This is a genomic window from Spirosoma pomorum, assembly GCF_054776615.1.
The window spans coordinates 488,654-541,550 of the sequence record NZ_BAAHBP010000037.1; the positions used below are offsets into that span (position 1 = coordinate 488,654).

Genomic DNA, 52,897 nt, shown 5'->3' on the forward strand with positions numbered 1-52,897 from the left:
CATCAAAGAGCGGATTATCGCCAGTTCGCAGCAGGTCGTTCGGGTTGACACCGAAACAGACAAATACATCACGACTGACGAGCGGAACCAATTGGTTGTCAAGGCGAAAGAATTGATTCCTACTTGCCATGTCGTCATTTTTGAGGATTACGACAAGGGCGTACTAAGCCAGGAGGCCATTACCGAAATCACCAATTTCGCCAACGAACAGGGGGTGCCCACCGTGGTCGATCCCAAAAAGCGAAACTTTCTGGCTTACCACAACACGACGCTGTTCAAGCCCAATCTGAAGGAACTCCGTGAGGGACTAAAAGTCGAGTTTGATGTTGATGAGGCCGAGGAGCTAGCGGCTGTGGTCAACCAACTGAAAACGACTTTGAATCTGAAAGGAGCTTTGATCACCCTCTCCGAGCGGGGCGCTTACATTGACTACAAAGGCGAAACCGTAAAATTACCCGCTCACGTTCGGCAGATCGCTGACGTATCAGGCGCGGGTGATACCGTCATCAGTATTGCCGCCTGCTGCGTCGCCCTGAATCAGCCCGCCGATGTGGTTGCCGGTTTGTCAAACCTCGGTGGTGGACTGGTGTGCGAGTCAGTTGGCGTGGTTCCTATCGATAAGGCCCAGTTGAAAGAAGAAGCTAAAGAGAAGTTGTAAAAAGTGCCAGGGTGAGCAGGCTCTATAAGTAAAGAGGCCTGCCCATCCTGCCTACGTGAGAAGCAGCCTTATCACATTTCCTTTATCGTGTCAACAAAGCACCGGGCCTTATCGGGATTAGTATCAGGGTAGATACCGTGGCCGAGATTGGCAATATAATGCTGATGACCGAATGCGCTGACCATCTGTTTCACTTCCATCCGAATCTGGGCAAAATCGGCGTAGAGGACGCAAGGATCAAGGTTGCCCTGTAATACCTTATTGGGGATCAGCTCTCGCGACTCCGCCGGGTCCATATTCCAGTCCAAGCCGACTACAGAGCAGTTCAGCTCGCCAATCTCTTTCCGGGCAAAGAAAGCGCCCTTGGCAAAAACAGTTACAGGTACGTTGATTTCTGGATCTTCATTGATCGCGTCGCAGATTTGCTGAATGTACGGCAGCGAGAACGTCCGGTATTGCTCTGGCGACAGAATTCCCGCCCACGAATCGAACAACTGTAACAAATCAGCCCCCGCCCGGACCTGCGCTTTTAGGTAAGTAATGGTGCTATCCGTAATCTGTCGGAGTAACGTATGCGCCAGATGCGGGTCGGTATACAGGAGTTTTTTCGCTACCGAGAAGGTTTTTGAGCCTTTGCCCTCGGTCATATAACAGAAAATTGTGAAAGGTGCCCCAGCGAAACCGATCAGCGGTACGCGGTTGTTCAGTTCCTTCTTCGTCAGTTTGATGGCATCTAGCACGTATCCCAGATCAGTTTCCGGGTCGGCTATTCGAAGTTGACTCAAGTCGGCCGATGAGCGAATAGTCTGCGGAAACACTGGCCCCCGGCTTTCGATCATCTCGTACGGTAAACCCATTGCTTCGGGCACTACCAGAATATCGGAGAAAATAATGGCAGCATCTACGTCGAAGGCATCGACCGGCTGAATCGTTACTTCGGCTGCCAATTCGGGTGTCTTTGCCAACGTAATAAAACTACCCGCCCGTTCCCGTACGGCCCGGTATTCGGACAGGACGCGTCCTGCCTGCCGCATCATCCAGACGGGTGGGCGTTCCGTCAGTTCACCCCGCGCTGTGCGGAGTAACAAATCGTTCTGTAAAGTCATGTCGCAAAGATAACCCCGGATAGGGATTCCTTTGGCCTGATTAATAGGAGTTCTTTATGATGAATTATGCAGAAGATTTATTCTATTATTTTCTAAAATCTTCAGAATTAGAAAATAACAAAGAAAGACAAGGCTGAACCTCTCAGTCGAATGACTAGTATATCCGTTTCGACAAACAGGCGTAGCTTTGCGCCTTTCCTGCTTTTGCTATGCCTGCTCTTTTTGTTGATGCCGAACGGTTACGTGATTTAAATAGTGGCCTGGGACAGGTCTGTTTGCATCTGGGCCACGAACTGGTGCAGCAGCGTCCCAACGACTGGACCGTCACGTTCTTGGTGCCCAAAGGAAAATCAGGCATGTTTGGCGATTCGGTGCAGTACGTAGAGGCATCGTGGAAGCGGAAAATATGGATGGCCGACCGGTACGATGTCTGGCATTGCTTGCATCAAGATTCAACGTATGTGTCTCGGCGGTCGAAGTTGGTTTTAACTATTCACGACCTGAACTTCCTTGAGCGAGCTGATTATTCACCCGATCAAAAAGCAAAAAAGCTGGCTGCTCTCCAGTGCAAGGTTGACCAGGCATCAGCGATTACGGCTATTTCTGCATATACCGCATCAGTCGTACAGCAGCACTTGCGCTTATCGAACAATCAGCCGTTGCGGATTATTCACAATGGAAATGCGCTGGCTGCGACGAGAGAACGGGCTCCTGAAATAGACGCATCGCAACGTATCGAACAGCCGTTTTTCCTATTTATGGGCGTCATTCACCCCAAAAAGAACGTTCATACGCTGTTACCTTTACTAGAAGCGTTTCCTGATTATCGGTTGGTGCTGGCCGGACCTGACCAACACCCATACGCGCGGCATATTCTTGAGCAGGCCGAAAAGCTGGGGACCGCCGATCGGCTAGTCATGCCCGGCCCCATTGACGAAGCAACCAAGCGGTGGCTCTACGCGAACTGTGAAGCGTTCCTGTTTCCGTCCCTGGCTGAAGGGTTTGGACTACCCGTAGCGGAGGCTATGGCTTTTGGTAAGCCCGTATTCATCTCCAGACTAACCAGTCTTCCCGAGATAGGCGGGAAGGAGGCCTATTACTTCGATAATTTTGAGCCGGAACACATGGCCGAGACGATACACAACGGGCTGACCGATTTTGAACAAAATCCACTCCGTCAGGAACGCCTGCGCCGGCGGGTTGCCAACTTTAGCTGGCCAAACGCAGCGGGTGAATACTGGAAATTATACAACGAGTTAGTGCGCAGCTCTCCGGCTGGTTTTTAGTACGGCTTTGTAGAATTGAGAATAGCTCTGCATTTGAATGATCACTACAAACAGCCAGAAAGTCAGCGTTGCGTAGTAAAAACTGACTGGTGCGTAAGGGGCCAGATAAGGGAGAATGAATGGAACAACACCCAGGAGGATGCTAACCGGCAACAGTCGGGTCAGTACGTACCAAGCCTGAGGGGACATTGCTGGTAAGCCACGTCGATGCAGGTAGAGCTGGCGAATAAACTGAATGAACAGACCCCCAATCGAGCCAAAGGCAAACCCGTCCCAGGTGTTCGCTAGCCTGTCAATAGATACTGGATTATCAGTATTATTAGCGAGAAGTAGCGCAATTCCGCAGATAAACCCGAGTAGAAACAGGGGAATAATAAGACCAGGCCAGCGTAGTTGCTGATAGACGCACTCCCGCCAGATCTGGTTGTACTGGCTTGTCGTAACGCGATTGTATTGACGCTCCATACTTCGCAAGCCTTTTCGCCCACCGAAATTGTCGTACATGTCACGTAGCGCTGCGTCAAAAGACAGTCCCTGTACCATTCGTTCGGCGATACCCACAACGTAATGGTCGGTGAGTTCGGCGATCAGGTCCTCGTTGACGAGTCGGTTGTCGTGCCGCAGGTGGCGGTCGATGGGGTTGAGTGGGTGGTCGTCGGGCGTCATCAATTGAACAGCTTGGTGGTGTTTACGGCAGCAAGGAAAAGTTGAGCGCGAAAATGCAGGTAAAGCAGTTGCGAGAAACTCATTACGTACAAAAGCAAGATTGATAGGACAACGGCAAAAAAACTGCTGTGGGCATCTAGAAACGCAAGCCGAGTATCGTTGCTATCAAATAAAACAGCGCCCACGTTGAGCCATGCGTTCGCAAGACTTACTAAGATGACGGCCTGTTTCCGAAGATATTCCCGAAGGACTTGGCTGGTGTCGGTTAGACCGTTGGTACTTGGTGCTTTGGTGAACTGAATGATAAATGCCGGTATTGCACCGATAACAAATAAAAGTAATAGTATGCCTCGAGCCGGAATCATCGGTACGACCAAGTGGAGCAATATGCCCATCAGCACTGTTGTCAACAGAATTGGCCAGCGGAAATAGCTTTTCACAATAGTCCAGTGCTGTTGCCGCAAATGCCGCTGCGTCGTTCGGATAAAATCGGTTTGAATCGCCTGTAAGCCCGCCCCACTGCCCAGATCAGACCATGCCCGTTTACTAGCTTCTGTAAACGGTAACCCATCTGCCATATACTGCTCGGTCAGGCTGGCGTAATGATCCAGCAACTCCGTCATTACATCGTTATACTCGATGTTCGCGAGGGTTTGTAAGTCCGTCCGGAGGGTTTGTAGTTGATGTTCTGTCAGGGCCATGATTACAGACTCGGTTTGAGTTTCAATACCAGATTGAGATTTTCCAGAAAAGCGGCCAGATCGGCAATACGTCCGGCAGCCTCGATATGGCCGGTTTTCGTCAGCGAGTAGTACTTTCGGGCGCGACCGTCGACAACCTGCGTTTCGGTCGTCAGCAGCCCTTCAGCTTCCAGCTTGTGGAGGGCGGGGTAGAGGGCTCCCTCCGTAATGCTCATCTCGCCCGCCGTTAGCTCTTTCACTTTCTGCGTAATCTCGTACCCGTACATCCGTTCCCGGTCTTCCAGTAGCCGCAGGATAATGACGGATAAGCTGCCTTTTAGAAGTTGTGAACTGTTCCCATTACTCATGATTCAAACGTACAAAGAATTATTATATACCTACAAATCTTAGGTATAAAAGTTTTTAGGGGGTTGTACCTTTGCGCTACGAATGAAGACTTACCTACGATTACTTTCCTTTGCCAAACCGCTGGGTCGTTTCCTGACGCCATTTGTGACGACGTCTCTACTATCCAGCGTATTTGGCGTGTTGAATTTTACGTTGCTGATTCCCCTGCTGAGCATCCTCTTTGACAAGGTCGATACCGCCCGGATGCAGGCATTCATGAGCCAGCCAGCCCCGTCGATTACGTCATCGCCAACGGACGCGTTTAGTTATTACTTCGCGCAGGTGTTTCAGGAGTACGGTAAAGTAGGGGCGCTCCAGTTTGTGTGTGGCGTTATCATAACGTCGGTGCTGATGAGCAATCTATTCAAATACTTATCCATTCGGCAACTGGAAAACTTCAAAGCGCGCATGGTCGCCAAACTGCGGGAAACGGTCTTCGCCCGGACAGTACATCTACACCTTGGCTTCTTCTCGAACGAACGTAAAGGCAACCTGATGTCGCGCATCACGACCGATGTTCAGGAAGTCGAAAACTCCATTGCCAATACGCTGTCGGCGGCTTCCAAAGAAGTTTTTCTGCTGATTGGCTACATCATTGCGCTGCTGAGTATCTCGGTAAAACTGACTCTATTCGCGATCGTCGTCATTCCTATTTCGGGGGGCTTTATTGCGACGCTCGTTCGGCGAATGAAGCGGGATGCTCAGGAAGGGCAGAAGCGACTAAGCGCGCTAGTGAGTCTGCTGGACGAAACGTTCGGGGGCATGCGAGTCGTCAAAGGATTTGTGGCTGAGGAGTTTATCCTGGATAAGTTTCGTCGGGAAAACGAAGGGTACCGCGATGCGGTCCGGTCGCTGGCTAACCGGCGCGAACTGGCTTCCCCGTTCTCAGAAGTTATGGGCGTTACGGTTGTGACGGGTATTCTATTGTATGGCGGCTCGCTGGTGCTGAGCGGTCAGTCTGATCTTACTGCCGCCGAGTTTATTACGTACATCGCTATCTTCTCGCAGGTAACCCGCCCAGCCAAAGATATCTCGAATGCCTTTAGCGGTTCGCAGCGGGGACTGGCTTCGGGGGAGCGGGTACTGGAACTGATCGATACACCATCAGCGGTACAAGACAAACCCAACGCTGTATCGCTGAAGCCCTTCCAGGATCGAATTTCCGTGCAGCGTGTTTCGTTTGCCTATACGCCCGATGCGCCGGTGTTACGTAACATTAGCTTTGATCTGGTCAAAGGCAAAACGATTGCATTGGTTGGTTCGTCAGGTAGCGGGAAATCAACCATTGCTGATTTGATTCCGCGCTTCTATGACCCGGCTGAAGGTCAGATTCTAATCGATGGCGTACGATTACAGGATTGTTCCCTGGCTTCGTTACGTGGTCAGATGGGGATCGTGACGCAGGAAAGTATTCTGTTCAATGATACCATCTTCAACAACATCGCTTTTGGCAGTGATGCCACTGAGGAGCAGGTAATGGAAGCCGCCAGGATAGCCAATGCGCATAACTTCATCGTCGCCCAGCCCAACGGCTACCAGACCAGTATTGGCGATCGGGGTGGAAAATTGTCGGGGGGGCAGCGCCAGCGAATCAGCATCGCGCGGGCCATCCTGAAAAACCCACCTATCCTGATTCTGGACGAAGCCACATCAGCGCTTGATACAGAATCCGAAAAACTGGTGCAGGAAGCGCTCACACGCCTGATGGCGAACCGAACGACACTGGTCATAGCCCACCGGCTCAGCACCATTCAGCACGCTGACGAGATTCTGGTGGTGAACCAAGGGCAGATTGTAGAACGCGGTCGCCATGACGAGCTCCTGTCGCTGGACGAAGGGTTCTATCGAAAGCTTAGCACGTTGCAGAACGTCTGAGCAACAATACCTTCCAGAATAGTCCTGCCTAGCGTCGAAATGAATTGACTTGAATAGGCAGGATTATTCAAGTCATTAACGATCGGGTAATCACCGAAACTCTGTTATACTTTTAGTCACCGATTCTGTAAAAGAATATAATTCCTATGGACTAAAAAGACCGCTTCCTCACTTATAGCCAATATAATCTACATTTTATCTAGTTTATGTAACTAGGGATAGATGCTGTTAGTACATAAAGGGCGATGCGGACGACGCAAAGCGTAGTACTCAACTAAACAGTATTGCACGATGATACATTTACAGAAGAAGCAGGAGCTGGCAAAAGAACCTTTGTCGATGCTGCCTATTGCTCCTATTTTTTCAGGGAGACGAATGTTTATGCGTTACGTTGGCGTCGCTACCGCGACGGGACTCGTAATGAGTGCCTGCACCAACAATATCCCTGACCCCTTAGCAGGACCAGACGGAGGATCCACGGCGAACGCCCGGATTGGTGATGTTATTGACCTGGGAACGGGAGACGTCGGTGTCCTGAACTACGCTTATGCCCTTGAACAGGCTGAATTACGTTTTCTTGAATTGGTAACCGACCAGTTCTACGATAACGCTACGGAGAAGGAACGGCAGATTTTTATCGAACTGCGGAACCAGGAAATTACGCACCGCGAATTCTTCCGCCAAGTACTCGGTAGTTCCGCCATTCCAACGCTGACCTTAGACTACAGCAGCGTAAACTTCCGCAGCCGCGACAGCGTATTACAAACCGCTAAAACGTTCTCCGATCTGGCAACGGCCGCTTATAACGGCGCTGGTCAGCTACTGACAAATGCGACTAACCTGGCTATCGGAGGAATTATCGTTTCCGTCGAAGCCCGGCATGCTGCGGTGATTCGTGAACTGATTAGCCCAAATAGTACAGCCTTCGCTGGTGACGATGTGATCGATCCGGCTACGGGTCTGGAACGGGCGCTGAAACCAACTGAAGTACTGCCACAGGCACAAAAATTCGTTAAAGAAACTATTCAGGCTACCCGCCTTCCAATGGCATAAACGATCCTAACCATGAATCTGCAAAATATTATTTCTGAATTAGAGAAAGTGGATGGCGACGTTTACGACCGGTTGAAACACGTGTCGCGTCGTAGCATGTTTAACATGTTTAGTCGGAAAGCGGCTGCTGTTGCTGCTCCAACCATACTGGCATCGGCGTTAAGCAAGGCGTACGGTCAGGCGCTGAGTCCGACGGTTGTTGATGTACTGAACTTTGCCTTAACGCTGGAATATCTGGAAGCTGAATTCTACAACGTCGGTATGGATACCCCCGGCTTGTTGACGGGAACGGCACGGACCGTATATGGTCAGATCCAGAAACACGAAAATGCGCACGTGAAGTTGTTAAAATCCGTTCTCGGTGGACAGGCGGTTGCACAACCCCGTTTTGACTTTACGGCTAAAGGAATGTTCCCGAATCCTTTCCAGAACTATCAAGTTTACTTAACACTGTCGCAGGCATTTGAAGATACGGGGGTACGGGCTTATAAAGGACAAGCCCCACGACTTATCGACAATGATCCTATTCTGACCACAGCGCTCCAAATTCACTCGGTGGAGGCTCGGCATGCGGCCCGGGTTCGTGAACTACGGGGCGAAAAGGCGTGGATCACCGGAAACACAAGTCCTGGCGTTCCGCCAGCTGTTTACGGAGGAGACGAGTCAACCCGGCATCTGGAAATCTCGTCGATCATTCCGGGTATCCCGCTCGAAAACTCGACTCAGGCCTGGGACGAGCCCCTATCCAAAGAAGACGTACTGAAGATTGTCGCTCCGTTCTTAGCGTAAGTTTTATCAACGAAAATAGCCCATCTCAAACGAGATGGGCTATTTTCGCTTTCTACGTTTACCTAGTCGGCTAACTTCACGGACTGGCGCTCTGTATTACTGGCTATGTACGCAATAAGACCAACGCCCACTTTGTTAATGATATCGGCAACGGTAAAGATAATATGAATCATATTCGTATCGACGTTCATGGTTGTTAGAATATAACCAATGGGATAAACGCCCCAGAACGTAACCGTTGTAAGTGCCATCAGGCGAAAGCCCCACTTTGCTTCGGTCGATAGTTGATTACCATACGTTTTCCAAAGCTGATACAAGATATACGGAATAACGATGTAGCCAATAGTCGAGACAGCACCCCAGATCAGCTTTGGGCCAACCAGAATCTCGCTATCAAAGGATAGTTGTTGCTCGCCGATGTAACCCGTCAGGATCATAAAAAAATCAGCAACCAGTAGCAACGTAAGCTGGCGCTTCAGTTTTTCAAATCCAATCTGTAGCATAGAAACCATGTGTAGCAACAGAAGGGGAGTCGTGACCGCCCAATCCATGTACCGTAACTGATTAATGGCGTTGAAGGACTCCCGAAAGAGCGTTTGCCGGTCCGCGGTGTCGCCGACAGCAGCTGCTTCAGTCAAGACATGATGGTAATAATCCTGAATCAGGAAATAGGAAATCCCGGCAACCGCGGCAATGATAGCCGTCAGAAGTCGGGAGCGTTGGGCCTGTGGTGTAAGGGAATCGCTGTTTCGGGAAAAGAGCGTAAAAATAAAGCAGCCCAGCAGCACGTAGATGGCTACCCAGAAAAAGAAGTAGGTAACCATGGGAAAAACACCAACCGTACCGGCAGTCGGTAAAAAAGTATCATTCAATTCCATAAGCAGGATGATGTCGAGGTTATGCGTCGAGGTTATGCTATGTAACACCATCCTGCTTACGAGGTTTCAGATTTAACCGAGACTTAATTGAGGCCCTATTTGGGCATCGCTTTCAGTTTTTCCATATCAGCTTTTGACTTGTCGATCAGCTTCTGCGCGTAATTCCGCAGCGTTTCGTTTTTACCGAATTGCAGGTAGGTGTTGGCCAGGTCGATAGCATCCTGCCGTTGTTCCATCAGTAAAGTCGAGAAGTTTTTATCCAGATCACTCGTCAGCTTGTCGTTAGCACTGGCTGCCTGCTGTACTTTCAGCATAATTGCTTCAATATTCTGACTCTGCTTCTGCGTAAAACCCTGGTTTGGTCGCGAGGGCTTGATCTGTCGCATGGTATTGTTAATCAGATCCATGTCAGCCTGCGTAGGAGCCGTCAGGTCTTTAGCCATCTGCATCAACGCGGTATCTTTACCACTCTGCGCTTCGGCTTTCAGCAGATCGAGTGTGCCCTGCGTGTGAACTTTAGCCTGTAGCGCGTAGTCAAAGTCTGGATCACCAGAGGCCGCCAGGTTTTTCAGTCGGCTAGCCATTTGCTGCATCGGTTTCAGCAGCGGTTCTTTCGCCGGATCGCTGGTTGCGGTTACACTGGAGGTAGCCGCGCTGGTTGTCGACTGAGCGCAGGCACTCAGCGAAACACTAGACAATAAGGCCATGGACAACCAGACAGAAAGGGTGAATTGAAGCGTTTTCATCGATTATGTTGTGCTTAGTGTTGGTTCGAATTCAGCCGAAGCTGTTACGTATCTAAGACAATAATCTGAGCGTATGGTTTAAGGATTTTCTAAATTCCTAAACCTGAAAGGTGGGGGAACGAATAAAATTCGGAGTAACCCGGAATAAAAGCATAGTTGTGGTAAAGTCTTTAGCGCTGAATGCAAGCGTTTTTTACAAGGTCCTGAGCTCAGGAGAAAGCCTTATGATTCGAAATCTTAACAGTCGAACACGCTAGCCCCAAGGCGTCGGATTGAGTATAGTACGGGTAAAAATGACCAGCAGTGTAAACAATTTTATACCTGTCGGGCTTGATACTTACTTGTAAACAGCGGTACTGATCTGCGTTGAAGTAAGTCGGTACTTCATCATTTATAGACTACCGTTTTCCTCGGTCATTTTAAGAAAAAAGCAATCTATCAAGCCTTTTGGGTTATTCTCCGGTGGACTGGATTTACGATTTGCCGAATTGGCTCTTTTTTGTCTTTTGCTGCGGCACTACGGTCGTCTTCTCATTGGTGGGGCTGGTAGGACTCCGCCCCTGGGTAAGGCGAATCGTTACTGACTCTGCTGAACACAACGATTTGGTGAGCTACTTTCTGGGCTCGTCGGGCGTCGTGTATGGCATTCTGCTTGGCTTAGTAGCGGCTGGCGCCTGGAGTAATTTTCAGGCTTTATCAAACCAGGTCGATGAAGAAGCAACGATCACGGCCGCGCTCTATCAGGATATGGCTACCTACCCGGTTGCTTACCGACAGGCTTTCCAGGTTGAACTTCGGGCGTACGTTGAGTCGGTTATCCGACAGGACTGGCCGGAACATCATCAGGGTAAGGTACCCCAGGAAAGCAGTAAGATTTTACGTTCGTTCAAGAACCATCTATTTGCCTTTATCCCAACCAATGCCCGGCTTCGGGTTGTGCATGAGCAGGCAATCAACCAACTCAATGAGCTACTGATTGCACATCGACTGCGATTGCGGGGGGATCAGGCCAATTTGCCGCAGTTGTTATGGTGGGTCATCGTACTCGGTGCTGTTATCAACGTAGCTATTTCCTGGTTTTTTGTGTCCGAAGACCTGACGCATCAGGCAATACTTACTGCGTTGATTGCCTTTCTGCTGGGTTCGCTCCTATTTTTGACAGCAGCGATGGATAATCCCTTTCGCGGTGGATTCAGTGTTGATGCGAGCGCATTTGAGTCGGTACTCTACGAAATGGTCACGTATTGAGCAGGAACTTGGCTCTGTCTAGTTCAAGGATCAAGTCTAGAATGTTGATGATAGGATCGTACAACGTTCTGCATCACTGATTTTTTTACTGGTTACGGAAAGAATATTACGGATACAACGAGCGCCAGGCCTCGCTTGGGTAGCTTGCCTGGCGCTCGCGCTAAGTTAATTCAGTACGGATTGGCTTACAGCCGGATGATCTCCGCGCCGATGGCGTTTAGGCGAGTATCGATATTCTGGTATCCCCGGTCGATCTGTTCGATGTTATCGATAATGCTGGTGCCCTGCGCTGACATAGCCGCGATCAGCAGAGATACCCCCGCCCGGATATCCGGCGATGACATCCGGATGCCCTTCAGCGGCATCTGTCGGTTCAGGCCAACGACCGTAGCGCGGTGTGGATCGCAAAGAATAATCTGCGCACCCATATCGATGAGCTTGTCAACGAAGAACAGGCGGCTTTCGAACATTTTCTGGTGAATCAATAATGTTCCCTGCGCCTGTACTGCCGTGACGAGCACGATGCTCAGCAAATCGGGGGTGAAGCCCGGCCAGGGCGCATCGGCAACGGTCATCATACCACCGTCCAGGAACGTATCGATCTGATAGTGATCCTGCGCAGGAATGTAAATATCATCGCCCCGGAACTCCATTTTGATACCCAGTCGCATAAACTGCTCGGGAATGATACCCAACTGAGGAATCTGGCAATTCTTGATCGTGATTTCTGATTGGGTCATGGCCGCCATACCAATGAACGAACCAATCTCGATCATGTCGGGCAGCATCGTGTGTTCGGTACCGTGTAGCTCTGAAACGCCTTCGATGGTGAGCAGGTTGGACCCAACGCCCGAAATTTTGGCGCCCATCGAGTTAAGCATTTTGCTTAGCTGCTGGAGATAAGGCTCGCAGGCCGCGTTGTAGATAGTCGTCGTTCCTTCGGCCATAACAGCCGCCATCAGAATATTGGCTGTACCCGTTACCGATGCTTCGTCGAGTAGCATGTACGCACCGCGAAGGTTGCTGGCATCGACCTGGTAGTACCCACCGTCGTTGGGATCGTAATTAAACTGAGCGCCCAATTTTTCGAAACCCAGAAAGTGCGTATCCAGGCGACGACGACCAATTTTATCGCCACCGGGGCGAGGAAGCCGGCCTTTTTTGAAGCGGGCCAGCATTGGCCCCAGCAGCATTACTGAACCGCGCAGGGCAGCTGCTTTACGTTTATACGTATCAGATTCGAGGTAATCCAGGTTAACGTCAGAGGCCTGAAAGCGGTAAGCACTTTCGCCAATCCGAGTAACCCACACGCCCAGATCGCCCAGTAACTCAATGAGTTGGTTGACGTCCCGGATACTAGGAATATTATAAATCGTGACAGGTTCCTTCGTCAGTAAGACAGCGCAGAGAATCTGCAGCGCTTCGTTCTTCGCGCCTTGCGGAATCAGTTCGCCTTTGAGCTTCCGGCCACCGGTAATTTGAAAAGATGCCATTGGGAAAGTAGCGTATGCGTAGCTAAAAAGTGGTTAAGTTGGGTTTAACGACGACGACGGTCGTTATTCCGGTTTGCACCAGGATTATCGTTCCGGTTCCGATTGTTCGGATTGTTGTTGTTTCGGTTATTCCGATTGTTCGGATTGTTGTTATTACGTCCGCCGAAATTCCGGTTGTTATCGTTGCCCGAGTTGTCGTTGCGGTTTCGGTTGTTATTCGGCCGTCCCTGATTGTTCCGAGCGTTATCGTTCCGATAATGACCACCCCCCACGCGTTGCGGTTGAGTGTGATCGCCGGTACGTTCGCGGGGCGTCGATTCAACCAGCCCCTGTTCGCGAATCAGGCGGACATCGTCGCCCAGTTTACCGTTCGAGAGCTCAACCAGACTTTGATAAATGGTTTCGTCTTCTACCGACTCTTTGTTCCAGGCCTGGTAGAATGTTCGCATCAACCGAACCAGGTACGAAACGAAAGCCCGGCGTTCGTCGCCCTCGTCTAGTGCGACCGCCTTGGCAATCAGCAGATCGACGTTACGGCCAAAGTGTTTGAACTTCAGGTGATGCGTGTTGTAAGGAACCCGCTGGGGTTTTTTGCCCAGTGCTTCCTCCGACGGGGGAGGATAGGGGCTATCAACGTCCAACGTAAAATTAGACATGATGTAAAGGTCGTCCCACAACTTGTTGTAGTAGTCCTGCCCATCCTTCATGTTTGGGTGAATCTGCCGCATGAGCTCAATCAGGATGTGTGCGTACCGAGTACGTTTCTCCCGATCGGCGATGTTGACCATGTTGTCAACCAGCTTTTGTATACTGCTGCCGTATTCTTTCAAGGGGTATGCAGGCTTAATGGTAAAAGGCAAAACTACAAACATTCGGGCCAAAATCCGCAAGCAAAGGCTTGTCCGAACGGAACCAGATTGTTGTTGGTCATTGTTCGATGGGACTACTTCGGTCGATTCGTATGCCGACCGGATTAGGAAAAATCTATTTCCCTTGTGGAATAATACTAATTTGTTAAGGTATATGTTTCGGTTTTTACGCGCCTACCGTTCCGAGCTTGTCGACACGCTGCGCTTGAGTGTCCCTATCGTGATTGCCCAGCTGGGGGTTATTCTAATGGGTGTCACCGACAACCTGTTTGTAGGGCGTTTATTGGGAGCAATCCCACTGGGGGCGGCCGGTTTGGCTACTTCGTTATCGTTTCTAATGTCAAGCATCGGCGTGGGTGGATTAGCCGTCGTAGCATCGCTGGTGTCGCAGGCAAACAGCCGTCAGGATATCGTTGGTGTGAAGCGCTTTTTCCGGGCAGGCCTGTGGGTGTCGTTGCTATTTAGTATTCTGTTCGGCGGATTGTCAGTCCTACTGGCTTACCACTTCGAGTTGTTTGGCCAATCGGCAGAAATTACGGTTCCGGCCCGGGAGTTTATGCTTATACTGACTGCCTCGCTAATGCCGCTGCTAGTATTCGTTGCCGCTCGCCAACTCGCTGACGGACTCCGCTTTCCACGGGTAGCGATGGCCATTACGTTGTCGGCGCTGGTACTGAATGCGTTTTTTAATTACGTATTGATCACTGGCTTTGGCCCGTTCCCAGAATTAGGGCTGATGGGATCGGCGTTCGCTACGCTGCTGTCCCGTGTTTACATGGCCGTGGCCATGCTGGTGTACGTTTACCGGTCGGCTCGTTTTAAGCCGTTCCTGCTGGCGGTGTCAACGGCTGCAATTTCCGTTCGCGATGATATTCAAACGATACTGAAGCTGGGCGTGCCGGGTGGCTTGACGTTCTTCTTTGAAGTGGCTACGTTCTCCCTCGCGGTTGTTATTGTGGGATGGCTGGGTGAGAATCAACTGGCTGCTCACCAAATCGCCATTAATGCCGCTTCTGTTACGTACATGATGGCAACCGGAATTTCTTCGGCGGCTGCTATTCGGGTTGGAGCGGCCATTGGGCGGGGAAGTCAGTTCGAAGCCCGGCGGGCGGGGGTAGCGGCTTGCTTATTATCGGTTAGTTTTATGAGCGTAGCCGCCGTTCTTTTCCTGACAGCCAATGAATGGCTGGTATCGTTATACATCCGCGATAATCCGGCCGTAGCTTCGATTGCTGCTACGTTGGTCCTGATGGCGGGTATTTTTCAACTTTCCGACGGCATTCAGGTCGTAGGTGTTGGCGCACTTCGGGGGCTATCAGACGTGAATGTACCAACCTTGATTACCCTGTTTTCGTATTGGGGGGTGGCGCTACCGCTTAGTTACGTATTAAGTATCCCGTTTAAGCTCGATGCCATCGGTGTCTGGATTGGACTGCTTATGGGCCTGACGATAGCGGCTATACTGCTTACCTGGCGCTTCTTCCGGCGGGTACGTAACGTGTCGGCCTTGGTGGATACTCAAAGCACGAAACCAGTTGACTACACTACACCTTTGTCCATATAATCACGGACGATCAGCGCATCCGATCCCGCAATTCTTCCCGCGTTGGGCGCTCGGCCGCTAGTTCGTAGCTGATGCCCTCTCGGTCCAGGTGGTCCACGAAGGCGGAGTAATCGTCTCTTTCAACCGTAAATACGTACCAGCTTCCGTAGGGTTCGTTGAATAGTTCAATTTCTGTTAGATTGACCAGCTGCTGAAGTTTCCGATACTGCGCTGGCTCGAGGGAATCCTGCCGAATAAGAAAATACCACATAACCTTTGTTTAGCTAATAAAACATGAAAGGCCGCCCAACAGTTTGCTGGGCGGCCTTTCATGTTTTACTCGATTCGTTCACCCGTCGTTTATTTATTAACGGCGAGGATATAATCAGCCAGAATCAAGCCGGCTTCGTTTAGATACGGATCTTTCTTTTTCTTGTTCGCATCTTTTTTGTTCGCATCGGCTGTCGTTGCGTCGCTGTCATCCGTTTGAGCCGACGACATCTGCGATACTTTGTTGGCCGCTGCCCGTTTGCGTTCTGCTTCTTCGCGTTCTTTCCGGCGTTTCGACTCTTGCAGCGATACAACCGTGTTTTCTTTCGCTTTCTTGAAATCAGCCAGATCCTGCGCTAACTGCTTCAGTTCCGGATCTGATTTCAGACGTTGATCGAAACGATCCCGGAGACGGCTCAGGATCTTATCGTTCAAACTAGAAGACAATTCGTACCGGGTCGAGCTAATCTGGTCCCAGGGGAGCGCGCTCTTCTGAGAACTTTCGCCGTATTCTTCCGCCGAGAATGCTGAAGGGAGCTCAATGTCCGGCGTTACGCCCCGATGCTGGGTGCTGCTGCCGTTGATCCGGTAAAACTTCTGGATCGTCATTTTCACCTGACCTACTTTCTCGGGTTCTTTTGGTAACCACTGATTCAGATCAATCAGCGTCTGTACGGTACCCTTACCGAACGTCTGGCCACCAACAATAACGCCCCGTTTGTAATCCTGGATGGCTGCCGCGAAGATCTCCGAGGCTGACGCGCTAAAGCGGTTAACCAGCACAGCCATTGGACCCGAGTACGCTACGTTACCGCCGTCTTTATCCGAATATACTTCGGTTTCACCCGACGACTCCTTCACTTGAACCACAGGACCTTTCGGAATGAACAGACCCGTCAGATCAATCGCTTCGGTCAGAGAACCACCGCCGTTGTCACGCAGGTCAATCACGATACCCGCTACTTTCTCGGCTTTGAGCTCGTCAATGAACTTGCGAACGTCGCTGGTTGTGCTGCTGAATCCTTCTTCGTGCTTGCGTGCACCGTCAAAATCCCGGTAGAACATTGGAATGTTGATTACCCCGATTTTGAGCGTCTTGCCATTGTCTGTTACATCAATAACTTCTTTTTTGGCGCGTGATTCTTCCAGTTTGATCTTTTCCCGAACCAACCGGATCTCCTTTGGTGGGGCACCCGCCAGCGCGTTGGGCGATACGACCTGCAACCGGACAACCGTACCTTTGGGACCTTTGATCAGCTTGACCACTTCGTCAACCTGCCAGTTCATGGTGTTTACCATAGCGCCATTGTCCCCCTGTGCCACACCCGCAATCTTGTCGTTCGTTTTCAGCAGGTTGCTTTTGAACGCAGGACCACCGGGCAGTACGTTGGTGATTTTAATATAATCACCGTCTTCCTGCAGCATGGCGCCAATTCCTTCCAGCGACTGACTCATTTCCTGATTGAAGCGATCAGCGTTGGACGGCGAAAGGTAGTTTGTGTGCGGATCAAGCGCTTCAGCAAACGAGTTCATGTACATCTGGAATACCTCCGGGCTTTTGAGCCGGTTGATGGCTTTGTCCAGATTGCTGTATCGCTGCGTCATCGTTGCCGTCACTGCGCTATCGGTGCGGTTACCCAGTTTGAGCTCCAGCGCCTGATTCTTCAAAATCTTGCGCCATAAATCATTCTGTTCCTCGATACTCTTAGGCCAGGTCGCTTTTTCCCGATCCGTATTGAACGTCTCGTCCGCTGTGAACGTAAAAGGCTTCTTCAACTGCTCCTTAACGAACGCGCTCCGCTCCTGATACCGCTTGCGGAATACGTTGAAAAGGTCGTAGGCAGCCGTCAGATCGCCGTTTACCAGGGCGTCGTCGATCTGATACCGGTACTTCTCGAACGAGGATACGTCCGACGCCAGCAGATACGTTTTGCTGTTATCAACCTCTTTCAGATAGTTGTCCCAGACGACCGACGATAGTGAATCGTTCAGGCGTACCTTCCGGTAGTGGTAGGTGGTCAGCAGCTTGGCCACTAACGTTTCGACTTTCTCCTGCGAAACAGAAGGCTTCAGTTCATCCGTCACCGATTGGGAGGAAGATACCGTCCGTACGGGAGCGCCGTCCGACGGCAGGTCCGGCTGAAAGCTCAGCATCAGCACGGGTACAAGGGTCACCAGATATTTCTTCATCTACACTACCCAGATTTAATGGCGAAAGAATGAAAGGGTGAAAGAGCGATGTCTAACCGTCAGGAGAAAAGACGATCAGAAATCGCTCTTTCGCCCTTTCATTCTTTCACTCTTTATTGTTTAACAATATCAAGCAATTCTACATCGAACACCAGCGTTGAGCCGGGTTTGATGTCCTGGCCTGCACCCCGATCGCCGTAAGCCAGATCCGACGGAATGTATAACTTCCATTTGGAGCCGACGGGCATCAGTTGCAGCGCTTCTGTCCAGCCTTTGATTACTTCGTTAACACCAAACTCGGCGGGTTGTCCCCGTTCGACAGAACTGTCAAACACTTTCCCATCAAGCAGTTTGCCCGTATAATGTACTTTAACCCGATCTGTTGCGGTTGGTTTAGCACCAGTTCCCTCTTTTTCAACCGAGTACTGCAACCCACTGGGGGTAGTTACTACACCAGCCTTTGCCTTATTCTCCGTCAGGAAGGCCGTACCCACTTTCTTGTTTTCTGCCGAAGCTTTCATCATCTCTTCGTTACGTGCAGCGTATTGCTTCTGCGAATAGGCCTGTAAAAGCTGACCCGCCTGATCCATCGATATCTGCGTTTTCTGACCTGCCAGCGCATCTTCTAAGCCTTTCGTCAACAGAGCATTGTTCAGATCGGTCATACCTTGCTGCTTCAGGTTCTGCGCCATGAACAGACCGATGCTATAACTAATAGAATCCTGTGAGGATTTGATTGCTGCGCCAGACGATTTAATGGTGGTAGCGGAGGTTGCTGGAGCGGCTGGTTTGGCTGCGGTTGATCGGGCAGTAGAGGTTGACTTGCTCGTAGCGGGCTTCTTTACTTGCGCCGAAACAGTACCGGCTAATAAAACGGCTGAGGTTACACCAGCCAGCGTCCATTGGTTAAACTTCATGCGAACAAAAAGAACGGGGTAAATAGACTAAAGTTAGTTTATTGATAAAACGTGAATGGATAGCAGAAAAGTTTGGTAAACTTAGATTGCTGTAAAATTTTGTCAAATAAGACATTGGAATTGACCCCGCAACGTGCTGGAAAGGAGTGCCGTATTTTCTGCTGTTAAACCTAACAAAACCATATCATTAATGAGCATTTGGTGCCTGTAAAGCCTACCAAATTTTGATGAATGGCAATTACGCTTTTCCAGCGGTCATAATGGGCAATGTTGCCTTACCTGAAAAGTAAAAAATCCTCATCTTATTCGGGTGACAAACAAAATTTTATCCAATTTTAATCGTACCTTTGCGGCCTAAAACCAATCGTTTAAAATCGTTATAAACATATGGAATCCGTAAGACCCGACGAGATATCTGCCATTCTGCGCCAGCAACTGGCTGGGACCCAGACCGAGGCTGAACTCGAAGAAGTCGGTACGGTGCTGCAAATCGGCGATGGCGTAGCGCGTATCTACGGCTTGTCTAAAGTGCAGGCCGGTGAATTGCTGTCGTTTGACAACGGGCTTCAGGCAATGGCCCTGAACCTGGAAGAGGACAACGTGGGAGCTGTATTGCTCGGCGATTACTCTGAAGTCAAAGAAGGTGATACCGTAAAACGTACTGACCAGATTGCCTACGTAAACGTGGGTGAAGGTATCCTAGGCCGCGTCGTTAACACGCTGGGTCTGCCAATCGACGGAATGGGCCCGATCCAGGGTGAACTGTTCCAGATGCCGATGGAGCGTAAAGCACCGGGTGTTATCTTCCGCCAGCCCGTAACGGAGCCTATGCAGACAGGTATCAAGGCTATCGACGCCATGATCCCAATCGGCCGTGGCCAGCGGGAGTTGATCATTGGTGACCGTCAGACGGGTAAAACCGCTGTGGCTATCGATACGATCATCAACCAGAAAGAGTTCTTCGACAAAGGAGAGCCTGTCTACTGTATCTACGTTGCCTGCGGACAGAAAGCATCGACCGTTAAGCAGGTTGAAGCGACGTTGCGTAAAGCAGGTGCGATGGATTACACCGTAATCGTATCAGCGAACGCATCTGATCCATCGCCAATGCAGTTCTTTGCGCCGTTTACGGGTGCGGCCATTGGTGAGTATTTCCGTGACACGGGCCGTCCAGCACTGGTTGTTTATGACGATCTGTCGAAACAGGCGGTAGCTTACCGTGAAGTGTCACTGCTGTTGCGTCGCCCACCAGGACGGGAAGCATATCCAGGAGACGTGTTCTACCTGCACAGCCGTCTGCTGGAGCGGGCTGCCAAGATCAACTCAAACGACGAGATCGCCAAGAATATGAACGACCTGCCACCAAGTCTGAAAGACAAGGTGAAAGGTGGTGGTTCGCTGACGGCGCTTCCAATCATCGAAACGCAGGCGGGTGACGTATCGGCTTATATCCCAACGAACGTAATCTCGATCACCGACGGTCAGATCTTCCTAGAGTCGAACCTGTTCAACGCCGGTATTCGTCCAGCTATCAACGTGGGTATTTCGGTATCGCGGGTAGGTGGTAACGCCCAGATCAAGTCGATGAAAAAAGTAGCTGGTACGCTGAAACTCGACCAGGCGCAGTTCCGGGAGCTGGAAGCCTTCGCGAAGTTCGGTTCTGACCTGGATGCATCAACTAAACTGACGATCGAACGCGGTCGCCGGAACCAGGAGATGCTGAAACAGCCTCAGTACTCACCAGTACCCGTTGAGCAGCAGGTTGCTATTATCTACGCATCGACCAACGGTCTGCTCGATAAAGTACCGGTTAACAAAGTGAGAGCATTTGAAAGCGAGTTTGGCATGGTGCTAAACGCCCAGTATCCTTCTGTACTGAGCGATCTACGTGCCGGTAAACTAACCGACGAAGCCACCGCTACACTGAAGAAAGTAGCGGCTGATCTGTCGGCAAACTACTAAGAATAAGGTTCGGTAACCGTCGGCCAGTGAGCAAGCTGGCTGACGGCTAATCCACAACCAACAACCACCACGAATGGCAAGCCTTAAAGAAGTACGCGCCCGCATTTCGTCGATCAACTCGACGCAGCAGATCACCAAAGCCATGAAAATGGTGGCGGCTGCCAAGCTGCGCCGGGCGCAGGATAATATCACGCAATTGCGGCCATATGCGCAGAAACTAGGCCAGATGCTGAGTACGGTTTCGGCAGGGGCAGAAACGGCCCAAGAAAGTCCGTACAAACAAGGTCGGAATATTGATCGGGTCCTGCTGATCGTCATTACGTCGGACCGCGGTCTGTGTGGGGCATTCAACACGAACGCGATTAAAGCCGCGCTGTCGCTGATCGAAGAAAAATACGCGTCGCAGGCTCGGTCGGGTAACGTTGAAATTATGGCCATCGGTAAGAAGGGATCCGAAGCTTTCCAGCGCCGTGGCTTTAAAGTCAACACGAATTATGTCGATGCTTTTGGCTCACTGAGCTTTGCGAACGTGCGGCTGGCGGCTGAAGAGGCTATGGCTGGCTTCGTAAACGGTAGCTACGACGTAGTCGAACTCGTTTACAACGAGTTCAAAAACGCGGCTGTTCAGATTGTTCGGACGGAGCAGATGCTGCCTATCGTATCGGCTAGTCCGACGAATCAGGCCGCAGTGACGAGTTCTGCCGTTAATTATATCTTCGAGCCTTCGGAAGAAGAGATCATTACGGAGTTGATTCCAAAAACGCTGAAAATCCAGTTATACAAAGCCGTACTTGATTCCAACGCAGCTGAACACGGCGCTCGGATGACAGCTATGGACAAGGCTACCGATAACGCCGGTGAATTGCTGAAAGCGCTTCGTCTGGTATACAACCGGACGCGTCAGGCCGCTATCACGACAGAGATTCTCGAAATCGTAGGTGGTGCTGAAGCATTAGCCAGCGCAGCGTAGTAAGCCGCAGACCATATAGGAAAAGCCACTATCGAACCGATAGTGGCTTTTTTGTTTTGAGTGCATCATTTGCTAATTCTACTGCGTACAGGCTTACAGAAGGATGACTGTTTAGCCGGTCTATGGAGCTGCCAAACAGCTGTTAAAAATCATTAATTTGACGTAGATCCAGTAATAGTTTATATTGAGCCGACGTTACTCATATAGTATCTGCTCTGTGAGTGGTTATTGTCTGGTAGTCAGGTGGTTAACTCTATGTATTTTACGTAGAATGCCTTCCTGCACAGGAACCAATGAAGGCAATATATAGTTATTTAGTTGTCATATACGAACGGGCGATTTCATAGCGTTACCTATTCGGTTTGATCCTAAAATGCTTAAACAAACACATGAAACTCAATCGCATAATTAGCAGTCTATTTATCGTCGGTACGCTGGCGTCCTGCGCCCCCGCTATTACGGTTAAGTACGACTATGACCCTAAAGTAAACGTACGTCAGTTTTCGACGTACCGCATCGAAGCCGACCGGCAACGTAACGCCGATCCAATTGTGGGTAGTAACCTCAATCAGCGTCGTATCGCTGATGCGTTAGACGTGTCGTTGAAAGCACGTGGTTACAAACCAGTAACGCAGGGTGAAGCTGATCTGGTGGTCCGGTTCTTTACGGATTCGAAAGATCGCCAACAGGTTCAATCGAACGGTATGTACTCGCCTTATTCCTGGTGGTACGGTGGTATGGGTAACAATGTATACTCCCGCCAGTACGAAGAGAACAGGGTTGTTGTCAACGTAATTGATTCGCGCTCAAACGATATCGTTTGGCAGGGTTGGGCAACGGGCCAGCTGAACAACCGGAACAAAGAGCGTGATCGCGATCAGGCATTTCGCGAAACGGTAACGAGTATCATGAAGAACTTTCCGGAAAGTGCTGGCCAGGATTATGGGGCAGCTCGGTAAGTAATTGCTGAACTGAAAAATGCCTGCTCATCCAGTGATGTGCAGGCATTTTTTGTTTTATAAGTTGTCATTTAGCTTCCGAAATAGCGCTTTTCGAGACTAAGGCGTAGCCTGACGGGCAAGCCAGCCCGTTGTACCATCTGACTTCCGAATCAGATCAAACCCATCGAATGCGCCCAGTATGTCGATGGTGGTTCCGACTGACAGCGTCTCTTTTGCCGCAGCTAGCGGGTTCGCTTCATCCAATAGATTACGGGCTGTCGCCAGCGTTTGCTGACGTAAAGGACGGCTGATTGATTCCAGCGTAGCCGTGGCCACGTAGCCTGTTAACCCATCGGGTAATTCGACGCGCGGCCAGGCGTTGGTACCCCCGATGATTTGAACGGTAACAGACCGTGGTAACTCCCGGATAATAGCGGCATCGCTGCTGGGGGCGATGCGGACAAACGAGCGAGCGACCGATACACGCGCTGACGTTCCCAGTCGGCCATCGGCCATCAGGACCTGCCGCGCTGGACCACGTCCTTGCCGGATAAACGGTAGGGGGTCGGTAGCGCCCCCACCAAATTCATAAATGCCGAAATGCAGATGCGGTCCGGTCGTGCGAGCATTACCCGTATTTCCCACAAAGCCGACCGTATCGCCAATAGCTACTCGTTGCCCGTTTGTTACGTTCCAGCGGTCGAGGTGCGCGTAGTACAGCCGGATGTTCCGGTCGTTGTCGGCCAGGAAAACGACGTTACCGCCTAACTGATTCGTGGTAACGTTCGAGATCGTGCCGTTGACGGCGGCTACGGCTGGCGTACCACGGGGGGCAAAGATGTCCACGCCCTCGTGTCGCCGTCGTCCTCCATCACGGGCAACGCCGAAGAAACTGCTTATCTGACGGCTGTCCCGTCCTTTAACCGGGAAGCTAAGAGCAGGTTCGCGGGTGACGGAGATCGTGAACTGACCGCTACGTAGTAACTCGGGTTGTACCCGGATCAGGTAGGTCTGCGTACGACGAGGTTCCCAGGCTAGTACGTTAGTATCCGCTTTTGAGGAAGCTAGGAGATTCGTTCGTCCCCGCTCATCTACGCTGAATACATCAATAAAAACCTGGGCGTCACGACTACCCTGCGTCTCTGCTTTGATCAGCATTTTGTCGCCACGTTGGGCATCTAGTCGGTAACCAACGGCAAACGCTTTCTCCGCGGAGAAATAGCCGCTTTCTCGATAGGGGATCGTAATCTTGAGCGAATCGCGGAGCGCCCGTTCGCTGGCTGTCAGCCAATCAGCACCTAAGGCTGTCCTGTTAAGTTTAGCGTCTTTGAGAGACTGCCCGTATTGTTCGTGCGGTGATGCTGACCGGAATAAGGTTGTGGCAGGGCCAATACCCGTACAGGCATTTAACAGGAAAATCAGGCCACTGATGATGGGTAACCGACAGAAAAACTTGTCTGGCATAAAGCGTATAAAATGCTGACTGAATCTATGAGAATAGGAAAGAGTACCTGGGTGCTTCGACGGGAATTGACCGGAACTCTCTACTCAAAAAACGACAGATACCATAAAATAGTTATGTCCTGACTCACAGACTTCTCCGTCAATCAGGACATAAAGGAACTTGGGGCGTCCGAAGCGGCTAAGCCCGCTGGCTGCGTGTTGTAAAGAAATAGACAGGTATTCCCAGCCCCGCGATAAGCAGACCCATGCCCGTGTTGAACGTTTTCGTGTATAGCAGAATCCCACAAATCGTCAGTCCGGCGAGTATGTAAAGCGCAGGTACTACCGGATAGCCAAAGGCACGGTAAGGACGCTCCGCATTGGGTTCCTTACGGCGTAGGACAAACAGTCCTCCAATGGTTACGATATAAAAGCAAAGCGACGTAAAGGTACAGTAGTCGAGTAGGTCGCCGTAGGTTCCTGACAGGCAGAGCAGCGATGCCCAGAGACATTGCAGCCACAACGCCCGACCCGGTACCGCATTCCTGTTTAGATGCGACGCCTGCTTCAGAAACAATCCATCCTGCGCCATCGCATAGTAGAGCCGGGCACCAGCCAGAATAAGCCCGTTGTTGCACCCAAAGGTGGAGATCATGATCAGGCCCGCCATAATGGCAACCGCTACGTTCCCGAAGATGGTTGATACAGCAGCCGTAGCGACTCGATCGGCCTCGGCGAATTGAATTCCCCGTCCCAGGATGTCCGTTGCCATGGGTGAGCCTTTCAGTGGCAGGAGGGAGAGGTAAGAGATATTCGCCAGGAAATAAATGGTCGTAACCAGGAAGGTCCCCAGAAACAGGGCCAGTGGAATATTCCGGCGCGGATTTTCGATCTCCCCGGCAATGAACGTAACGTTATTCCAGGAATCGGCTGAAAATAGTGAACCCACCATCGACGTACCAAACGCCAGCAGAAGCGCGACGCCAGCCAGCGGGACAACTGAACCATCGGTAGATGTACTGGTCGCTGCCCAGGCATCGGTCAGGTTTGTGGACAGGAGCCCTGTTTTCAGGCCGAGGGTAATACCAATGATGATGAGGCCAACTAGGGCAATGATTTTTGTCGACGTAAAAACGTTCTGAATCAATTTGCCACTTTGAACGCCCCGGCTATTGAGCCAGGTCAGCAGAACCAGGCTACCAATGGCAAAGAGGGATCCTAACGTAATTTTGACGGGACCGAGCGCGAGCAGTACGTTCTCGGGACCAAGTGCCGGGAAAAACACGGCGGTGTATTTGGTGAAGGCTACGGCCACGGCAGCAATCGTGCCGGTCTGAATAACCGTAAAAACTGTCCAGCCGTAGACAAAGCCCGTGAGTGGGCCGAACGCGCGCTGGATGTAAATGTACTGACCGCCCGCTTTGGGCATCATACCGGCTAGTTCACCATAGCTGAGTGCCGCGGCTATGGTCAGCACACCCGTCAGCACCCACAGCGCCAACAACCAGCCTGACGAACCCAGGTTACGGGCCATATCGGCCGAGACGATGAAAACGCCGGAGCCAATCATGGTTCCGGAAACAATGAGCGTAGAATCGAGGAGACTTAACGAACGTTTAAACTCAGTTTTTTCTTCCAGGGTTGCTTGCACAGCATTTGGCGATTTAAAGGAATAATACGCCAATAAGCATCTAGGTGGCTAGAAATGCAAATAAAGTTTGGTTAGCCGTCGAAGTAGTCAGCGGATTTCGATCTCGTCAACCATAAGTTGTGCTTTTCGTTCGGGGTAACGCAACCCAGCCGGAACAGTGCCTACATTGCGAGCAACAACTCGAACGTAACGGGCAGTCGTTGGACTGAATGAAAAGGGCAGCCGGACAATAGCGCGCTTGCCTCCTTCAGCTGCATTAGTATTGGTCGTTACTACCGAACGAAATGTTTTTCCATCCTCGGAAACGGCAATGTCGACCATGTTGGATAGACAGACGTTCTTGGCTGTGTATTTCAGGAAACCAACCAGGACTGTTTTGACCGGTTGAGTTTTTCCCAGATCGATGACAGCGCCAAAGTCACCAGAGAAAGAAACCACATCCGCTACTTCATATCCCCCCATACTAGCCACCGTGCCGTCGGTAAGCATGTTGCCTTTATCCGGACGCCCCGCGGTTGCCGGATAGAGCAACGTATAGGACTTGCCGGTTGCCAACGAAATCAGGTATTCTTTTCGAACTTTAGCTGGTTGGCTCAGCGGTGTCCTATCCCGAAAGGTAGCGGCCCGTACGGTTGTCGACTGGTTGAGCGGGAAGGGTTTTTCGTAGCGGGCGGACTCGCTTGAGGGAACAGTACCGTCGGTCGTGTACCGAATGACCGGAGCCAGAGAGTCGGCGGTCAGCGAAACCAGTACGTTGCCGTCTGTTGTTGGTTTGGCCGAGGGCGTTACGTCCAGTATTGTTCGCGAATAGTTAACGCGGAGAGCCGACAAGCGGTCGAAATGATGCAGTAGCCGCGCTTTAAAATCGTCGTAATTTTTCAGCGCTGGCGCTGTCCAGGATACCTCGGCCAGGGCTGCCGCCCGGGGCCAGACGGCGTAATCAACTTCATCCGAATTGGCCAGGTACTCGGTCCAGACGTTTCCCTGCGTCCCCAGGATATGACGAGCCTCGTTCGCGGATAAATTATCGGGTGTTGGGTTGTAGGAGTACACCATCGAGAGGGGTAACGAACCACCGAAACCCAGCGGTTCCTGACCCGGATCGCCCTGGTAGTGATCCAGGTAACAGAACTGACCCGGCGTCATGATGACATCGTGGTTCTGCCGGGCGGCCTCAAAACCGCCCTTGGTTCCCCGCCAACTCATCACCGTCGCGTTGGGCGAGAGACCTCCTTCCAGAATTTCATCCCAGCCGATGATCCGGCGTCCTTTGCTGGTTACAAACTTATCGATCCGGGTGATGAACCAGCTCTGGAGTTGGTTTTCGTTCTTTAGCTTATAGCGCTTCATCAACTGCTGGCAAAACGCGCTTTTCTTCCAGGCTACTTTGGGACACTCGTCACCGCCGATATGGATGTACTGGCTGGGAAAGAGGGCCATTACTTCTACCAGCACGTCCTGCAATAGCGAAAACGTTTTTTCAGTGGGACAAAAGACGTCGTTGAAAACGCCCCATTTCGTTGCTGTCTGATACGGACCTGGAGCGCAGGCCAGTTCGGGGTAGGCTGCTAAGGCCGCAAGTGCATGACCCGGCATTTCAATTTCGGGTACTACGTTGACAAACCTGGTAGCCGCGTACCGAACGACTTCACGCACCTCGTCCTGCGTATAAAAACCGCCGTATGGTTTGCCGTCAAAGACCTGCGGGTCGTAATCGTCATAATGGCCAACTAACGTTTCGCGCCGTTGCGCACCAACCTGCGTGAGTTTCGGGTATTTTTTGATTTCGATTCGCCAGCCCTGGTCGTCGGTCAGGTGCCAGTGGAAGTTATTGAATTTGTGGAGCGCCATCAGATCGATGTAGCGCTTGATGAACGACACGGGAAAAAAGTGTCGGCTTACATCAAGATGCATGCCCCGATAAACGTAACGCGGCTGATCCTGAATACGGCAGGCCGGTATACGCCAACCCGGTAACAGATTCGTACCCAGTGCAAGGGTATTTCCCAAAACAGCCGGTGGAAGAAGCTGGTAGAGAGTTTGAACAGCGTAAAAAAAGCCTTCGTTTCCCGCCGACTCAATTGTAACCTGTTTGTCCGTTACGTCCAGGCGGTACCCTTCTTTGCCTAGTGTGGCATCAGTGACTGTTCGAAATCGAATCTGATTGTCAGACGAGGCCTGTCCCGCTGCGGAACCCGCGTCCTGAACTAAAATACCCAGACCGCTGGTGCGATTAAGTTGAGACGCGAACGTATCAGCAACGGCTTTGAGCGCCCTCTGGGAAAACGGAACCGTGATGACTGTGCTCCGGGTGAGGACGAAAGCGCCGGTACGAGGGTCAAGCTGAGCCGGACGCGGAATAACAGCGTACTGATTGGCGGGTTGACTCAGACCGGAGCAGGCAACGCAGCACAGCAGTACGAAAAAGAAAAAGCGGGTGCGCATAACGTCACGGCTAAGACTAGGCTGTAAAGTCCAGGTTGGGAATCAAGGTTTAATTCGTCAGCACTTTGGGACCTTCCCGGTTGATTTCGGATACGTAGGCTTCGCTGGTGATACCGACGGACAGGAAAGCCTGCTGCATGGCAGCCCCGACTTGTTCAGCGGTTTCTACGTTCCTACTTAGGGCGAACATTGATGGACCTGAGCCGGAAATACTACAGCCCAGCGCGCCGTTATCCAAAGCTGCCTGTTTGACCTCGTTAAACTCCGGAATCAGAATGGCGCGTACCGGCTCAATGATGACGTCAACCAGCGACCGGCTGATGAGGTCGTAATCAGGAGTCATCAAGCCCGCAATCAAGCCCGCTACGTTTCCCATTTGCGTAATGGTATTTTTCAGCGAGACTTCGTTTTTTAGAATGAAACGGGCGTCTTTGGTATTAACCTCAATGTCCGGGTGAACAATGGTACAATACAGTGACGCTGGTGTCTCGATACGAATGACGTCCAGGGGCTGGTAGCTCCGTACAACGACAAAACCACCCAGCAGTGAAGGCGCTACGTTGTCGGCATGAGCTGAACCACAGGCAATCCGTTCGCCTTCCATGGCGAATGGCAGCAGTTTGATCGTGGGAAGTGGCCGATCAAGTAGCTCGTTGATAGCAAAAACACCAGCTACTGCACTGGCTGCGCTGGAGCCCAGACCGCTGCCCAGCGGCATCTGCTTGTGCAGCACTACATCAACGCCTACGTCGGTGCGGCCAATATGTTTCAGGTACGTTTGGATAGCGATGCCAGCCGTGTTCCGCTCCGTCTCGCGCGGCAGCCGACCCTCGTCGCCGATGATGTCAATAATACGAACACCGGGTTTATCGCTGGTGGTCAGCGTAATCTGATCGCCGGGATTGGCGACCGCAAAACCGAATATGTCAAATCCACAGGCTACGTTAGCAACGGTGGCGGGGGCAAATACACTGATGGACTTCACGATGGGCAAAAGCAATGAAGGAAAAGGCAAGTTTAGCGGTTTCGGGTGGGATTAGCAATGAACGAACAGTCAACACCGCTGCTGTCTTCTGCCGTTAGTTATTCAGCTTAATTTCTTCCTGCTCCAGCTAGGCAGCGGTATTGAACGTTTGGCTGTATGATGTCTCATGCACCAGCGGCTACAAGAGAAAGGCTACCGAGACTGGCTGAGTTGACGAATCGGTTCCATGGTTGGTAAGATAGGTCATGCATGAACGCTTAACCCAGGCGTCTTACTAACAAGCTATTAACTAGTTCAAATAAGGCCGTTGGCTTCACCGTTCGCCACTGGGGTAGATCCAGTGTTCCCCCAAAATTGATGTAGTAATCGAGGTGGTATTTTTTCCATTCCTGCTGGATAAACTCGGGCGTATGAATAGCTGCAATCCAGCCATCCTCTACGTCTTCAAACCACTCTTCATAGTACGAATCGTCGGAGCCGTGAAAATTGAGAACATTCTCAGCAATGAGAACGAAGTATTTAATTTCCTCATTCACAAGTACATCCACGACCTGTCGCTTCAGATACATGATGTCGTTGTGCAACGTATCATTCCACTCGCCGAATAACTCAATGACCGCAAACTGCCGGTCGTAGTTGGCGTAAAGAATCTTGCAGTAAAGGGTTTCTGAGCCGATTTCATCCCAAAGTGGATGAATGTAATACCCATATATGTCGTTCTCGTACGATTGCATATTATACTCTCGTTCGTGGAACGGCGACCGGTCATCTTCTGAAGCTGTGTAATACTTCTCCCAGCCGTAGAATGGTTCAATATCCTGCATACTAGTTCAGATAAAATAAGGAACAGATACCGTACGGTTGCTGGTCTGCTCTACTTATGACAACGCACGAGCTTACCCGCTTGTTGGATACGTCTAAGATACAAAAAGTGGCCCATATCTGAGCCACTTTTTGTACGAGGATTAGAAGTAAAAAAGCAACGAATCAAGGATTGCTCAACTGCCCTGATAACGTACGTAATGCTGCCGACAGACCTTCCAGACGAGAGGAGATATCCCCCTCAGCGCCCATCAGGGTGCTGAACTCCGCTGTTTGTGTCGCCAGCGTATCAAGTAGTTGGCCGAGTTCGCTACTGTTAATCTGATCGCTTTTCAATTGCGTTTTCACCTGCTCCAGCGAGGTCGTGATGTCGGTTGCGTTATCGGCCTGGTGCAGTTGCTGCAACCACTGGTCCAGGATGCCTAAACCGCTCTGGGGCGTTTCGGTTGCCTTGTCGCCTTCCAGAAGGGCCATTGTTGAATCCAGTAGATCGGTTGATTCTTCGTGTGTAAGCATATCAGAAGTTATTACTGAATGTGCGGAGTACGTCAGCCAGTTTTTTTATCTGTACTGACGTGGGATTATCGACTGTAGGCTCGTTAGCTAGCGTGGCCGTGTGACGGGCCATGTTGAGAAGCAAATGACGGGCCTGTTCGGGATCAGGTGATCCTGATTTTAATAAATCGCGTAATGTACCTACTTCCGCCAGAATCCGCTCGGCACCAACGTCGCCGGGAAGCGCATTGAGCCAGCCTTCCAGCAGGAGTACTCCCTGTTCGGGAGTAACGTTGATCGTTGTTCCATCCCCCAGCAAACCAAGGGTATCGGTTAACATACGGTGTTCGAGTGATGTGTTTGCTTCCATTGTGTAGTGAATTTAAAAACTGACTTAGCCTCAAGACGGAGGTAAGTTGACTTATAAGGAATCGCTGAAACTGCGCAGCGATTTCGCCAGTAGTTCCAAACTGCCTGTCCAGGTGCCTTCTGAAGTTGGAGCCTCGGCAACCTGTTGGGTTTTGGTCGCTAACGTACCCATCAGCGACTTAATTTGGGTGGTGTTGGGCGACGTTGCCTGTAATTCGTTACGTAGCGCGTTCAGGTCATCTTTCAGGTGGTCGATGTTAGGGTCGCCCTGCATGGCCTGAAGCCAGCCATCAATCAACATAACTCCCTGCGCCGGGGTTACGCCTGCCTGATGACCATCCCGAAAGGTAGTCAATGTATCTTCGAGCATGCGCTCTTCCAGAATATTCGTTCCCATGTGTAGTTGTGTAATGTAGTGGACCGCAACGTACTGTTTCTGAAAAGCTCATCTTTGCTGAAATAAGCCAAATCAGCGAATAATTGCGGTTTTCAATGAGTAAACTCTGCTCGAAATACTTTGTTTAGTTAAACACAAACCCGTCGTTGAGCCCAACTGCAACGCAGGGGACCAGCGACGGGTTTGGTGATTTTTAGTACTGCGAACGGCCCTGTGACTGCGCTGTGGCCGAGTCGCCGGTACCGCCTGATACGCCTATACCACCAATGCTACGAGATTCGGTCCGGCGGGCATCGTCTTTGTCCATGCTCTGGCTATCCTCGTCTTTGGTGTCGTCAGCGTCGCCACTTCGGTAAGCTCCTTCCTCGGTGTTCTCTGGCTCATCGTCGGTAGAAGTTGTCTCCTCATTGCCGCCGTCGCTGCCGGTTGTATCGTCCATACCAGCTGCTGCTGCCGGACCGTTGCTGGTTGTTCCGCCCGTTAACCGGCTGTGATCGTTATCGTCACCCAGGGCAGAAATTCCGGATCCGCTGTTTGTTGATTCGCCCCCAACGGTACTCGTCATAGGTGCCTGGCTACCAGCCTGGGGCTGCTCACCCGATCCACCCAGTCGCTGGCTAAATCCTTCCAGGGAATCGACCAGTGGCTGTAGCTTAGTCTGCACGGCCGAGTCGGCGGTGTCGGCAGTTTGTTTGGCCTGCTGAGCTAAGTCCTTTAACAGTTGCTGAATATGAGAACCGTCCGGCGAGCCACTCCGTAGTTCGGTGCGGAGATCGGTCAGTTTCGTAGCGATTGAGTCCTTGGCCTGCTCATCCGTGTGTAAAACGCTGATCCAACTGTCAATTAATGAAATACCATCAATGGGCGACACGCTAACCGCGCCCCCGTTAAAGGTATTAACGGTAGTATCTACCAGGTTAAATGCGTGCTGATCAATAGCCATAGTTTTCTGGGTTTAGGACTCACTAATGCTGGCAGATACCTGGCGATGCAGGTTTTCCAGCGTAGCGATCAGTTGAGAAAGTTCTTGCTGTTCGGCGCTGGCTTCAGCTGATTTCATGACTGCCTGCGTCTGACCGATCAGATCCTGCAAAATGTCAGCAACTGCCGTTGGGTCGGGATCACCTTCTGTTTCTTCTGTATCAAGTTCGGCCCGAAGTTCTTCCAGCGTATCCGCAATTTCGTCCGTTGCGTCGTCACCAACTTGGTCGAGCCGGTCAAGCCATCGGTCAATGAATGACAGACCATCCTGTGGTTCAATATTGCTAATACCACTGTCGAAGGCGTTGACCGTTTCTTCGATGAGCGAAGTTTGATTTTGGTCCTGAGAAATCATAACGTATTGAGTTTAGGAGTTGGCGTTTGATTCCAGCGAAAACTGGCTGAACTGCTGGGCAAAATCGTAGAGAGCTGAGGCCAGGCTCTTCAGCTTATTTTTTGCCTCACCTTCGGCCGTGTTGTTGGCCAGGTCCGAGGTTTCACCAGCCAGATTGTGTAAAAGTTCGTCGATCTTGTGCGTATCGCCTTCCGTGAGGGCATCCCGTAGCCTGGTTAGGGGCTCGGCTACCCACTGAGTGCTGACGTCTGACTGAACGACAAAAATCCACTCCTGCACCAGATCAGCACCCGACGTAGGGTTTGATGCGGCAACGCCACCGCCCAGCAGCGACAACGTATTGTCCAGGGCTGAGTTAAATCGTATTTTAGGATCTTCCATAACGTGATAAGAATTAGCTTTGAAGGAAAAACCGGTGGCAATCGGGATTGTTTTCTGTTGAGCTGCGTTCCGTCGAAAATTCCCACCGATTAAATAGACTATTGAATGGATTCACGCCAATTGCTTACCGAGGTGAGGTACCAGTTTGCCCGGAGTGGGGGCGCAGGTGGGCAAAATGTCAACAAGGTGGCAACGAAAGCAGAGCTGCGATTTAACGTACGCAATTCGGCCCTTCTGACCGATGAGGAGAGGGCGGTGCTGGAAGCTAAACTTGCCGCTAAACTGACAACGGATGGCGAGCTGGTGCTAACGCATCAGACCGAGCGCACGCAGTTGGCTAATAAAGAAAAGGTAACGGCCAAGTTTCTGTGGCTCATTGATAAAGCGTTTACGCCCGACAAGCCCCGCCGGGCTACGCGCCCCTCCAAAGCGGCCGTTGCCGAACGAATTACCGAGAAAAAACGGAAAGGTGACGTAAAGGCTAACCGCCGAAAGGTTGATTATTAACTATTAGGTATCTACCTAGACAAACGGGGGACCAGTGCTACACTGGTCCCCCGTTTGTCTAGGTAGGTAAATTCTGACTAGAAGAGATTGGGGTAGTCGGTGATGATGCCATCAACCCCGAGTTTTACCAGACCGTCAATTTCAGGCTTCGTGTTTACCGTCCAGGGAATAATCTGCATACCCTTGTCGTGGCAGGCTTTCACCGTTTCAGCCGTAACGCCTTTGTAGTATGGGCTATACGTCTTTGGCGTAAAACCTAACGTAGCCAGATTCTCATCAACTGACTTTGTATTCGCTGTCAGGTACGCGATGGCCACCTTTGGGTATTCCTTATGAATCAATTGCAGTGGGCGGGCGTCGAACGATTGAATGTTATACCGCGTACCTAATTTCTGCTGGCAGATCGGCATAACCAGTTTGACGAATTCGGCGGGCTCGGGATTGTAGACACTATCCGTAGCCGGGCTCATTTTGATCTCGATGTTATAACGGGGTTTTGGCAGTTTCTTCGCTTTCGCGTAGGCCTCAACCGAGTCAATCAGTTCCGTCAGTAGGGGTTTGTAAGCCCGGAAGTTTTTCTGCTCAGGAAACTGTGGATGCTTTTTGCTGCCTACGTCGTATTTTTTGATCTGGTCGTACGTAAGCTGGTAGAGGTTGATCGATTTCTGCTCATCAGCCGTAACGGGATTTCCATCAGGTTTGGTCGTAATGTCGGCCGACATATACGGGTCGTGCGAAACGACAACCTGCTTGTCCTTCGAAATGACCACATCCAGTTCCAGCGTTTCAACGCCGATGTCCATAGCTTTTTTCATGGCCTGGATTGTGTTCTCGGGCATGAGGCCGCGCGTGCCCCGGTGTCCCTGCCGGTCGAGTTTGTTTTGTGCCAGTACCAGATGAGAACTAAGCAGCAGACTTACCAATCCAATCGTCTTGATCATTGTCAATGGGTAGTTGTTAAGCGAGGTATTGACCAGGCGTAAAAGTAATAGCCTGATCAATACCTCGGCGAGAAAAGAAGTTAGAAACTATACCGTGCGCCCAGCTGAATTTGGAACGGATCGCCCGAAGGCGTTACCGCGCCTGAATTGTTAACCCGATAATTATACCGCTGCGTCGACTGGGTGAAACCTGGAATCGCTGCGTTGCCACCGCTGGCTGGAACGCCAAGCGCATATAGGGTTTGGGTGCCTAGTGACAAGTTTGTCCCCCGGTTCCGATTCAGCAGGTTGGCGAAGTTGAAAATATCGGCCGACAGCTCAATTGCGTGAGTTTTGTAGATGCGGAACCGCTTCAGCGCCCGGATATCCAGTACACCATAGAAGCCGTTGATGCCGCCGTTACGTTGAGCAATCTTGCCTGAATAGGCATCGATGTAATTTTTCAGGCTCTGGCTGGCGTCGGGATTGTCGAGTAGCGTTTGCAGGCCCGTACGAACGTTAGCCGGTGTTTCTGCACTATTGCGGTCGAAAACAAAGGCCAGATCGTTTGTCGCCACGAAGTCGCCGTTGGTATTAGCCCCCGACAACAGCGAGTAGCGGGTGCCGCCGATGCCCGTGTACCGAACGCCGAGCGTAATGCCAAAGAACGAAGGCAGTGTACCGTAGAATACAACCTTGTTACGGAAGTGGTTATCCGAGTAGGTGATGTTGCTCAGGTTGCGCGGATCATCTTTTACGGGCAGTACCAGCGTAGCCGTGTTGGCTACGTTCCCGTTGTACGTTACGTTGTCACGAGTATCGTTCCAGGTATAGCTCGCCGTGATTTCCCCATCGCGGAAGTACTGCCAGGTAGCATCAACGACAGCGGCAAACTGATTAACGCGGCCTTCGCTATTCAGCTCCAGCACCCGGCCCAGCTTGTTGCTAAGCCGTCCCCGCTGCCAGTCGGTTACCCCGCTCGACGTAATGCTGGCCGCCGGTACATAAACCCCCCGGTTATCTTCATTGGCCAGGCGGAAGAACGGATCGGCCACCATGTTCCGGTCGGCGTACATGTAGTTGTTACGGCCCAGCGACATATAGCCCGAGATACCCACCTTCAGTTTATCGGTCAGGAAGCGTGAGTACGATACGTTAGCCTTATACAGCGTTGGGATTTTGGCGTTCGGGCCGGTCATGTTGATCGTTGGTACCTGGAACTGGGCCAGTGTTGGAATGCTGGCGTAATTCTGCCGGTATGCCGCAAAATTGGGCGTAGGTACATCGGTACCCCGCACATCGACGGTGGCGAAATGCTTGCCGTCGAAGGTCAGGTTGTTGATCAGCATGTAGTTGTTGATGTCTGATGCGAACACCCCGGCACCAAACCGAACGAAGTCACGGTGCTCGTTATTGACGTCCCAGTTAAACTGAATACGTGGCTGGGGAATAAAGGTCTTGATTTGATTATCCGTACGTAGTTTCAGCTCGTCGAATACCAACTGGTTAAATTGTGCTTTCGGATAAACAGCGTAATCGAAACGCAGCCCGGCGGTCATTTCCAGGCCTGGGGTCAGGTGCGTTGTCATCTGCCCATAAACACCCGCGTTGAGAATGTTGCTGTACACCGTCGGATCGGCTACGAGCGGTACCTCACGGTAGAACCGGTACGGTTGCAGGTTGTTAAAATTGTCAAGCGCAGGAGTTACTGTTACAACGCCATTAACAACGCTGCTGCTTTCGTTATAATGGAATCGTCCGTTCACTTCACTGCCGTACAGTGACTTGGCGTGGGTATACATCAGATCGACTCCGAACGTATATTGAATCCGGTCAGTGTTGTAATAGAAGTTGTCAACTAGTTGCAGCACATTGTTCGTAAAGCCTTCCTGCGCGAACCGGTGGCCGCCCATCTGAATGTTGGTTGACAGCGTACCTCCCTCGATGGTCGACCGTACCGTCTCAACGATGTTACGCGGGATGTTTGAGGCTGGTAACTGATCGCCGGGGCTGCTTTTCTGGTACGTAAACAGGTGTTGCAGCTTCAGCTCATTAGTGATCTTCGGCGTAAAAGTCGTACGGAGTGTGGCCAGCAAACTGTTGTCGACGTTGTAGTCATTACCATACGATTCAAACGCATTGATCGACGTGTTATCGGCGAGACCCAACTTGTTGCGGTCGTTGGTGTAGTTGTCGCGGATGGTCAGCAGGTTATTGGCGTTGATCTGCCAGTCGATCCGGGCGAAACCAGCGTCAGTACCCCGTCGTTTCGGGAACGTACCAAACTGCTGCGTGTTAGCCATACCGTATTTGTTACGGGCGATAGTGACAAATTGATTGAGCGTTGCGTTCGTTACGTTAAACCGGCGCTCATCGAGCGACGTCTGAATGTCAGCGATAATCAGGGGACGCGAATCTTCCTGGTGATCCCAGACCACGAAGTAGTGTAGTTTGTCTTTGATGATCGGTCCGCCCAGCGAGAAACCAAACTGGTTGGTCGAGAACGGTACGTTGCGTTGGTTACCCCGAATGTCGTATTTGCTCGATAGCCAGTTCGCGCGGGTGTAGTTGAAGATGCTACCCGTCAGCTTGTTTGTGCCCGATTTGGTTACGGCGCTCACCAAACCACCCCCGGCCCGGCCGTAAACGACGTCGTATTGGTTGGTAATTACTTTAAATTCCCGAACGGCCTCGATCGAAATCGAGTAAGGCGCTCCGCTGCGGCTGGTCGTCGAACCGGCCGACGTCGGGTTCTTCGCGTTCATCCCATCGATCGTGTAGTTGGTCGACGAACCAAGCTGTCCTGACAGGCTACCGCTGCTGTTGGTCAGGGGCGACAAGTTGATGAGCTGCGTAAAATTACGTCCGTTGACGGGCAGTGACACCAGCGACTTAGCGTTGATGGCCGTTGCTGCCCCCAGAATGTCCGTTTTGTTTTTCAGACCCGAGGCCACAACCTGTACCACTTCCAGATCCTGTCCGGTTTCCTGCATGGTCAGATTGATTTTAATGTCATCGCCCTGGTTAACCATGTACCCCGTCCGACGCTGTTCGCCCAACCCAACGGCTGTAACGGTAACTGTATATGGTCCACCCAGTGGAATTTCTTTGAATACGTACTCGCCCTTTACGTTCGTAACGGTACCGGTTGAAAAACCCGTTGACTCATTTCGTACCCGAATGGTAGCGCCTGGCAGAGGGGCATTGTTTTGTTCAGAGATAACTCCCGAGATAGAAGCCTGTGTCGTCTGGGCCAGAAGCCTATCAGGCAGACACAAAATGGAAAATAGTAATAAAACAATAGAGAGTAGCCTGTTTCTCATTACAATAATGATAGATTTTACTATTGCAAAGAGAGTGTAGATACGTTACCTGGATGTTAACCGTCTATTACCAAAACATGACTTTTGGATCATACTAATAGGCCTGTACTTCATGCTAAATTCACAAACGGGTAGCTGTTATCTCGTTTGATAAATAATCGGTCCGCATGAAAATTGAATAAGGTAGACGTATAAAAGGGATACCATCTATGGCCGTAACACCTGGTTAATACGCGAGCAAAAATGGTAATTTACCGAGATAGAGGTCAGTCGTATCTTGCGCCAAAAACAGTATGATTCGGACATCGATTATTCTGGAACTTGACGGAAGATGGCCTATATGGCATCAAGAAACGGGATTGGCAAAAAACGCCGAAGTGGCAAACTGGCTGTTTACGTTCTGCGGCTGGAACGACGGGAAAACTCATTACCCAAGCTTGTGTATCCGGCAAATACGGGAAGAGTGGTCTGAGACCGAGCCCACAACCCCCTGTGATACACGGGAACACTGGATACTAGGCAATCGGCTTCTATTGAATTAGATACAAGGGGCCGTCTGCATAAAGTAACCAACGCCAAGGCGGGTCAGTAAAGTCGGCTGACCGCGTCGACCAGGCTGGCCGAGCCAATGACCAATGGTGTGCGTTGGTGCAGTGTCTCGATTGGAATATCGAGGATGCGTTTTCGACCGTCGGTAGCGCTACCTCCCGCTTGTTCAACCAGAAACGCCATCGGGAAACATTCGTACAGGAGTCGCAGCTTACCAGCGGGGGCTTGCCGGGTAGCGGGATACAGGTAGATGCCGCCCTTCAGCAAGTTCCGGTGTACGTCGGCGATTAGCGCGCCGATGTAACGGGCCGTAAATCGGTGCTCACGGCACTGGGTAATATACGTTTGAACACTCATTGGGAAATCAACCAGATTTCCCTCATTGCAGGAGTAGATCCGGCCGTCGGTTGGTGTGGTCAGGTTAGGGTGCGACAGGAAGAACTCGCCCAGTGATCCATCGTATGTAAACCCGTTAACGCCCTGCCCCGTAGTATAAACGAGCATGGTCGAAGTACCGTAGAGAACGTAACCGGCGGCAACCTGGTGATGTCCCCCCTGCAAAAAATCACCTTCCACGACTGCACTCCCAATCGGGGACTCCCGCCGGTAGATGGAGAAGATGGTACCGATCGATACGTTGACGTCGATGTTTGATGAGCCGTCGAGCGGGTCAATGGCCACAACGTATTTTCCCTGCTGGTTACCTGTGTGAACAATACTATCTTCTTCCTCCGATACGATAGCGGCTACTTCGCCCCCGTTTCGCAGGGCGCGCAGAAACCGGACATGAGCAATCATATCCAGTTTCTGCTGTGCTTCGCCGTGTTGGTTTTCGGTACCAAAGCCCCCCGTGATGGCCAGTAGACCCGCCCGGCTGACTTCCCGCTGTACGATCTTGGCCGCCAGCGCAATATCCCGCAGTAATTGCGAGAGTTCACCGGTAGCCGCTGGAGACGCCTGCTGCCGACGTTTGATGAACCGATCCAGCGTCGTCCCGACCGGAACGGCAACGGTTTCTTCCGAGTAACTGGGCATATGTTCAGAAAAGACGAGGATGTGCGACTAAGCGAAGAGAGACTCGGTCGGTCCTTCTTCCGTGTTTTTTCGATAGGTCAGGTAGTTGTCCCGGAATGCTCGTGCCAGCCGGTTGGCCGTTACGTCATAGTCAATGGTTCGTGCCCAGGTCTGACTTGGATTGAGGAGTTCGGCCGGGATACCCGGACAGCTGCGCGGAATCTGTAAGCCGAAGGGTTGCAGCGTCTGGTAGTCGACTGAATTCAGGGTCCCGTCGAGAGCGGCCCGGATGACAGCACGGGTATACGCCAGTTTGATTCGTTGGCCCGTCCCGAAAGAACCACCCGTCCAGCCCGTATTGACCAGCCAGACCGGTACGTCGTCCGCTTCCAGGTGTTTACCCAGCAGGTTTGCGTAGTCAAACGGATGCAGTGGCAGAAACGCTGAACCGAAACAAGCCGAAAAGGTTGGTACGGGTTCTTTGATGCCTACTTCCGTACCAGCCAGCTTGGCCGTGTAGCCCGACAGGAAGTAATACATGGCCTGTTTAACTGTCAGCCGGGCGATGGGAGGCAATACCCCGAAGGCATCGGCTGTCAGAAAAAACAGATGCTTGGGAGGGGTTCCGATCGACGGTATTGCCCGGTTCTCAATAAAATCAAGGGGGTAGGCTGTCCGGGTATTTTCAGTTACGGACTGGTCGGCGTAATCGACGGTCAGGCTGCCGGGCGTAAAGCGCGTATTCTCCAGAATCGCGCCCGGCCGGATGGCCCCGTAAATTTCGGGTTCGTGTTCCGCGCTCAGGTTGACGACCTTGGCGTAGCAACCTCCTTCGAAGTTGAATACCTGATCGCTCCAGCCGTGTTCGTCGTCGCCGATCAATCGCCGGTTGGGATCGGTCGAGAGCGTTGTCTTGCCAGTACCTGATAAACCAAAAAACAGCGCCGTGTCGCCTGCCTGACCGATATTGGCTGAGCAATGCATCGATAAGACACCCTGACGAGGAAGCGTGTAGTTCAGCACCGAGAAAATGCCTTTTTTCATCTCGCCCGCGTAGCCTGTACCGCCAATCAGAACGACGCGCTTCGTGAAATTGATGATCGTAAAGTTCTCCTGCCGGGTACCGTCGGTGATGGGATCGGCCCGAAAACTGGGTAGGTTCAGAATGGTCCAGTCGGGGGCGAAGTTAGCGCGTTCGGCGTCGGTCGTTTCGATAAACAGGTTGTGGCAGAACAGATTATGCCAGGCCAGTTCGTTGATCACGGCGATGTTAATAGCGTAGCGTGGGTCGGCACCGGCCTTGACGTAGCGCACGAAGGCTGTTTTATCGGTCAGTGAATCAAGCATCCGCTGGTGCAAACCATCGAATTTTGCCGAACTGAACGGTTGATTAACCGCTCCCCACCACACCGTTTCAGCGGTCAGGTCATCGCGGACGATGAATTTGTCTTTGGGAGAACGCCCCGTAAACGTACCGGTGTCGCACATCAGCACGCCTGTATCGGTTAGCACCCCTTCGCCCCGCTCCAGGGCCAGATCGGTTAAAGACGATATGGACAGATTTAGCGCTACGGTTGTGGTAGGAGGTAGCCCTAATGCCTGCATCAGGCTCGTGTCAGTTTCGGGAAGTGTTGGAAACGCGTTCATATTCATAGGGCAAACAGGTTGTTGGTTAACAGATTGACTGACGAAAGAAGGTACGGGTTACCGATTCAAAACGGGTTCGGGAGCGGGCAGGTCGGGGACGGAGGGAGGGGGCGTGTGGCTGTTGAAGGCTTGTTCCATCATGGTTCGGTCGAACGCCTTTTCGTTGTTGGCCAGGAAAACCGTGGCGACGGCGTTACCGATGAAATTGGTGATCGAACGCGCTTCGGACATGAACCGGTCGACGCCCAGCAGCAGGGCCAAGCCTTCCACCGGAATAACCCGCACGGCCGTCAGCGTACTGGCCAGCACGACGAAGCCGCTGCCCGTTACGCCCGCTGCCCCTTTCGAGGTGACCATCAGAATACCGATGATCGTCAGAATCTGCGAACCGGTTAGTTCAACGCCAAAGACCTGCGCCAGAAACAGCGTGGCCAGCGACAGATAAATGGTAGTACCGTCTAGATTGAACGAGTAGCCCGCCGGAACGACCAGCCCCACTACGGGTTTAGCGCAACCCATGCGTTCGAGCTTTTCCATCAGGGCGGGTAACGCAGCCTCCGACGATGAGGTCCCGAGTACGATCAGCAGCTCCTGCCGGATGTATTTCAGGAACGACCACAGATTGATTTTGTAGTAGCTCAGGATGGCATTGAGTACGACGAATACGAACAGAAACATAGTGACGTATACCGTTGTCATCAGCTTGGCAAGTGGCAGCAACGTACCGATACCATACTTCCCAATGGTGTAGGCCATACCGCCGAACGCACCGATCGGAGCAAACCGCATGACGATGTGCAGCCCTTTGAATACCCATTTCGACGCTATCGACAACCAGTTCAGTATCCGCTCACGACCTTCGTATCGGCTCAGGACCATACCCACGACGATCGATACCAGCAGTACCTGTAAGGTCAGGTTGTCGGCCAGGAACTTGAGCCATGAGAACGACTCAGCCCGTTGGGTATACTGGCTGATGGCGCCACCGTTGAGGTTGCCCGTTGCCACGCCATCGCCGGGTCGAATAAAATTGGCCACGCCAACGCCAATCAGCAGAGCCAGTGTTGTCACGATTTCGAAATACAACAAGGCTTTTCCGCCCACCCGGCCCACCTTCTTCAGGTCGCCCATGCTGCTAATCCCCAGCGTTATGGTCAGGAAGATGATGGGGTTGATGAACAGCTTCACTACGTTGATGAACCACTTGCCCAGAAATTCCAGCTGAACGGCAGTGGCGGGCGCGAAGTGGCCCAGCAGGGCACCCGAAACAATAGCGGTGAGTACCCAGAATGTTAGATTGTTTAGTAGCTTTTTCATTCAGTTGTCAGAGAAACAGGTAAATCAAAAAAACAATGGGTAACGACAGCGGGATACCAATACCGACCATCTGCGACGCCAGCGGGGCGTTCAACTGGTAGCGGCTCGCCAGAATAGCCGCCGTGTTCATAGGACCAATCGCGGAGCCCAGTACGCACAAGTCGGCAACGTAATCGTGGCGGCCCAGCCAGAGCCGACACAGGGCAAAAACCAGCAGCGGGGCCAGCAGTAATTTGTACGATAGGCCCAGCAGGAGTCGGTATCGTTCAGCGGGCTGAACTCGCCAGCGCAGCTGCAAACCGACCGATAGCAGGGCAAGCACTGAAAACGGTGCACTAATCTTTTCCAGTAGATCACGCACCAGCGTAGGATGCCGGTAACCCAGGCCGTTCGCGGCAAGCGCCAGCAGAAAAACCGGAAAGGGCGGAAACCGGAGCATATTGCTTAGTAGTTGCCGCAACGAAGGCTGCTTGGCCGTATGCCAACTGGCTAATGCTACACCCAGCGTCATGGCTACGCCGAACGTACCGGCCTGACTCATTACGATACCCACTGCCAGACCCGCTTTGCCGTAGAGTAGCTCGAACAGCGGGAAGCCCACAAACGAGACACTGCTGATGCCACCGGTAAGTTGAAGCGAACCCAGTGTAGGGCTATCAAGCGCCTGACTAGTGCTCCGCAGTGATCGGCTAATCAACCCAAAGAATAGTAGACCTGTCAGGAATACGAGCCAGGGAACCAGCACCGGTAACCAGAACTCCCGAGTCAGATGCATGTCTGGAATGTAGAGCAACGTCAGTGCCGGGATAAATACCGTCACCAGCAACTGGTTCACCGTCAGGTGAGCATCGGCGGGAATTACCCGACTCTGTCGTAAGAGTACCCCCGCCAGCAGACAAACCAGCAACAGCGCCACATTCACCATGATCGGTTCGGGTTGTTCGAGCTTCTGTCATCCCAGGCCGTCCGGGATGACAGAAATACCTCATGAACTGCTAAAAATTAACCATTAGGTTGGTATAGTAGTACGTTCCGTTGAAGCCGAACTGGTTGGCGTTACGGGTGTACGGTACCTGTCCGTTGCTATAGGACGCGTAATTGGAGAAGACCCGATCCGGGTATACGTTTGTAATGTTGTTACCGCCAAGCGTTAGGGAAAACATCTTGTTGAAGGCATAGACCGCCGATACGTCGAACAGGTTCTTGCCGCTGAAGGTCTGTACGCGGTGGGGCAGACCACTCGGCTTTTCCCAGGCCGTTACAGAACCAAAATACGTCGAGCGCAGGTTTACGGTCAGCTTGCCCATCTGATAGCCCAAGGATACCAGGACTTTGGTCCGGGGCTGGCTTGTTTCGATCAGGGCACGGCTCACGGTGTCAATCAGCAGAATCGGGGCGGTCGTGCCCGCCTGCAACTGCGCGGGAGTACCTTTCGTACCGACAATCGTCGTCTTGTTTACCGTCAGGGCTACACTGGCCGTAAAGACGTTGTTGCGCCGGAGGGTCTGCCGGAAGGATGTTACAAAGTCGATCCCCCGCGTCTGGGTATTTACCTGATTGGTAAAGAACGTGATCTCCTGTAAGCCGGGGAACAGCGGTCGCAGGGCGGCAATGTTAGCTACCCGTAAGTTCTCCGTGATGATAATCCGATCGCGGATGTCGATCTGATAAGCATCGAGCGTAAACAGCAACCGGTTTTGGGCGGCTTTGGCGGTTAGGCCCAGGTTGTAGTTCCACGACGTTTCTGCCTTCGGGTTTTCAATGCCGATCTGGTTCAGGCGGGGATCGCTGTTGGGAATTTCCTTGGTAGAGGTCACAACGCCGTTCTGAACGGTCGAGGTGGTAACGGCATTGGCGACCTGTTGCAGCAATGGTGCCCGGAAGCCCCGGTTGATCGATCCGCGAACCGAAAAGTTGTCGTTCAGTTTGTAACGAGAGGCCAGTTTCCCCGACAGGTTGCTGCCGAAGTCACTGTAGTTTTCATAACGTAACGCCCCCTCCAGCAGCAGCCGCTCCGTCAGGTCACTTTCCACGTCTACGTACAAGCCTATGTTCGAGCGCGTCCGGTTGGTCTGGTCATCCAGCCCGATGCCGACGCGTCCCTGCGAACCGGGAATCTTGTTGTTGGTTGCCGCCAATGGGCCGACCTGATAACTAGCTGGGTCCCCCGCCTTTAGCTGGAACTGGTCGACGCGGTACTGCGCACCGATGGCAAGGCTCAGCGTTTTAGTACCCAGCGCGCCAAACATCGTTTTGTTGACGTTGATCTCACTAACACTTTGTCCGAAGGCAATGCGGCCCACGTAAAAATCTCTTGGAGAATTGGCCCCCAACGACGCGTTGGTCGAATTCGTTACGTTCTGGTCAAGGTAGTTGTAGCCATAACCGGTGCTCAGATCCAGATTCCAACCCTCGGCTACCTTTTTGCGAATCCCCAATACGGTTGAATAATCCTGTACCGTGCCGGGCAGCTGGGGCGTAAAGCCGTCGGGATAAATGGTTGGATTGGTCGTGCCGACGGTTGGGATGGCCGTACGGAAAAAGCCCAGTGCGTTCACTCGTTTGCGCGAGAAGCCGCCAAATGAATAGAGCGTCCAGTTTTTGCTCAGGGGAATTCCCGCGTTGTAAAACAGTTGCCCTGATTTCATGGCGTTACTGCCGTATTGCGTTACCCGGAATGTACCATATTGGCCATAGACACCCCATGCTTCACGAGTTGATTCGTCGGTCGTGCGATTGGTTGTGTAAATGCCAGTATAGGCTCCGCCCGGAACGGGTTGTGGGTTGTAGGGGTCCGAACGATCGGTACCAGCGACATCCTGGTAGCTGCCCGTCAGGTTCAGGTAACCGTTCTTTCCCAGCCGAAACCCATAGTTCAGCCCCGCCGTATAACCACCCCCGTCGCCCCGGCTTGTAACGCCGTATTGCAGCAGCGCGCTACCCGTACCGACCGATTTTTTTAGGTTTAGATTGACAATCCCGGCGATGGCGTCGGAACCGTACTGGGCGGCTGCCCCGTCGCGCAGGATCTCTAACCGTTCGACCGCCAGCGTTGGCACGGCGTTCATGTCCGTGACGACAGTACCCTTACCCACCGTTACGTTCAGATTGACGGCTGCGAACTGGTGTCGGCGTTTACCGTCGACCAGGACCAGCATCTGATCGGGCGACAGTCCTTTCAGTGACGCTGGGTCGGCATAACTGGCTACGCCATTGATGCCATTTTTGGCTGAATTAAAGGAGGGCGATGTAAACTGCACTTGCTGGCTCAGTTCAACCTGTCCCGTCGATTGCAACTCTTTTGCCGACAGCACGTCGACAGGTACCGCCCGCTCTACGTCGGTGCGCGCTACGCTCGACCGTGAGCCTACCACGGCCACTTCCTGAAGCAGAGACGAACTCTCTTCCAGTATTACGTCGACCGACGTTTGTCCCGTCAGGGCTACTTCCTGGTTCTTGTAGCCAATAAACGAGAAGATCAGCGTTTCGCCCGGCTCGGCTTCCAGCTTGAATTGACCCTGGGCGTCGGTCGATGCGCCCCGCGTTTTGCCTTTTACCGTTACGTTAACACCAGGTAGGGGCTCACCGCTCTTCGCCGTGACTTTACCCGCGATGGGAGGGGCGGTGGGGGCGTTTAGAGCCGACGAGTTATCGGTCGTCGTGTTCAGAACAATCTGCTGGCCAATAACCCGGTACGTAATGTTAAGTGGGTTAAGTAATTGATTCAGCACGTTGTCGAGCCGCTGTTCTTGCACTGACACCGACACCAACCGATCGGCCTTAATAACTTCGGCGCTGTACATAAACCGAATATCGGTTAGTTGTTCCAGCCGGTTTAAAATCGTGCGGGCGGGCTGGTCAACAACTGTTAGCGTGACCCGGCGACTCAGGACTTCCTGCGCCCGACCTTCGTGAGCGATTGAAATAGTCACAAACAGAAGCGCGAGAACAAGCTGGCAGACAGTAATTTTCATGATTGCCCACAACAATGCTGGTAAAGTTGACTGGCGATGCATACTTTTAAGCTGTTTTTGAAAGGTTTAGAGAAATTCTGGACAAAAACGATCCCTTCGCCCGGTAATCGGGTGTTTCGCGGACACGAAAGAAGAGGGATTTCAAAGCCGGTAATGTGCCACCATTACCGGCTTTGCTGTAAAAAACGGATACTCAATGGGCCATAGGCATTAGTCAGTCGGTTAGCGATTTAGGAGCAATAGATTTAGTAGCCGGCGTACAGCCCCGGCTGTCGATGACGACCTGCCCGTCGATAACCTCATGCCGGGCGTGGGTAACTTCACTGATAAGCGTCAACTTTTCGTAGAGAGACTCGTTGGTCAGCTGAGCCGTCAGCGTGCAACGAGCCAACGCATCAGCATCGTACACGAAGTCAACCCCATAAGCTTTCTCCAGGCGGTCAAACACTATGGGTAGAGGGGTATCCACAAAGTTAAAATCAGGTCGCTGGTTGTCCGGTGTGAGCAGAACCGGATTCTCGGCTAGCGTTTTAACCAACCGGGCATCTGCCGGATAAAATACCGCCCGCTGGTTGGGCGTAAGTACTACCGCATTATCCAGTTCTTTACCTGATACGTTCGAGGTGGGACGGTCGAATACCGAGACTTTGCCTGTTCGTACGGTAACAGATACGTTAGCTTTGCCGCCAAAGGCTTTCACCCGAAAACTCGTTCCCAGTACTCGCGTAACAATTCGGTCAGTCACGACCAGGAACGGCCGCTCGGGCTGACGGGTTACGCTGAAAAAGGCTTCTCCCGTCAGAAACACTTCACGTTTGGTTGCCGAGAAGTGGTCGGGAAAACGCAGAAAGCTACCGGGTTCAAGGGTAACCTGACTGCCGTCGTCCAGTCGAATCTGCATGGGGTGCGTCGTGTTGTTCATCCGTACACTCAGCAGCTTCACCTGCGTTGGGCGTTCCGTCGACCACTGCCAGAGACCATATCCGAAGAGTCCCAGCAACAGTACCACCGAAGCCGCCATCCGGAACCAGCTCTGACGATAAACGGGCAGGGGGCGGACAATGGTTGTCGGTGCGATGGTACCTGATTCCGTTTTGGTCTGAACGTGTGCCCACATTCGTTGCCGAATGGTCTCGCTTTCCAATGAGTTAATCGGTTGCTCCACACCAGCCCCCATCGATTCGTACCAAGCTTCGACACGCCGGATTTCCTCGTCGGTGGCCCGCCCGGTCTGGTAGCGACGTAAAAGTTGACGAAAATCGAATTGAGTCATAAGGCTGCTTGAACGCATAGCTGGTCGTTCATAGTGTAAGTCAGCCTGTTCGGTACTTAACCCTAAAAGAAACTATTGAATAATGTAAAGTTTATATTTTCGGTATTCGACGGTGTAATATTTCTTGATATTATTCTATTTGCTAATTGATAAAGAAAAATAAGGCTAACGTGCCAAGATCACGTAAATTTTCACGAACAACCTTTAGAGCCCGAGTTAAGTGGTATTCGATGGCTTTTTCTGACAGGTCGAGCCGTTGCGCAATTTCAGGAATGGTAAGATACTCAAACCGGCTTAAGCGGAACACCTGCTGCGACTTTTCGGGAAGCGTTTGTAAACTCTTTTCGATGGCATTCGTCAAATCCTGCAATGCCAACTCATCGGTAGATTCCGTATCAGTCTGCATCAGAAACGACTCGTAGTAAGCCACAAAGCGCTCGTGCACCCGCAGCGACTCAATGTGGTTGATAATTGAGAACCGCAAGGCGGTCAGTAGATAGGGGCGTAGGTCGCGGATATGGGCCTCCGCCCGCCGGCTCCACAGACTGACAAATAAATCCTGCACCAGCTCTTCGGCTGTTTCGCGAGTGCGCAGCTTTTGATAAGCCAGTCGGTATAACAGGCTCCAATAGCGGTCGTAGATTTCGGCAAACGCGTTCCGATCACCGTCAGCTAGCGCCGAGGTGAGTTGATCATCAGCATACTGGTGATACGTAGTTGAGGCCGGGGACGGCATGAAGTCAAAAATAACAGAGTCTGTCACAAATGTATGTAGAAAACCATTTTATCACTATTTGTTGAAATATTGTTACTAGTTTGGGTTCGGTTTATGCTATGGGGTTACGAATGAATCGAGGGGCGTCAAAGTCTAGTCACATCTATCTATGTAATCCTGATTGCATACCGCCAGGTTGTATAGTGTTGGGGCAAGTACGTTCTCTGCCTGTTCAAACAAGACTATGCCACGTTATGATGGCTACTGGGCAAATGATTGGTTGTTGACATATTCAACGTCATGTGGTGAAAGTAATGTCTCACATACTCAATTACGTATGCCAAATCTGAGAACTTGATTGATGAGATGGCAATTTGCGACATTATAAGACTCCAGTTGATTATAATGTTGTCTAGCTATTGCTGTTACCCAAAACGGGCGTTTTCTGGAACAGTTTCTAGCGTGGACAGAATCTATGAGTAACCCCAATGGCATTCGCTTACGAGCGTTGGCAACCTAGTAAATCAGCAGATTCAATAGCGGACAGAAAAAGCGAGAAAGACTCCGCCAATACGGCAACTTGTGAATCGGTCCTAGTTGTCACGATCCACCCCTGATACTGTCGCTTTTACACAGCGTCAAACGCTAAAAGGCTCTCTATCTTTGGGTATTCGATCACCTCGAAAAGCAAAACCAGATCCTGTTTCGAAAAATCCAGTCAAAGCAGGCAATACCGTTTCATCAATACGACCAATAGCAAGCACTATGGCTGCCCGATCTCAATCCAGCGAACAACAAAGTAAGCCATACGACAAGGGCTATGCGCCTGTTAATGGAATCGATCTGTATTACGAAGTACATGGCCAGGGCAGCCCGATCGTCTTGCTGCATGGTGCCTATATGACCATTGAGATGAACTGGGGTCAATTCATACCCGAATTATCAAAAAACAGAAAAGTCATTGCGATTGAATTACAGGGACATGGACATACCCCCCTTTCCGATCGAAACTTGTCAAGGGCTACTTTAGCCCGGGATGTGGAAGGCCTCCTGGATCACCTCAACATTGAGCGTGCGGGTGTAGTAGGCTATAGTTTTGGCGGCTCTGTGGCTTATCAGTTTGCCATACAAAGCCCTGGACGGATAAGCAAATTAGTGATCATTTCGTCGACCTATAAAAGTAGTGGCTGGCTACCCGAAGTGACCGACCGGTTTAAGCAAACTAAGCCTGAGTTTTTCACAAACACGCCTTTACAAGCGGCCTATGAGGCTGTGGCGCCGGATAAAAGCAACTGGAGGGCGTTCGTATAACAGATGATCGCTTCGGCTTCAACCCCCTATGACCTGGGTGATGCCAACATTGCGCAAATTGCTGCGCCAGTACTGCTCGTCGCTGGCGACCATGACGGTTTGGATAAACTGGAATTGATACGAACGTATCAACTCTTGGGCGGTGAACGCAGTACTGATCTGGGTGTAATGCCATAATCCCAATTGGCTATTGTTCCTGGGCAGGGGCATGTCTCTCTGATGATGCAAACGGACACCCTCTTAGGTTATCTGGATAGCTTTTTACAGTGAATATACTAGCTTCGGGGTCTGATCGCCTACCAACTGCCGACGCTGTGTCCATTAGGCTCTGACCTGACAACTCTATTCTTTCAAGGGATTTGTACTCCAAGACGCACAGTCTCACAAAAAGGCTAGAATTTGGAGCAACGCTTCGTTCCCCAACTACAAATACCTAAACGCCGGGAGTAGAAACAAATGAGTGACCTCTTTCACAAGAGAAACCACACGGCCGACAACTTGGTATGTTCCATGAAAACAAACATAGTTATTGCATTACTACTTGCTTTCAGTCAGAGTGCCTGTGATAAGCCTGATGGTGAACCTGTTGCTCATGCTGATCTTGAAGGCAATTGGTCCGGAGATCTTCAAACTCAACAGCTTGGCAGTTGTAGCTGGAACACTCCAAATGCAACTGCTACAGCTACGTTTCAGCTAGTTGGCTCTAATCACACAACGGGTACCGTTAAGGCTACAGTTATCCAAACAATCGGACCAAATAGCATTCCTGTGGAATATACAGGTACTATCAATGGTACTAATGTGGTCATGAGTAATAGCAACAAGGCTATTTGTGATGGCGTATCCCGTACCTACGTCGCTCGTTTGACCGGTACCCTCAACGGGAATACACTGACGATGATTAGTCGTGACACCCTTTGTCCAACCCAGGCCTGTATCTTCCTGCGCACTCTACGATTGACCCGTTAGATACGTGCTATTGAAGCCCTGTAGCACGATAGCCAGCTGGTCCGATAGGTTAAAAGTTAACCGGCTGGCTATCTCTTCAATCGCTACTTAACAGCAGCTAGTGCGGCAGCGTAATCAGGCTCTTGCCCAATCTCCGGTACCTGTTGTTCGTAAACAATTTTCCCTTCGGGATTCACCACAATCACTGCCCGACTTAATAAACCTTTCATGGGGCCATCGGCAATTTGTACCCCATAAGCATGGCCGAAATCAGTTCTGAAATCCGACAACATCACCACATTTTTGATCCCTTCCGCCCCACAAAACGCTTTCTGAGCAAAGGGTAAGTCTTTAGAAATACAGAGCACGGTAGTGTTTTGTAGGCCGGCAGCATCCTCATTGAATTTGCGGACCGATTTGGAACAGACACCGGTGTTCACACTAGGGAAAATATTCATGATTACGTATTTGCCTTTGTAATCCGCTAATGTATTATCCTTGAGATCAATACCGGTTAAAGTGACTTCTTTAGCCGATGTTCCCACCGGGGGCAGTTTACCAACGGTATGAATTGTTTTTCCCCCTAGAGTAATAGCTGTGCCAGTGGTTTGTGCTAAGCCAACACTTGGAATGAGTATGCCTGCTAAACCCAGAAAAAAGAGTGTAAAGGCGCCTATAGATTTTTTGATTCCAGTCATAAAGACATGCCATTGATTGTCGTTCGCCAAATGTACTAAGAAACCCTTGATGAACATCCACCAAGCCAATCGAAACAAATCGGCAATGCTCGATCGACACGAATCCGATTAGAACTGGCGAGGCATGATTGACCAGATGAATCGTGGTTAAGGAACTAAAACTGTCTCAATGGGCAAGTCAATCCTCCTATTGGGGTAGTAAGGGACGGATTGGCTGCACACTCCTACGGGCCTAGGGAAGGTCCGCTTATTTGAATTCTATTTTCTTCTCAAACGCTCCGCTTGAGATGAATAAGGGTTCATTGAGTTGTCCCTTGACTGGTGCAACTGAATGAACCCTTATTCTTTTTATTATCTATCTAATTGATGCCCGGTTGCGACTGGCACAAGCTGAAGGGGAAACAAGGGAAAAATCTAGCTTTTCCGTTCTTTTCTCATTAACTGTACTTGAAACCGCTTTCGGGTAAAGCGACAAGCACTTATTGATCTCAAGGGTAGCGGCTTTGATCGTTCGCTAGTTCAGCTTAACGTTCTGAGCTGCCATTTGCTTTTCCAGGGCAGCGTGATTAGACAAAAACTGCGCGTGCTGTTGCTCCGTACGCGTTGTTCCCAGCCCTTCTAGTTGTTGCTCCAGCTCCCTAGCAGGTAGATCCGCTCCGTAGCAGGGGGTACCGGGCTGCTGCCGCCACGACTCATGCAGACTACCATTATCCACCGCGTCAAAGCCCAACTCCTCCACCAGAGCCATTACTTTCTGCTTGGCCGCGGGGTCATCGCCGGCCACAGGCAGAGCGATACGGCCGGGTGTACCGACGGGCTTGCCCGATTTTTCAAGGTGATTGGCCATGATATTATTGAACACCTTTACAACAGGCCGACCAAGGTGCTGCGCTACCCACTCACTCTCGGTCAACTCCCCCTGCTCCAGTTCGGGGATGCGTCCATCCCGCAACAGAGGATAATAATTACTGGTATCAATGACGGTTACTTCAGCGGGTATACCCTCGAACAAAGTTTTGGGCAAATCGGGAATATTTTTCAGGGGAATAGTCACCACGATGATTTCACCGTAGTGAGCTGCTTGCTCGGCGGTAACGGGAGTAGCGCCGGTTTTTTTTGCCACCTCACCCAGCGTTTCCGGGCCTCGTGAATTGGCAATCGCTACTGAATGGCCGAGGCTTGTGAGCCGGGTGGCAAGGGCACTACCAATGAAGCCAGCGCCAATGATTCCTATTTTCATTATCGGTACAATGAACAAGTAAGTTATAGATTGGGGTTTCGCCCAGGTGGGGTTTTAACTCCCGGATACGCCAATTGTTTATGCGCCTATGCCAGGGCTGACCAGTAGCCAGGCAACCAAACGTGCGAGGTAAGGTTTTACTTGGTTTCAATAGGATCAGGGTGTTGTCAGATAAAGGAGACTGGCTAACGCAGTAGAAGCCACTACAGTCTGAATCTAATGGATTCTCAACAATCGCTCCTTTGTGAGAGGGAGGGGCTAGGAGTGATACCTTAATTTTCGGGCGTTTCGGGAGATGGTATTTTGCCTGAAGTTTGTACTGTTGTTAACATATAAGCACTTATATAACAGACGGACCATATGAAATTAAAAAGACCTATTAAAATCGTACTAGTCCCGATAGCAATGTTTCTGGGCTGGCTAGCGATGGGAATAGGTTATACTATACCATTAAGTCCTTCAATAAATACAATACTATTTGTTGGAGGTTTCTTCGTCTGCATTGGAGGAATAATTTGGCTTAGAGCGTGTTTTGGAATTAGATTTGGCTTGATGGCTGTATTCGTTGTAACATAATCTGAATGTTGGC

Annotated in this window: 47 protein-coding genes (1 of these 47 only partly in view); 14 read left to right on the forward strand and 33 right to left on the reverse strand. The window is 51.3% G+C overall.

Features of this window, described 5'->3' with window-relative positions; translation table 11 throughout:
• A protein-coding gene (locus ACYVAD_RS23140) for a bifunctional heptose 7-phosphate kinase/heptose 1-phosphate adenyltransferase (RefSeq protein WP_461141912.1) crosses the window boundary here: on the forward strand, nt 1-658 show its 3' portion. Its footprint begins 338 nt before the window's first position; only the last 658 of its 996 coding nucleotides appear in the window; the start codon falls outside the window, past its left edge; its stop codon occupies nt 656-658.
• Nucleotides 659-729: 71 nt separating this feature from the next.
• Here ACYVAD_RS23140 and hemE read toward each other — a convergent pair whose 3' ends face one another.
• Nucleotides 730-1,764 carry a uroporphyrinogen decarboxylase gene (hemE, locus tag ACYVAD_RS23145; RefSeq protein ID WP_461141913.1) on the reverse strand — a complete coding sequence of 345 codons (1,035 nt, stop codon included), beginning with the start codon at nt 1,762-1,764 and terminating at the stop codon, nt 730-732.
• 209 nt (nt 1,765-1,973) lie between these two features.
• Between hemE and ACYVAD_RS23150 the strand changes: the two genes are divergently transcribed.
• Complete coding sequence (locus tag ACYVAD_RS23150; RefSeq protein WP_461141914.1) at nt 1,974-3,050, forward strand: glycosyltransferase family 4 protein; 1,077 nt, start codon at nt 1,974-1,976, stop codon at nt 3,048-3,050.
• Here the strand turns inward: ACYVAD_RS23150 and ACYVAD_RS23155 are convergent.
• Genes ACYVAD_RS23155 through ACYVAD_RS23165 form a run of 3 tightly spaced genes read right to left on the reverse strand, consistent with a single transcriptional unit; the run spans nt 3,021 to nt 4,764 of the window.
• Entirely contained in the window at nt 3,021-3,716 is a 696-nt protein-coding gene (locus tag ACYVAD_RS23155; protein WP_461141915.1) for a hypothetical protein, read from the reverse strand. The two genes, ACYVAD_RS23150 and ACYVAD_RS23155, sit on opposite strands and share 30 nt — an antisense overlap.
• A complete protein-coding gene (locus ACYVAD_RS23160) occupies nt 3,716-4,417 on the reverse strand; it encodes a hypothetical protein (RefSeq protein WP_461141916.1) in 702 nt (233 codons plus the stop codon). Before ACYVAD_RS23160 ends, ACYVAD_RS23155 begins: the two co-directional genes overlap by 1 nt.
• A gap of 2 nt (nt 4,418-4,419) precedes the next feature.
• Nucleotides 4,420-4,764, reverse strand: coding sequence for a PadR family transcriptional regulator (locus ACYVAD_RS23165; protein ID WP_461141917.1), 345 nt, complete (start codon nt 4,762-4,764; stop codon nt 4,420-4,422).
• Between the two features lie 82 nt (nt 4,765-4,846).
• Here ACYVAD_RS23165 and ACYVAD_RS23170 point away from each other — a divergent pair, with 82 nt between their 5' ends.
• From ACYVAD_RS23170 to ACYVAD_RS23180, 3 genes are all read left to right on the forward strand, one after another.
• Nucleotides 4,847-6,679, forward strand: coding sequence for an ABC transporter ATP-binding protein (locus ACYVAD_RS23170; RefSeq protein WP_461141918.1), 1,833 nt, complete (start codon nt 4,847-4,849; stop codon nt 6,677-6,679).
• Nucleotides 6,680-6,970: 291 nt separating this feature from the next.
• Nucleotides 6,971-7,732: a ferritin-like domain-containing protein gene (locus ACYVAD_RS23175; protein ID WP_461141919.1), complete on the forward strand. Its 762-nt coding sequence runs from the start codon at nt 6,971-6,973 to the stop codon at nt 7,730-7,732.
• A 12-nt stretch (nt 7,733-7,744) separates the two neighbouring features.
• A complete protein-coding gene (locus ACYVAD_RS23180; protein ID WP_461141920.1) occupies nt 7,745-8,521 on the forward strand; it encodes a ferritin-like domain-containing protein in 777 nt (258 codons plus the stop codon).
• 62 nt (nt 8,522-8,583) lie between these two features.
• Here ACYVAD_RS23180 and ACYVAD_RS23185 read toward each other — a convergent pair whose 3' ends face one another.
• Nucleotides 8,584-9,399, reverse strand: coding sequence for a bacteriorhodopsin (locus tag ACYVAD_RS23185; RefSeq protein ID WP_461141921.1), 816 nt, complete (start codon nt 9,397-9,399; stop codon nt 8,584-8,586).
• 95 nt (nt 9,400-9,494) lie between these two features.
• Nucleotides 9,495-10,145: a DUF305 domain-containing protein gene (locus ACYVAD_RS23190; protein ID WP_461141922.1), complete on the reverse strand. Its 651-nt coding sequence runs from the start codon at nt 10,143-10,145 to the stop codon at nt 9,495-9,497.
• A gap of 462 nt (nt 10,146-10,607) precedes the next feature.
• On the opposite strand from ACYVAD_RS23190, the gene ACYVAD_RS23195 reads away from it, so the two are divergent.
• Nucleotides 10,608-11,393: a bestrophin-like domain gene (locus ACYVAD_RS23195; RefSeq protein ID WP_461141923.1), complete on the forward strand. Its 786-nt coding sequence runs from the start codon at nt 10,608-10,610 to the stop codon at nt 11,391-11,393.
• 185 nt (nt 11,394-11,578) lie between these two features.
• On the opposite strand, the gene murA is transcribed toward ACYVAD_RS23195, so the two are convergent.
• Together murA and ACYVAD_RS23205 are read right to left on the reverse strand one after the other, a co-directional pair.
• Nucleotides 11,579-12,886 (reverse strand): UDP-N-acetylglucosamine 1-carboxyvinyltransferase, encoded by a 1,308-nt coding sequence (murA, locus tag ACYVAD_RS23200; RefSeq protein WP_461141924.1) that lies wholly within the window; start codon nt 12,884-12,886, stop codon nt 11,579-11,581.
• Nucleotides 12,887-12,930: 44 nt separating this feature from the next.
• Nucleotides 12,931-13,716, reverse strand: a complete 786-nt coding sequence (locus ACYVAD_RS23205) for a DUF4290 domain-containing protein (protein WP_461141925.1) — start codon at nt 13,714-13,716, stop codon at nt 12,931-12,933.
• Nucleotides 13,717-13,909: 193 nt separating this feature from the next.
• On the opposite strand from ACYVAD_RS23205, the gene ACYVAD_RS23210 reads away from it, so the two are divergent.
• Complete coding sequence (locus tag ACYVAD_RS23210; protein ID WP_461141926.1) at nt 13,910-15,319, forward strand: MATE family efflux transporter; 1,410 nt, start codon at nt 13,910-13,912, stop codon at nt 15,317-15,319.
• A 10-nt stretch (nt 15,320-15,329) separates the two neighbouring features.
• Here the strand turns inward: ACYVAD_RS23210 and ACYVAD_RS23215 are convergent, their stop codons facing one another.
• The 3 genes from ACYVAD_RS23215 to ACYVAD_RS23225 all read right to left on the reverse strand — a co-directional run bounded on the left by ACYVAD_RS23215 (nt 15,330) and on the right by ACYVAD_RS23225 (nt 18,675).
• The gene (locus tag ACYVAD_RS23215; protein ID WP_461141927.1) at nt 15,330-15,569 is read right to left on the reverse strand and encodes a hypothetical protein; all 240 of its coding nucleotides are present in this window, start codon (nt 15,567-15,569) and stop codon (nt 15,330-15,332) included.
• An 89-nt stretch (nt 15,570-15,658) separates the two neighbouring features.
• Nucleotides 15,659-17,758 carry a carboxy terminal-processing peptidase gene (locus ACYVAD_RS23220; protein WP_461141928.1) on the reverse strand — a complete coding sequence of 700 codons (2,100 nt, stop codon included), beginning with the start codon at nt 17,756-17,758 and terminating at the stop codon, nt 15,659-15,661.
• A gap of 113 nt (nt 17,759-17,871) precedes the next feature.
• Entirely contained in the window at nt 17,872-18,675 is an 804-nt protein-coding gene (locus ACYVAD_RS23225; protein ID WP_461141929.1) for an FKBP-type peptidyl-prolyl cis-trans isomerase, read from the reverse strand.
• Between the two features lie 387 nt (nt 18,676-19,062).
• On the opposite strand from ACYVAD_RS23225, the gene atpA reads away from it, so the two are divergent.
• From atpA to ACYVAD_RS23240, 3 genes are all read left to right on the forward strand, one after another.
• Nucleotides 19,063-20,637, forward strand: a complete 1,575-nt coding sequence (gene atpA, locus ACYVAD_RS23230; protein WP_461141930.1) for a F0F1 ATP synthase subunit alpha — start codon at nt 19,063-19,065, stop codon at nt 20,635-20,637.
• Nucleotides 20,638-20,710: 73 nt separating this feature from the next.
• On the forward strand, nt 20,711-21,607 hold the full coding sequence (gene atpG / locus ACYVAD_RS23235) for an ATP synthase F1 subunit gamma (RefSeq protein WP_461141931.1): 897 nt from the start codon (nt 20,711-20,713) through the stop codon (nt 21,605-21,607).
• Nucleotides 21,608-21,996: 389 nt separating this feature from the next.
• A complete protein-coding gene (locus ACYVAD_RS23240) occupies nt 21,997-22,566 on the forward strand; it encodes a DUF4136 domain-containing protein (protein WP_461141932.1) in 570 nt (189 codons plus the stop codon).
• Nucleotides 22,567-22,665: 99 nt separating this feature from the next.
• Here ACYVAD_RS23240 and ACYVAD_RS23245 read toward each other — a convergent pair whose 3' ends face one another.
• The 11 genes from ACYVAD_RS23245 to ACYVAD_RS23295 all read right to left on the reverse strand — a co-directional run bounded on the left by ACYVAD_RS23245 (nt 22,666) and on the right by ACYVAD_RS23295 (nt 32,872).
• Nucleotides 22,666-24,012 (reverse strand): peptidoglycan DD-metalloendopeptidase family protein, encoded by a 1,347-nt coding sequence (locus ACYVAD_RS23245; protein WP_461141933.1) that lies wholly within the window; start codon nt 24,010-24,012, stop codon nt 22,666-22,668.
• Between the two features lie 178 nt (nt 24,013-24,190).
• Nucleotides 24,191-25,642: an APC family permease gene (locus tag ACYVAD_RS23250; protein ID WP_461141934.1), complete on the reverse strand. Its 1,452-nt coding sequence runs from the start codon at nt 25,640-25,642 to the stop codon at nt 24,191-24,193.
• Nucleotides 25,643-25,729: 87 nt separating this feature from the next.
• Nucleotides 25,730-28,087, reverse strand: coding sequence for a glycoside hydrolase family 20 protein (locus tag ACYVAD_RS23255; RefSeq protein ID WP_461141935.1), 2,358 nt, complete (start codon nt 28,085-28,087; stop codon nt 25,730-25,732).
• 49 nt (nt 28,088-28,136) lie between these two features.
• Entirely contained in the window at nt 28,137-29,072 is a 936-nt protein-coding gene (locus tag ACYVAD_RS23260; RefSeq protein ID WP_461141969.1) for a homoserine kinase, read from the reverse strand.
• Between the two features lie 257 nt (nt 29,073-29,329).
• Complete coding sequence (locus tag ACYVAD_RS23265; RefSeq protein ID WP_461141936.1) at nt 29,330-29,896, reverse strand: hypothetical protein; 567 nt, start codon at nt 29,894-29,896, stop codon at nt 29,330-29,332.
• 163 nt (nt 29,897-30,059) lie between these two features.
• The gene (locus ACYVAD_RS23270) at nt 30,060-30,410 is read right to left on the reverse strand and encodes a hypothetical protein (RefSeq protein WP_461141937.1); all 351 of its coding nucleotides are present in this window, start codon (nt 30,408-30,410) and stop codon (nt 30,060-30,062) included.
• A gap of 1 nt (nt 30,411) precedes the next feature.
• On the reverse strand, nt 30,412-30,759 hold the full coding sequence (locus ACYVAD_RS23275; protein WP_461141938.1) for a hypothetical protein: 348 nt from the start codon (nt 30,757-30,759) through the stop codon (nt 30,412-30,414).
• A 51-nt stretch (nt 30,760-30,810) separates the two neighbouring features.
• On the reverse strand, nt 30,811-31,155 hold the full coding sequence (locus tag ACYVAD_RS23280; protein ID WP_461141939.1) for a hypothetical protein: 345 nt from the start codon (nt 31,153-31,155) through the stop codon (nt 30,811-30,813).
• A 193-nt stretch (nt 31,156-31,348) separates the two neighbouring features.
• A complete protein-coding gene (locus ACYVAD_RS23285) occupies nt 31,349-32,098 on the reverse strand; it encodes a hypothetical protein (RefSeq protein ID WP_461141940.1) in 750 nt (249 codons plus the stop codon).
• Nucleotides 32,099-32,110: 12 nt separating this feature from the next.
• Nucleotides 32,111-32,491, reverse strand: coding sequence for a hypothetical protein (locus ACYVAD_RS23290; RefSeq protein ID WP_461141941.1), 381 nt, complete (start codon nt 32,489-32,491; stop codon nt 32,111-32,113).
• A 12-nt stretch (nt 32,492-32,503) separates the two neighbouring features.
• The gene (locus ACYVAD_RS23295) at nt 32,504-32,872 is read right to left on the reverse strand and encodes a hypothetical protein (RefSeq protein WP_461141942.1); all 369 of its coding nucleotides are present in this window, start codon (nt 32,870-32,872) and stop codon (nt 32,504-32,506) included.
• A 105-nt stretch (nt 32,873-32,977) separates the two neighbouring features.
• On the opposite strand from ACYVAD_RS23295, the gene arfB reads away from it, so the two are divergent.
• Nucleotides 32,978-33,379, forward strand: a complete 402-nt coding sequence (gene arfB, locus ACYVAD_RS23300) for an alternative ribosome rescue aminoacyl-tRNA hydrolase ArfB (protein ID WP_461141943.1) — start codon at nt 32,978-32,980, stop codon at nt 33,377-33,379.
• Nucleotides 33,380-33,456: 77 nt separating this feature from the next.
• On the opposite strand, the gene ACYVAD_RS23305 is transcribed toward arfB, so the two are convergent.
• The 9 genes from ACYVAD_RS23305 to ACYVAD_RS23345 all read right to left on the reverse strand — a co-directional run bounded on the left by ACYVAD_RS23305 (nt 33,457) and on the right by ACYVAD_RS23345 (nt 48,159).
• Nucleotides 33,457-34,320 (reverse strand): glycerophosphodiester phosphodiesterase family protein, encoded by an 864-nt coding sequence (locus ACYVAD_RS23305; RefSeq protein WP_461141944.1) that lies wholly within the window; start codon nt 34,318-34,320, stop codon nt 33,457-33,459.
• An 80-nt stretch (nt 34,321-34,400) separates the two neighbouring features.
• The gene (locus ACYVAD_RS23310; protein WP_461141945.1) at nt 34,401-37,622 is read right to left on the reverse strand and encodes a TonB-dependent receptor; all 3,222 of its coding nucleotides are present in this window, start codon (nt 37,620-37,622) and stop codon (nt 34,401-34,403) included.
• Nucleotides 37,623-38,207: 585 nt separating this feature from the next.
• Nucleotides 38,208-39,206 (reverse strand): class 1 fructose-bisphosphatase, encoded by a 999-nt coding sequence (gene fbp, locus ACYVAD_RS23315; protein WP_461141946.1) that lies wholly within the window; start codon nt 39,204-39,206, stop codon nt 38,208-38,210.
• Between the two features lie 27 nt (nt 39,207-39,233).
• Nucleotides 39,234-40,838, reverse strand: coding sequence for a phosphoenolpyruvate carboxykinase (ATP) (gene pckA, locus ACYVAD_RS23320; protein ID WP_461141947.1), 1,605 nt, complete (start codon nt 40,836-40,838; stop codon nt 39,234-39,236).
• 51 nt (nt 40,839-40,889) lie between these two features.
• On the reverse strand, nt 40,890-42,149 hold the full coding sequence (locus tag ACYVAD_RS23325) for a cation:dicarboxylate symporter family transporter (protein ID WP_461141948.1): 1,260 nt from the start codon (nt 42,147-42,149) through the stop codon (nt 40,890-40,892).
• Nucleotides 42,150-42,156: 7 nt separating this feature from the next.
• Nucleotides 42,157-43,074: an AEC family transporter gene (locus tag ACYVAD_RS23330; protein ID WP_461141949.1), complete on the reverse strand. Its 918-nt coding sequence runs from the start codon at nt 43,072-43,074 to the stop codon at nt 42,157-42,159.
• 70 nt (nt 43,075-43,144) lie between these two features.
• Complete coding sequence (locus ACYVAD_RS23335; RefSeq protein ID WP_461141950.1) at nt 43,145-46,081, reverse strand: TonB-dependent receptor domain-containing protein; 2,937 nt, start codon at nt 46,079-46,081, stop codon at nt 43,145-43,147.
• A gap of 256 nt (nt 46,082-46,337) precedes the next feature.
• A complete protein-coding gene (locus tag ACYVAD_RS23340; protein WP_461141951.1) occupies nt 46,338-47,396 on the reverse strand; it encodes a FecR family protein in 1,059 nt (352 codons plus the stop codon).
• A gap of 142 nt (nt 47,397-47,538) precedes the next feature.
• Nucleotides 47,539-48,159, reverse strand: coding sequence for an RNA polymerase sigma-70 factor (locus ACYVAD_RS23345; protein WP_461141952.1), 621 nt, complete (start codon nt 48,157-48,159; stop codon nt 47,539-47,541).
• A gap of 717 nt (nt 48,160-48,876) precedes the next feature.
• On the opposite strand from ACYVAD_RS23345, the gene ACYVAD_RS23350 reads away from it, so the two are divergent.
• The 3 genes from ACYVAD_RS23350 to ACYVAD_RS23360 all read left to right on the forward strand — a co-directional run bounded on the left by ACYVAD_RS23350 (nt 48,877) and on the right by ACYVAD_RS23360 (nt 50,391).
• Nucleotides 48,877-49,422 (forward strand): alpha/beta fold hydrolase, encoded by a 546-nt coding sequence (locus ACYVAD_RS23350; protein WP_461141953.1) that lies wholly within the window; start codon nt 48,877-48,879, stop codon nt 49,420-49,422.
• 3 nt (nt 49,423-49,425) lie between these two features.
• Complete coding sequence (locus ACYVAD_RS23355) at nt 49,426-49,599, forward strand: hypothetical protein (protein WP_461141954.1); 174 nt, start codon at nt 49,426-49,428, stop codon at nt 49,597-49,599.
• Between the two features lie 333 nt (nt 49,600-49,932).
• Nucleotides 49,933-50,391: a hypothetical protein gene (locus tag ACYVAD_RS23360; RefSeq protein ID WP_461141955.1), complete on the forward strand. Its 459-nt coding sequence runs from the start codon at nt 49,933-49,935 to the stop codon at nt 50,389-50,391.
• A gap of 83 nt (nt 50,392-50,474) precedes the next feature.
• Here ACYVAD_RS23360 and tpx read toward each other — a convergent pair whose 3' ends face one another.
• Together tpx and ACYVAD_RS23370 are read right to left on the reverse strand one after the other, a co-directional pair.
• Nucleotides 50,475-51,068 carry a thiol peroxidase gene (tpx, locus tag ACYVAD_RS23365; RefSeq protein ID WP_461141956.1) on the reverse strand — a complete coding sequence of 198 codons (594 nt, stop codon included), beginning with the start codon at nt 51,066-51,068 and terminating at the stop codon, nt 50,475-50,477.
• 514 nt (nt 51,069-51,582) lie between these two features.
• Nucleotides 51,583-52,308, reverse strand: a complete 726-nt coding sequence (locus ACYVAD_RS23370; protein WP_461141957.1) for an NADPH-dependent F420 reductase — start codon at nt 52,306-52,308, stop codon at nt 51,583-51,585.
• Nucleotides 52,309-52,897: the final 589 nt, after the last annotated feature.

What these genes read in the sequence shown, in the direction of transcription:
- ACYVAD_RS23330 (WP_461141949.1), bottom strand. Translation starts at nt 43,074, where the DNA reads ATGGTGAATGTGGCGCTGTTGCTGGTTTGTCTGCTGGCGGGGGTACTC.
- ACYVAD_RS23275 (WP_461141938.1), bottom strand. Translation starts at nt 30,759, where the DNA reads ATGGAAGCAAACACATCACTCGAACACCGTATGTTAACCGATACCCTT.
- ACYVAD_RS23290 (WP_461141941.1), bottom strand. Translation starts at nt 32,491, where the DNA reads ATGATTTCTCAGGACCAAAATCAAACTTCGCTCATCGAAGAAACGGTC.
- ACYVAD_RS23245 (WP_461141933.1), bottom strand. Translation starts at nt 24,012, where the DNA reads ATGCCAGACAAGTTTTTCTGTCGGTTACCCATCATCAGTGGCCTGATT.
- ACYVAD_RS23220 (WP_461141928.1), bottom strand. Translation starts at nt 17,758, where the DNA reads ATGAAGAAATATCTGGTGACCCTTGTACCCGTGCTGATGCTGAGCTTT.
- ACYVAD_RS23210 (WP_461141926.1), top strand. Translation starts at nt 13,910, where the DNA reads ATGTTTCGGTTTTTACGCGCCTACCGTTCCGAGCTTGTCGACACGCTG.
- ACYVAD_RS23160 (WP_461141916.1), bottom strand. Translation starts at nt 4,417, where the DNA reads ATGGCCCTGACAGAACATCAACTACAAACCCTCCGGACGGACTTACAA.
- ACYVAD_RS23305 (WP_461141944.1), bottom strand. Translation starts at nt 34,320, where the DNA reads ATGATCAAGACGATTGGATTGGTAAGTCTGCTGCTTAGTTCTCATCTG.
- ACYVAD_RS23355 (WP_461141954.1), top strand. Translation starts at nt 49,426, where the DNA reads ATGATCGCTTCGGCTTCAACCCCCTATGACCTGGGTGATGCCAACATT.
- ACYVAD_RS23190 (WP_461141922.1), bottom strand. Translation starts at nt 10,145, where the DNA reads ATGAAAACGCTTCAATTCACCCTTTCTGTCTGGTTGTCCATGGCCTTA.
- ACYVAD_RS23150 (WP_461141914.1), top strand. Translation starts at nt 1,974, where the DNA reads ATGCCTGCTCTTTTTGTTGATGCCGAACGGTTACGTGATTTAAATAGT.
- ACYVAD_RS23265 (WP_461141936.1), bottom strand. Translation starts at nt 29,896, where the DNA reads ATGCAGGATATTGAACCATTCTACGGCTGGGAGAAGTATTACACAGCT.
- ACYVAD_RS23295 (WP_461141942.1), bottom strand. Translation starts at nt 32,872, where the DNA reads ATGGAAGATCCTAAAATACGATTTAACTCAGCCCTGGACAATACGTTG.
- ACYVAD_RS23270 (WP_461141937.1), bottom strand. Translation starts at nt 30,410, where the DNA reads ATGCTTACACACGAAGAATCAACCGATCTACTGGATTCAACAATGGCC.
- ACYVAD_RS23170 (WP_461141918.1), top strand. Translation starts at nt 4,847, where the DNA reads ATGAAGACTTACCTACGATTACTTTCCTTTGCCAAACCGCTGGGTCGT.
- ACYVAD_RS23215 (WP_461141927.1), bottom strand. Translation starts at nt 15,569, where the DNA reads ATGTGGTATTTTCTTATTCGGCAGGATTCCCTCGAGCCAGCGCAGTAT.
- ACYVAD_RS23180 (WP_461141920.1), top strand. Translation starts at nt 7,745, where the DNA reads ATGAATCTGCAAAATATTATTTCTGAATTAGAGAAAGTGGATGGCGAC.
- hemE (WP_461141913.1), bottom strand. Translation starts at nt 1,764, where the DNA reads ATGACTTTACAGAACGATTTGTTACTCCGCACAGCGCGGGGTGAACTG.
- atpA (WP_461141930.1), top strand. Translation starts at nt 19,063, where the DNA reads ATGGAATCCGTAAGACCCGACGAGATATCTGCCATTCTGCGCCAGCAA.
- ACYVAD_RS23350 (WP_461141953.1), top strand. Translation starts at nt 48,877, where the DNA reads ATGGCTGCCCGATCTCAATCCAGCGAACAACAAAGTAAGCCATACGAC.
- ACYVAD_RS23185 (WP_461141921.1), bottom strand. Translation starts at nt 9,399, where the DNA reads ATGGAATTGAATGATACTTTTTTACCGACTGCCGGTACGGTTGGTGTT.
- ACYVAD_RS23225 (WP_461141929.1), bottom strand. Translation starts at nt 18,675, where the DNA reads ATGAAGTTTAACCAATGGACGCTGGCTGGTGTAACCTCAGCCGTTTTA.
- fbp (WP_461141946.1), bottom strand. Translation starts at nt 39,206, where the DNA reads ATGCCCAGTTACTCGGAAGAAACCGTTGCCGTTCCGGTCGGGACGACG.
- arfB (WP_461141943.1), top strand. Translation starts at nt 32,978, where the DNA reads ATGGATTCACGCCAATTGCTTACCGAGGTGAGGTACCAGTTTGCCCGG.
- ACYVAD_RS23285 (WP_461141940.1), bottom strand. Translation starts at nt 32,098, where the DNA reads ATGGCTATTGATCAGCACGCATTTAACCTGGTAGATACTACCGTTAAT.
- ACYVAD_RS23175 (WP_461141919.1), top strand. Translation starts at nt 6,971, where the DNA reads ATGATACATTTACAGAAGAAGCAGGAGCTGGCAAAAGAACCTTTGTCG.
- ACYVAD_RS23280 (WP_461141939.1), bottom strand. Translation starts at nt 31,155, where the DNA reads ATGGGAACGAATATTCTGGAAGAGCGCATGCTCGAAGATACATTGACT.
- tpx (WP_461141956.1), bottom strand. Translation starts at nt 51,068, where the DNA reads ATGACTGGAATCAAAAAATCTATAGGCGCCTTTACACTCTTTTTTCTG.
- murA (WP_461141924.1), bottom strand. Translation starts at nt 12,886, where the DNA reads ATGGCATCTTTTCAAATTACCGGTGGCCGGAAGCTCAAAGGCGAACTG.
- ACYVAD_RS23340 (WP_461141951.1), bottom strand. Translation starts at nt 47,396, where the DNA reads ATGACTCAATTCGATTTTCGTCAACTTTTACGTCGCTACCAGACCGGG.
- ACYVAD_RS23310 (WP_461141945.1), bottom strand. Translation starts at nt 37,622, where the DNA reads ATGAGAAACAGGCTACTCTCTATTGTTTTATTACTATTTTCCATTTTG.
- atpG (WP_461141931.1), top strand. Translation starts at nt 20,711, where the DNA reads ATGGCAAGCCTTAAAGAAGTACGCGCCCGCATTTCGTCGATCAACTCG.
- pckA (WP_461141947.1), bottom strand. Translation starts at nt 40,838, where the DNA reads ATGAATATGAACGCGTTTCCAACACTTCCCGAAACTGACACGAGCCTG.
- ACYVAD_RS23325 (WP_461141948.1), bottom strand. Translation starts at nt 42,149, where the DNA reads ATGAAAAAGCTACTAAACAATCTAACATTCTGGGTACTCACCGCTATT.
- ACYVAD_RS23255 (WP_461141935.1), bottom strand. Translation starts at nt 28,087, where the DNA reads ATGCGCACCCGCTTTTTCTTTTTCGTACTGCTGTGCTGCGTTGCCTGC.
- ACYVAD_RS23370 (WP_461141957.1), bottom strand. Translation starts at nt 52,308, where the DNA reads ATGAAAATAGGAATCATTGGCGCTGGCTTCATTGGTAGTGCCCTTGCC.
- ACYVAD_RS23360 (WP_461141955.1), top strand. Translation starts at nt 49,933, where the DNA reads ATGAAAACAAACATAGTTATTGCATTACTACTTGCTTTCAGTCAGAGT.
- ACYVAD_RS23165 (WP_461141917.1), bottom strand. Translation starts at nt 4,764, where the DNA reads ATGAGTAATGGGAACAGTTCACAACTTCTAAAAGGCAGCTTATCCGTC.
- ACYVAD_RS23240 (WP_461141932.1), top strand. Translation starts at nt 21,997, where the DNA reads ATGAAACTCAATCGCATAATTAGCAGTCTATTTATCGTCGGTACGCTG.
- ACYVAD_RS23155 (WP_461141915.1), bottom strand. Translation starts at nt 3,716, where the DNA reads ATGACGCCCGACGACCACCCACTCAACCCCATCGACCGCCACCTGCGG.